Here is a 56,664-nt window from a genome sequence, read left to right on the forward strand (position 1 = left end):
GGGCTGTTCACCGACGCCGACGGCCGCGGCCTGCAGGACAAGTTCACCGCGACGGCTGTCGTCCGCCGGTGATACTATCGAACGTATGTTCGAAGAATTGCTGGAGATCGACCTCGAAGCCGGGGAATCGGCGCTGGTCGAGCGCATCGCGGAGCTTGAGCGGTTGAAATCCGCCGCCGCCGCGGCGCAGGCCCGGCTGACCGCCGCGCTCGATGCATCGCGGCGCTCGGCGGAGGCGGCGGCCGGGGTTCCCGCCGCGAAGCGGGGGCGTGGCCTGGCCGCGGAGGTGGCGTTGGCCCGGCGGGACTCGCCGGGCAAGGGTGGCCGCCATCTGGGCTTCGCCAAGGCGCTGGTATACGAAATGCCGCATACGCTGGCCGCTCTCGAGTGTGGGGTGTTGTCGGAATGGCGGGCCACCCTGGTGGTGCGCGAGTCGGCCTGTCTGGATGTCGAGGACCGGCGTCGGCTGGATGCGGAATTGTGTTCTGACATCGCCACATTGGAGGGTGTCGGAGACGCGGCGCTGACCGCCGACGCCAAGGCGATCGCCTACCGGCTGGACCCGCACGCGGTCGTCGACCGGGCGGCCAAGGCGGTGGAGGAACGCACGGTGACGATCCGGCCGGCGCCGGACACGATGACCTATGTAACCGCCCTCTTGCCGATGGCGCAGGGGGTGTCGGTGTACGCCGCCCTCAAACGAGAAGCCGATGTCTGCTGTGACGGGCGGTCGCGCGGTCAGGTCATGGCGGACACGGTGGTCGAGCGGGTGACTGGCCGGCCGGCCGATGAGGCGGTGCCGGTGGCGGTCAACGTGGTGATCTCCGATCAGGCGCTGCTGGGGGCCGAGCAGGGCGCGGCGGTGATCGCCGGCTACGGGTCGGTTCCCTCGGCGGTGGCCCAGAAGATGGTCTTCGACGCGGTGAGCGATCCGCGGTCACGCGCCACTCTGCGGCGGCTCTACGCCACACCGGCCAGCGGCGCGTTGGTGGCGCTGGAGTCGCGGTCGCGACTGTTCCCCAAAGGTTTGGCCGACTTCATCGAGCTGCGGGACCGACGGTGCCGAACCCCATACTGCGACGCGCCCATTCGCCACCGTGACCATGCGACACCGTATCGGCGTGGCGGTGACACCAGTGCGGACAACGGGCAGGGCCTGTGCGAAGCGTGCAACTACGCGAAAGAGGCCGCGGGCTGGCACCCTGTCACCAGGGTTGACGAGAACGGCACGCACGCAGCGGAATTCATCACGCCGACCGGTGCGCACTACCATTCGGTCGCGCCACCGATGCCTGGTACGCCAAAGATGCCGATGACCGAGGCCGAGACGTATCTAAACGGCCGCCTGTTGCAGGTGATCGCCGCCTAAACCTGGTGGCGGACTTGACCGTTCATCATCGTCATCGTGATGGTCGCGCGGTGGATGTCGTGCGGGTCGATCTCGAAGATGTTGGTGTCCAACACGATCAGATCGGCCTGCTTGCCGACCTCGACGGAGCCGACCTTGGCGTCCATCCGGATCTGGTAAGCGGCACCCATGGTGTTGGCGTGCACGGCCTCGGCGACGCTGAGTCGCTGATCGGCGGGCGCGAGCACGGGCGCGTCCGACTGCCCGATCAGCTGACGAGTCACTCCGATCTGGATGGAATCCAGCGGCTTGTAGGTGGAGAAGTACCCGGCCGCCGGCCAGTCGGTGCCCAGCGAGATCCGGCCACCCGAGCGCAGGACGTCCTGCGTGCGATAGAACAGGTCCTGGCGTGGCCTGCCGTACCGCGCGGCCATGTTCTGCACGGTGTCGGGATCGGACGACATCCAATTCGCCGAAAACTGCGCTGTCACACCGAGTTTGCCGAACCTCGAACTGTCGGGATCCTCCACATAGACCAGGTGGGCGATCGTGTGCCTGCGATCGCGGGGCGGATTCGTCGCGATCGCCGCCTCGATGGAATCCAGCGCGACCCGCGCCGTGCGCTCACCGCACGCGTGGACGTGCACGTCGAACCCGGCCGCGTCGACCTCGCGCACCAACTGATGCCACTGTTCGTCGGTGAACGGCGAGGCGCCGATCGAGTCCGGCTTGTCCGCATACGGCTCGAGCAGCCAGGCGGTGTAGCCGCCCTGCGTCCCGTCGCCGATGATCTTCACGACGCCGACAGTGACCAGTTCGGTCGAGATCCGGTTGCGGATATCGGTGACCTTCGCCACCGCGTCGTCGACGGGTGCGGACTTCACGCTGTACGAGGCGGCCACCCGGAACGGCAGCTTGCCCCGCTGCTCCAGATCGGTATACAGCGCGATCAGTGCGCCCTGGTCGTCACCAACCGGCGGTACGCCCGCATCGAACACCGTCGTGATGCCGGCCGCCGACGCCTTGGGCAGCCACGTCTCCAGCAGGGTCTGCATCGAGTGCGCCGAGATCGGGTCGACGGCATTGACCAGGCCCAGCACCGCCTCGACCTCGAGCACGTAACCGGTCGGCTCACCGTGCTCGTCGCGGACGTACAGACTGAAGCCCGGGATCGGATCCGGGGTGTCGCGGGTGACGCCCGCGATCTCCAGCGCCTTGCTGTTGGCCCACATGCTGTGGCCGTCGATCGCGAAGAAGAAACCGGGCCGGTCGGGCAGTACCGTGTCCAGCTCCTGGCGGGTCGGCCCATGGGGGCCGAACATGTCGACGCGCCAACCGAATCCACGCACCGGGCCGTCCGGATGCTCTTTGGCGTAGGCGGCGATCGCGACCAACGCGTCCGCGCCGGTGGGCACCTGCAGGTCGACCCCGCTGGTCAGGAACGCGCCGAGGAACGGATGGATGTGACCTTCCACGAAACCTGGCAGCAGCAGCTCGCCCTTGAGGTCGACGACGCGCGTGTCCGGTCCGGTCTGCGCCGCCGCACCCGTGTCGTCGCCGACGTAAGAGATGGTGTTCCCGGTGACGGCCACCGCCTGTGCCCACGGCTGGGCGGGTGAGACCGTGTAGATCCGGCCGTTGCGGAACACCACGTCGGCCTTCGTGCTGCCCACCGCCGCGGGCGGTTTCGTGCAGGCCGCGGCGGTGGCGACGGCCGTCACCGCGGCCGCTCGCAATGCTGTGCGCCGCGTCAAGACGCCGGTGGTCAAGGCACTGAAATGCGGCGCCCAATCACAAGCAGTACAGATAACGTCCCCCCGAAACGGTTGTCAGCGCCGACGAACGGTGCGTTGCACGCCTTTCATTTTCGCCTGCGCGGGCAGCGGCCCCTTCGGCATCGCCGCCGGACCCATCCGGCTGCCCAGTGCGCCGAGCTTGGATTCGAGTGCGTCCATCTGCTTCACGGTGATGTTGGCGGGCAGCTTGGTCAGGTGCCGCTCCAGCTTGGACAGCGGCACCTCGCCCTCGCCGTTGCCGACGATCACGTCGTAAATCGGGATCTCACCGACGAGTCGTGCGGTGCGCTTCTTCTCCTGGGCCAGCAGCGGACGCACCCGCGCCGGGGAACCCTCGGCGACGAAGATCACGCCGGGCCGTCCGATCACCCGGTGCACCGCGTCGAAATGTCCGGTGGCCGCCACACCCGGGGTCACCCGCCACTTGCCTCGCAGGTTGTCCAGTGCCCAGGCCGCCGCACCGGTCTGTCCCTCGGCCTTGGTGAACACCGACTTCTGCGCGCGCCTGCCGAAGATGATGAACGCCACCAGCGCGCCCAGCACCACACCCAGCGGGATCAGCATGTACATGGTGAACCCGCCGACCAGCACCCCGCCCACCACGGCAGCGGCCACGATCAGCACGAACGCGCCGATCATGTAGGGGAGCAGCCGCTTGTCTTCCTTGCGCTGCATCTGGAATGCCTGCCAGAGCTGGCTGCGGCGCTGCTTGGCAGCGGCCTTGCTGGCAGCCTTCGCCTCGGCCTTGGCTGCCTTGTTCTGGGCAGCGGTGCGGGTTTTCGCCATAACTACCAAGAATACGGGCCGGCGATCAGCGTGACGCCGGGGTCACCGGGTGAGCTTGTGCGCCGCCGCGGCCTGCTGATACAGCCGGCCCGCACGGTAGGACGAGCGCACCAGCGGCCCGGACAGCACCCCGGCGAATCCCAGCCCTTCGGCGTAGGCGGCCAGCTCGACGAACTCCTCGGGCTTGACCCAGCGCTCCACCGGGTGATGACGCACCGACGGGCGCAGGTACTGGGTGATGGTGACGATGTCGCACCCCGCACCGTGGAGATCGGCCAGCGCGGTGTGTACCTCGTCGATGGTCTCGCCCATGCCGAGGATCAGGTTGCTCTTGGTCACGAGTCCGAAGGCCCGCGCCGCGGCCAGCACGTCGAGGCTGCGCTGATAGCGAAACGCCGGGCGGATCCTCTTGAAGATCCGCGGCACCGTCTCGACGTTGTGCGCGAACACCTCTGGACGCGAATCGAACACCTCGCGCAGAAGGTCCGGCTCGCCGTTGAAGTCCGGGGCCAACAGCTCCACGCCGGTGGCCGGGTTGAGTTCCTTGATGGCGCGCACCGTCTCGGCGTACAGCCACGCCCCACCGTCGGGCAGGTCGTCGCGGGCCACCCCGGTCACCGTCGCGTACCGCAACCCCATCGCCTGAACGCTCTCGGCCACCCGGCGTGGCTCGTCGCGATCCAGCTCCGCGGGCTTACCGGTGTCGATCTGGCAGAAGTCGCAGCGCCGGGTGCACTGCTCGCCGCCGATGAGGAACGTCGCCTCCCGGTCTTCCCAGCATTCGAAGATGTTGGGGCAGCCGGCTTCTTCGCAGACCGTGTGCAGACCCTCGCGCTTGACCAGGCTTTTCAGTGCGGTGTACTCCGGGCCCATGCGGGCCCGGGTCTTGATCCACGGTGGCTTGCGCTCGATCGGCGTCTCGGCATTGCGGACCTCCAGGCGCAGGAGCTTGCGGCCTTCCGGAGTGACGCTCACGTCGTCAATGTTACGGGCAGCCGGCCATCGAGCGCGTCACACACCGTTTCGGCGACCCGGGCGCGGACCTCGTCGACGCCGACGTGCCTGCCCAGCTCGGCCGTGAGCGACGTCACCCCGGCGTCGGTGATGCCACACGGCACGATCGCGGAATACGCCCCGAGGTCGCAGTCGCAGTTCAGCGCGAACCCGTGCAGTGTCGTGCCGCGCGCCACCCGGATGCCGATCGCCGCGATCTTGCGGGCCGGGCGGGGGCCGTCGGCAGGCAGCCACACCCCGGAGCGGCCGTCCACCCGGCCGGCATCCACCCCGAGTTCGGCACACACCCGGATCAGCGATTCTTCAAGGCGCCGAACATAATTCACCACATCCAGCGGCTCGGCCAAGCCGATCACCGGATAACCCACCAGCTGTCCGGGTCCGTGCCAGGTGATCTTGCCCCCGCGATCGGTGTCGACGACGGGAGTGCCGTCCAACGGCCGTTCGTGGGCTTCGGTGCGCTTGCCGGCGGTGTAGACCGCAGGATGCTCCAGCAACAGCAGGGTGTCTTGTCCGCCGGCCACCCGGGCGTCGGCCACCTCGCGCTGCAACTCCCAGGCGGCCAGGTAGTCGATGGTGCCCAGCTGCCGGACGTCGACACCTGCTGAACTGGACCGGATGGACTGGCGCACCTCTTCGACGCTACCCCTGGGTGGATGCGGTCGCGTAGGCCAGCGCTTCGCCGATGGTGTTGTGATGGAAGACGAACCCGGCCCGCTCCAGCGCGGCCGGGATGGCCCGCTGGCCGTCGAGCAGACCTTCGTCGGCGAACTCGCCGAGCAGGGTGCGCAGTGCGAAGCCCGGCACCAGCAGCGGCGTCGGCCGGTTCAGCGCCCGGCCCAGCGCCGCGGTGAACTCCGAATTCGTCACCGGTGCCGGTCCGGTGAAATTCACCGGACCCGAGAGCGCGTCGTTGTTGATCGCGAACAGCAGCCCGCGGATCTCGTCCTCCAGGCTGATCCACGGCATGTACTGCCGCCCGCTGCCCAGCCGGGCGCCAAGACCGAGCGCGAACAGCGGGCGCAGCCGAGCGAGCACGCCGCCGCCGGGGGAGAGCACCAACCCGGAGCGGGCCAGCACCACGCGCGCCCCGGCGTCCTCGGCGGCCAGCGCCGCCGACTCCCAGTCGATACAGAGCCGAGCCAGGAAACCGCCTCCGGCAGGCGCGGTTTCGTCGACGACCCGGCCGCGGGTGTCGCCGTAGTAACCGACCGCGCTGGCGTTGATCAACACCGGCACGCCGGCGTCGGCGACGGCGGCCGCGATCACCTCGGTCGGGCCGATCCGGCTGTCGCGCAGGCTCTGCTTGAACGCGCCCGACCACCGCTTCTCGCCGACATTCACCCCGCACAGGTTGATCACCGCGTCGACGCCCTCCAGGCCGGCGGGATCGAACTCGCCGCTGTCCGGATTCCAGTGCAGCTCGTCACTGTTGGCCGGTGCCCGTCGCACGATGCGCAGCACCCGGTGATCGGTGGCGCGCAGCGCATAGACCAACGCCGAACCAATCAGGCCGGATGAACCGGCTATCGCAACGACGAGCCCCTCTACTGGCTGGCCCATTGGCGTCACAGGCCCAGGTCGGCCTCGAATGCCCCTTCTTCGAGCCGCCGCTTGATGGTGGTCAGGAATCTGCCGGCGTCAGCGCCGTCGATCAGCCGGTGATCGTAGGTGAGCGGCAGGTAGCAGATCGAGCGGACGCCGATCGACTCGTTGCCGAAATCGTCGACGATCACCCTGGGGCGCTTGACGATCGCGCCGGTACCCAACATCGCGGCCTGCGGCGGAACCAGGATCGGGGTGTCGAACAACGCGCCCTGGCTGCCGATGTTGGTGATCGTGAACGTGCCGCCGGACAGCTCGTCGGGCTTGAGGTTGCCGCTGCGGGCGCGGTCGGCGATGTCGTGGATCGCGCGGGCAAGGCCGCCCAGCGAGAGGTCGCCGGCGTTGTGCACCACCGGTGAGAGCAGACCCTGCTCGGTGTCCACCGCGAAGCCGAGATTCTCGGCGTCGTAGTAGGTGATCTCCTTGGTGTCCTCGTTGTAGCTCGCGTTGATGTTCGGGTGCGCCTTGAGCGCATCGATGACCGCACGGGCGATGAACGGCAGATAGGTCAGGTTGACCCCTTCGCGCTCGGCGAAGCTGCTCTTCGCCTTGGCCCGCAGCGCCACGATCTTGGTCATGTCGACCTCGTGGGTCTGCGTCAGCTGCGCTGTGGTCTGCAGCGATTCGCGGGTCTTCTTGGCGGTGATCTGCCGAATCCGGTTGGCCTTCTGCGTGGTCCCGCGCAGGTGGGCCAGCGGCGACGGGGCCGATGCCGCTGCCGGGGCGGGTGCGGCAGGGGCGGCGGCCGCAGGAGCAGCGGGTGCGGCCGGCGCCTTCTTGGCTTCGGCCGCGGCCAGCACGTCCTGCTTGCGGATTCGTCCGCCGACGCCGGTGCCCTTGACCGACGCGAGGTCAATTCCGTTCTCGACGGCCAACTTTCGCACCAGCGGGGTGACGTAGGGGCTGCCGTCGGACGCGGCACCCTCGTCGGCGGCCGCTGCCGGAGCGGGTGCCTGCTTGGGCTCGGGCTTGGGTTCCGGCTTGGGTTCTGGCTTGGGCTCCGGGGCGGGTTCGGCCTTGGGTTCCGGCTTCGGCTCGGGCTTTGGCTCCGGCTTGGGTTCGGGCTTCGGCTCGGGCTTGGCTTCAGGCGCGGCACCGGCATCGCCGATCTTGGCCAGCTCGCCGCCGACGGCGACGGTGTCGTCTTCCTCAGCGGTGATGGACAGCAGTGTTCCGGCCACCGGCGAGGGAATCTCGGTGTCGACCTTGTCGGTGGAGACCTCGACAAGCGCTTCGTCGACCTCGACGGAATCGCCGACCTTCTTCAGCCACCGGGTCACGGTGCCTTCGGTGACGGACTCACCGAGCTCGGGCATCGTCACCGACGTCGACGATCCCGACGACTGCGCGGCAGGTGCCGCGGCGGGCTCGGGCTCTGGCTCCGGCTCGGGTTCGGGTTCTGGTTCGGGCGCTGCCTCTTCGGCGGCCGGCTCCTCGGCGGGCTTCTCCTCGGCGGCGGGCGCGGACTCCGCGGCCTCGCCGGCTTCCCCGATGACCGCGAGTTCGCCGCCGACCTCGACGGTGTCGTCCTCCTGGGCAACGATCTTGGTCAGCACACCCGACGCCGGTGAGGGGATCTCTGTGTCGACCTTGTCGGTCGACACCTCGAGCAGAGGTTCGTCGACTTCGACGGTATCGCCCTCTTGCTTGAGCCACCGGGTGACGGTCCCCTCGGTGACGCTCTCACCGAGTGCCGGCATCTGGACGGAGACGGCCATTGTGTTGACTCCCTCGAACGGTCAGTCGTGCGGGTCGGACTTCTGGCTTACCACAGCGTCGTGTACCCATCCTGTCATTGCCGAGCCGCTCACATGCACTCAGGGCGACGTGTGTTTTCTCTGGCACCATCGATGGAAAGAACCACTGAGAGGAGTGCGTCGGAGTTGGGGCTGTTCGACAGGTTCCGGCCCGGTCGCCGGGCCGAATCAGATGTTGCCGCCGACCACCGGCATTTGCAGGAGTGGGCCGCGCCGCGCGTCGGGGTCGAGGCGTTCGTCGAGCCCGAGACCAGCGTCACCCCGATGACCGTCGTGCTGGTCGCCGCCGACGGCGAGTGGACCCGTCGCCCGACCGGCGGTCCGGCCGGAGCGCGGCGGCTCGGCGAGCAACTCGGAATCCCCGTCTACGACGTGCAGAAAGTCGGATACCCGCAGCGGATGCGCGACTACGACGCCCGCAAGCGGATCGAACGCCGTCGGTCTTGACACCCGACTGTCCGGGCGGGCAGGGTCACAATCGTTCGGTACCCACGGTATGAGCTACCGAGCGTCACAGTTACTCGGCCGGCCTCGGAGGTCCTGATGACCATGCGCTATGTCGACACCAACGACGGAGCCCGCCTCGCGGTCTATGAGGAGGGCAACCCCGACGGCCCGACCGTCGTCCTCGTGCACGGCTGGCCCGACTCGCATGTGCTGTGGGACGGCGTAGTGCCACTGCTGGCCGACACGTTCCGCATCATCCGCTACGACAACCGCAGCGCAGGCGCGTCCTCGGGCCCCAAGTCGTACAAGGCCTACACGATGGCCAGCCTCGCCGACGACTTCGGCGCGGTCATCGCCGAGCTCAGCCCGGGGCAGCCCGTGCACGTGCTGGCCCACGACTGGGGATCGTCCACCATCTGGGAGTACGTGACCCGCCCCGAGGCCGTCGAGCGGGTGGCGTCCTTCACGTCGGTCTCCGGGCCCAACACCGAGCATTTCAGCCGGTTCGTCCGCGACGGCCTCAAGCGGCCTTATCGGCCGAAGGTGTTCTCCCGCGCGCTATCTCAGGGTGCGCACCTGAGCTACATGGCGGCCTTCTCGATACCGGTGCTGGCCCCGGCCGCCGTGCGCGGCGCCGCCACGCTACTGCTCGGCACGGTCAGCCGCGGGATTCCCACCCGACAGCGCCACCACGGGCAGACGTTCAGTTCCGATGCCGCCAACGGGCTGAAGATCTACCGTGCCAACTTCTTTCGCACGTTGCTGCATGCCCCCAAGCCACGCTACGTCGAGGTTCCGGTGCAGGTGATCGTCAACCTCGACGATCCGTACGTGCGGCCCTACGTCTACGACGACACCGCCCGGTGGGCGCCGCGGTTGTGGCGCCGCGACATCCGCGCCAAGCATTGGTCGCCGTTTACCCATCCGCAGGTGCTGGCCACCGCGGTCACCGAGCTGGCCGAACACCTCGACGGCAAGCCGGCCAGCCGTGCGCTGCTACGTGCCGAGGTCGGCCGTCCACGAAAGTACTTCGGCGACATGCTCGTATCGGTCACCGGTGCCGGAAGCGGCATCGGAAGGGAGACCGCATTGGCCTTCGCCCGCGACGGTGCAGAACTCATCGTCAGTGACATCGACGAGGCCGGTGTCAAGGAGACCGCAGCACAGATCGCCGCACACGGCGGCATCGCTCATTCGTACGTGCTCGACGTGTCCGACGCCGACGCCGTGGAACGCTTCGCCGAGGAGGTGTCCGCCGCGCACGGGGTGCCCGACATCGTCGTCAACAATGCCGGCATCGGGGTGGCGGGTGCGTTCCTGGACACTCCCGCAGAGCAATTCGACCGCGTGCTCGACGTCAACCTCGGTGGTGTCGTCAACGGCTGCCGGGCGTTCGCCCGTCGGCTTGTCGAGCGCGGCACCGGCGGCCATATCGTCAACGTGTCTTCGATGGCGGCGTACGCGCCACTGCAGTCGTTGAACGCCTACTGCACCTCCAAGGCGGCGGTGTACATGTTCTCCGACTGCCTGCGTGCCGAATTGGATTCCGCGGGAATCGGATTGACGACCATCTGCCCAGGGGTCGTCAACACCAACATCGTGTCCACCACCCCGCTCATCGCCCCCGGGGGCAAGCGCTTGGCGGTCGCGCCCCGGCGTGCGCAACTGGAGAAGATGTTCGATCTGCGCGGCTATGGTCCGGACAAGGTGGCCGCCGCGATCGTCTCCTCGGTCAAGAAGAACAAGCCGATCCGGCCCGTCACACCCGAGGCGTACCTGCTCTACGGCACATCCCGGATCGCCCCGCAGGCGTTGCGCAGCACCGCCCGCGGCAAGGTGCTCTGAGCGCTCCACTACCGGCTAGCTGGTAGTCCGCTCTGGCGGCTTGCCGTGATGCCCGTCGCGGCGCCGGCTGCCAAGGTCGGGAGATGACCGAGGTGACCCGAATCCGCCGGCCCGCCCCGCCCTTCGACCGGCGCTCGGCGGTTGCCAAAGTGCAGGCCTCCGAGGACGCCTGGAACACCCGCGATCCCTGGATGGTCTCGCTCGGCTTTTCGGTCGACGCGGCCTGGCGGCACCGCGACATCTTCATCACCGGACGCGACGAAATCGTCGACTTCCTCATCGCCAAGTGGCGGCGCGAACACTATTACGCCCTGCGCAAGGAGTTATGGGCGTTCGACGACAACCGCCTCGCGGTGCGCTTCCAATACGAGTGGCACGACGAGGACGGGCAGTGGTGGCGCAGCTACGGCAACGAGCTCTGGGAGTTCGACGAGCAGCGGCTCAACCGGCGCCGTGAGGGTTCGATCAACGATGTGCGCATCACTGACGCGCAGCGGCGCATCTTCGGCCCGCGCAGCCGGGAAGAGCGCGGTATCGCCTTCCCGCTGCAGTGAGGTAGCCCGCTGCAGTGAGCTAGCCGTTGGCGGCGATGTCCTCCAGCACCGCGAACATCGTCCGCGTCGGCACGCCGGTGCCGCCCTTGCCGGTGTAGCCCCATGGGCCCGACGCGTTGTACGCCGGCCCGGCGATGTCGATGTGCACCCACTCCACGCCGTCGGCGACGAACTCGCGCAGGTACACCCCGGCGACCAGCATGCCGGCGAACCGCTGCGCGCTGACGTTGGCCAGGTCGGCCACCGTGGACTTGAGATCGTCCTTGAGCTCGTCGGGCAGCGGCATCGCCCAACCGTTCTCACCTTCGGCCTGTGAGATGCGCGACACCCGATCGCGGAAGTCGTCGCTGCCCATCACGCCCGGAATGCGGGCGCCCAGCGCGACGGTCTGCGCGCCGGTCAGCGTCGAGGTCTCGATCAGATAGTCGGGGTTGTCCTCGCACGCCCGCACGATCGCGTCAGCCAGGATCAGCCTGCCCTCGGCGTCGGTGTTGAGCACCTCGACAGTGATCCCGCCGTACTGGGTCAGCACGTCACCCGGGCGCTGTGCGGTCGACGACGGCATGTTCTCGGCCATCGGGACGGTGGCGATCACGTCGATCGGCAGCCCCTGGTTGGCGGCCAGCACCACCGTGGCGATCACCGCGGCGGCACCACCCATATCGGAGGTCATGTGGTGCATCGAGGCGGCCGGCTTGATCGAGATTCCGCCTGTGTCGAACGTGATGCCCTTGCCGACCAGGGCTACGGTCTTGGCCTTCTTGCCCTTGCCCCCTCGGTAGGCCAACCGCACCAGTCGCGGCGGGCGCGAGGAACCCTTGCCCACCCCGACGATGCCGCCGTAGCCGGCCTTGGCCAACGCCTTGTCGTCGAGAACCTCGACCTCCAGACCGGCCGCCTCACCCAAAGCCTTGGCGCGCTTGGCGAATTCGCCGGGGAACAGGTGACTGGGCGGGGTGTTGACGAAGTCGCGCGCGGTGGCCACCGCCGTCGCGATGGCGGTGGCCCGGGCCGCGTCCTTCTTGGCGCCGGACGCCGTACTCAGCGCGACGATCTTGGCCAGCGCCGCTTCCTTGGGTGCGGTCTTGGCGCTGCGGAACTCGGTGAACCGGTAGCTGCCGAGGATCAGGCCCTCGATCGCGGCCTCCAGATCCAGCTCGGTCAGCGTCGTGATGACGGTCTCCACGCCGGACAGCGAGCGCGCCGCCACTCCGGCGGCACGCCGGATCACGTCGGCAGGCCACTCGTCACGATCGGCCCCCAGCCCGATGGTCAGCACACTGCCGACCGGAAGCGACGGCACGTGCAGGCGGGTGACCTGCTCGACGCCGCCCTTGGCGCCCAGCGCGCGCAGGCTCACCTGGATCTCGCCGATGGCCTCGGCGTCGAGGAACGGGCCGCCCACGACCACGGGGGAGCCGTCGCTGTCGGGCCCGGTCACGACCGGGACGATCAAGACGGCCCCCATCGCCCGCTTGGGCAGTGAGGTCGCGACGGTGACGGTGGGGGCTGGGTAGCCGACTTCGGTGCTCACGGGGATTCACACTAATCGCGGGGGATTAGTGTTGTTGGCCGTGACCGACACATCCGATCTGTTGCTTGGCCCGCTCGACCGTCAGCACCGCGAGCTGGGCGCCAGCTTCGCGTCGTTCGGGGGCTGGTCGATGCCGGTGTCGTATGCCGGCACCGTCGGCGAACACACCGCCACCCGCGAGGCCGTCGGCCTGTTCGACGTCAGCCACCTGGGCAAGGCGCTGGTGACCGGGCCGGGCGCCGCGGAGTTCGTGAACGCCGCCTTCACCAACGACCTGCGCCGGGTCGGTCCCGGCAAGGCGCAGTACACGCTGTGCTGCACGCCCGACGGCGGGGTGATCGACGACCTCATCGCCTACTACGTCAGCGACGATGAGATCTTCCTGGTGCCCAACGCCGCCAATACCGCCGCTGTGGTGGAGGCGTTGCAAGCCGCTGCGCCGCAAGGCATTTCGATCACCAACGAGCACCGCTCGTACGCGGTGCTCGCCGTCCAGGGTCCGCGCTCGGCCGAGGTGCTCGCCGCGCTGGGTCTGCCCACCGACATGGACTACATGGGTTACGCGGATGCCACCTACTCCGGCGTGCCGGTACGGGTCTGCCGCACCGGCTACACCGGTGAGCACGGCTACGAGCTGCTGCCGCCGTGGGACTCCGCACCGGTGGTGTTCGACGCCCTGGTGGCCGAGGTGCAGGGCGCCGGCGGACAACTCGCGGGGCTGGGCGCACGCGACACGCTGCGCACCGAGATGGGCTACCCGCTGCACGGCCATGAGCTGGCGCTGGACATTTCGCCGCTGCAGGCCCGCTGCGGCTGGGCGATCGGCTGGAAGAAGGACGCGTTCTGGGGCCGCGATGCTCTGCTCGCCGAGAAGGAGGCAGGTCCGCGCCGGCTGCTGCGCGGCCTGCGCGCGACCGGCCGTGGCGTGCTGCGCCCCGAGCTGACCGTGTTGAAGGGCGACCAACCGGTGGGCGTCACGACGTCGGGCACGTTCTCGCCCACACTGAAAGTCGGTATCGCCCTTGCCCTCATCGACGCAGACGCCGGAATCGAGGACGGCGCGCTGGTCAACGTCGACGTTCGCGGCCGCCCGCTGGAGTGCGAGGTGGTCAAGCCGCCGTTCGTCGAGGTCAAAACTCGGTAGCCGTCCGGTCTACAATTCCCATATGACGAACGGCCTCCTCGAGTTCACGGTTGAGCGCAATGCGAACCCGGCGAGCGACGAGGTACGGGGCCAGATTCTGGCCGATCCCGGCTTTGGCCGTTTCCACACCGACCACATGGTCTCGGTGCTCTACACCGACGAACAGGGTTGGCACGACGCCCGCGTCGTGCCCTACGGCCCCATCGAGCTGGACCCGTCGGCCATCGTGTTGCACTACGCCCAGGAGATCTTCGAGGGCCTCAAGGCCTATCGGTGGGCGGACGGCTCGATCGTCTCGTTCCGCCCGGAGGCCAACGCGGGGCGGCTGCGTGCCTCGGCGCGCCGGCTGGCGATCCCGGAGTTGCCCGAGGAACTGTTCGTCGAATCCCTGCGCCAGCTGATCGCCGTCGACAACCAGTGGGTGCCGCCCGCGGGTGGCGAGGCGTCGCTGTACTTGCGGCCGTTCGTGATCGCCACCGAGCCCGGTCTGGGGGTGCGGCCGGCCTCCGAATACCGCTACCTGGTGATCGCCTCACCGGCCGGCGCGTACTTCAAGGGCGGGATCAAGCCGGTCAGCGTGTGGCTGTCCACCGAATACGTCCGGGCCAGCCCGGGCGGCACCGGCGCGGCCAAATTCGGTGGTAACTATGCCGCTTCGCTGCTGGCGCAGGCCGAAGCCGCCGAGCACGGCTGCGATCAGGTGGTGTGGCTCGATGCGATCGAACGCCGCTACATCGAGGAGATGGGCGGGATGAACCTGTTCTTCGTCTTCGGCAGTGGGGGCTCGGCGCGGCTGGTCACCCCGGAACTGTCCGGCTCACTGCTGCCCGGCATCACCCGCGATTCGCTGCTGCAACTGGCCAGCGATGCGGGCTTCGCCGTCGAGGAACGCAAGATCGACGTCGAGGAATGGCGCAAGGGCGCGGCCGCCGGCGAGATCACCGAGGTGTTCGCCTGCGGCACCGCCGCCGTCATCACCCCGGTCTCGCACGTCAAGTACGGCGACGGCGAATTCACCATCGCCGACGGACAGCCCGGTGAAGTGACGATGGCGTTGCGCGACACCCTCACCGGCATTCAGCGCGGCACCTTCGCCGACACGCACGGCTGGATGGCTCGGCTCAGCTAGCCAGGCCCGCTCGCACCGTGTTTCGGCCGGATCCCTTGGCTTCGTAGAGCGCGTCGTCAGCGCGCGCGACCCACGATGTCACGTCGTCCTGCGCGGTGGCCTGCGCGACGCCGATGCTGACGGTCACCGCGCCGGCGTCGATGAACGGGGTATCCGCGACCGTGGCGCGGATTTGCTCGGCGAGCTTCACGCCGTCTTGTAATGCGCAGCCGCGCAACAGGATCACGAATTCCTCGCCGCCCCAACGCGCCACCATGTCGGTATCGCGGCAGACCCCCACCAGCCGCCGGGCGATCTCGACGAGAACCCGGTCACCGGCCTGATGCCCCCGGGTGTCGTTGACGGCCTTGAAGTTGTCGACGTCGAGCATCAACAGCGAGAGCGACTGGCAATGCGCCTGGTTCAGGTCGGCGGAGATCAACTCCTGGCCGTGACGGCGGTTCCATACCCCGGTCACCGGATCGGTGACCGCCAATCGTCTCAGCTCGGCCTCGAGCGCCTTGCGCTCGGTGATATCGCGGGTGACACCGATGATCTCCAGTACCCGCCCGTTTTCGTCGATGTGGGGGATGACCTGCATCTCGGCGGGCACTCGGGTGCCGTCCTTGTGGAAGAACTCATGTTCCGCGCGGAACAGCGGCAGATCGGTGCCGTCCCGGACCGCGGCGATCGCGCTGCGGAAGTATTTCCGAATGCGGTCGGCGGATTCCGGGGGAAAGAAATCGCTGAGCGCCTGCTGCATCGTCTCCTCGGCACTCACCCCGCGCAGCCGCTCGATGGCCGGGCTGATGTAGGTGAGCGTGCCGTCGACCGCAGTCGTCCACACCACATCCCAGGCGTTTTCGACGAGCAGCCGGTAGCGCTTCTCGGAGAGGTTGAGTTCGGCTTCCACTTTGTGCAACTGGGTGACGTTGCGGGTGGCGCCCTCCAATACGACCGACCCGTCCTTGCGCTGCCGTGACCGGATGAAGGTCTGGCCGTACACCGGATTTCCATTGCGGTGCTGCCAGATCAGTTCGACTGTCGCCTCGGTGCCCGGCTTGAGCTCCAGAGCGGCTTCCAGCCGGGCGGCGTGGGAGGCGTCGACCACACCGAGCACCCCCTCGGGGTCGGTCATCGCCTCCTCGGGCGTCCAGCCCAGCAGGCTCTCCACCGCGGCGTTGACGTATTCGAACGCCAGATCAGGTTTTACCCGCAGGACGTAGAACAGCGTCTCGTTGCTGTTGGCCAGTTCCTCGAACCACGAAGCATCGGGCGTCCCCTCCGACGTGCCCATTGCCACCCCCTGCTTTTGCCCGAATCTAATTCGCCGTGCGGCTTCGCGCCGCAATACGGGCATTTCCACAATCAGGTGCGGGCAACCAAACCGATGATGGTCAGGGTGGTCGTCAACTCGATCACCGCACCCAGCACGTCGCCGGTGATACCGCCGAATCGGCGCACGCAGTGCGACACCAGAATCATGGCCGCTACCAGCGCGATCAGCACGACGACCGGTCCCTGCCACAGCCGGGGCGTGGCCACGCTCGCGAGCCCCGCGACCAGCACGCCCCACGCCACGGCGACCGCCAGCGGCTGGCTGCTGGCAACCTGTTCACCCAGCACGCTGCCGCCGGCCGCGGGTACCCCGCGACGGCAGGCCAGCACCGCGGCGACCCGGCCGGTGGCCAGCGCGGTCACCACCGCCAGAGCGCCGGTCCAGCCCGCGGGTGCGGTGGCGAACGCCAGCGACTGGGCGGCCACCACGACGACGACGGCCGCGACGCCGAACGGTCCCGCGGTGCCGTCGCGCATCACCTGTAGCGCGCGTTCGGGCGGTCCGTAACAGCCGAGCCCGTCGATCGTGTCGGCGAGCCCGTCGATATGCAGGCCCCGGGTGCCGAGCAGTAGCGCGGCGACGGCGAGCACCCCGGCCAGCGGGTTGTGGTGACCGAAGGCCCAGCCGCCGGCCCACAGCACCGCGGCGGCCAGCCCGCCGAGCGCCGCACCTACCAGCGGGAGCGCCGTCATCGTTCCGCGGCCGAAAGCGGCACCTCGCAGCGGGACGGGTACTACCGTCCCGAATGCGAAAGCCGTTGCCAGCGAACGGAACACGATCAGTCCGAGGCGCGCTCGGAGACGCCTGCACCCTCGAAGGTGGCCATCGACGCCAGCGTCGCGACGGCCGCCCGCAGGATCGGTAGCGCCACCGCGGCGCCGGTGCCCTCACCCAGGCGCAGGCCCAGGTCCACGATCGGCACCAGATCCAGGTGGGCCAGCGCCAGCGTGTGCGCGGGCTCGGTCGACCGGTGTCCGGCCTGCCACCAGGCACGAGCCCCCGGTGCCAGCCGGTCGGCGACCAGAGCGGCCGCGGTCACCACCACGCCGTCGAGCAACAGGGGAGTGCGCCGCACCGAGGCCTGCGCGCAGAAGCCGGCCATCGCGGCCAGATCCGCGCCGCCGCAGGTGCGCAGCAGCCCGACCGGATCCGGGCGAAACTGCCTGGCCCGGAACATCGCATCGCGCACCGCCGCGGTCTTGCGCGACCACGCGGCGTCGTCGATCCCGGTGCCGCGGCCCACCACGGCCACCGGCTCGGTATCGGTGAGGGTGGCGATCAGCGCCGTCGCCGCCGTGGTGTTCCCGATGCCCATGTCGCCGGCGATCAGCAGATCGGCCCCGGCGTCCACCTCGTCATCGGCCAGTCGGCGGCCCGCGTCCAGCGCGGCGGCCACCTCTTCGGTGCTCAGCGCGTCCTCGAGCGCGATGTTGCCGCTGGAGCGCCGGACCTTGTGCGCGCCGATTGCCTCGGTCAGCGGCTGCTCGCAGTCCACCGCGATGTCGACGACACGGACCGATGCGCCCGCGACACCGGCCAGCACGTTGATCGCCGCGCCGCCGCCGTCGATATTGGCCACCATCTGCGCGGTGACCTCCGGCGGGTAGGCCGACACCCCGGTGCGGGCCACCCCGTGGTCACCGGCGAAAACCACCACCCGGGCGCGCTCGAATTGCTTTGGCGGGCACAGCCCTTGGCAGCCCGATATCCACACCGAGAGATCCTCCAGCCGGCCGAGTGCGCCGGCCGGCTTGGTGAGAATGTCCTGGCGGCGTTTGGCCGCCGCGGCGGCACGGGAGTCTGGCGGTGTGACCGCGGGGAATTCCATCAGTTCAACGCCTTCGTCGGTTTGACCCAGACCGGCAGTCCCGCAACCACCAGGACCACCTGCTCACAGCACTGGGCGAGTCGTTGGTTGAGTGTGCCGAGTTCGTCTGTGAAGCGCCTGGCAGCCGCGTTGGCCGCCACCACGGTCAACCCGACCTCGGGACTGACCACGACCAGCGGCGCGGTGAATCCGTCGACGGCGCTCACCAGATCGTCGATGTCGGCGGCCACCGAACCGTTCTCCCAGCCCCGGCGATCCAGGACCGCGGTGAGCCAGCCGCCCAGATCGTCGATCAGGGTCGCGGTCTGCGGGTCGTTGCGCAAAAGGGCTGCCACAGCGGATGTTTCGACGGTGCTCCACGCATCAGGCCTGCGGTCGCGGTGGGCGGCCACCCGCTGCGCCCACGCCGCATCGGTGTCGGCGGGCGCACCGGTGGCGACGTAGCGCACGGCAGGTTCGGCGGCGATCGCCGTTTCGGCCCATCGTGATTTGCCCGACCTGATTCCGCCGAGCACCAGCGTGCGCACCGCGTGGATCGGCTCAGACGACCTTGGCGCCGCGCTCGACCTGCGGTCGCGGGGCGCGCATGCGGCGCATCTGAGAAGCCCGGCCCGCGGCGTACAGGCCGAGCTTGAACGAGCCTTCGGCATTGTCGGGGAACTTGGCGTCGACCGCCTTGTTGACCTTGCGGCCCAACAGGATTCCGTCGATCGCCATCACCAGCATCAGCACCAGCATCGCCGGAGAGATGAACAACTGGACCTGCGGCACGGCGAGCATCACGAAGATCAGGCCCAGCGCGGCGGGCATGAACAGTCCCAGCACGTTGCGACGCGAGTCGACGATGTCACGCGCGTAGCGGCGGACCGGGCCCTGGTCGCGGGGCAGCAGGTAGGACTCTTCGCCGGCCATCATGCGCTCACGACGGTCGTTCATCGCGGTGCGGCGCTTGGCCTTCTCCTCGCGGCGCTCCTCTTTGGTCAGCGTCGCGCGCATCTCCTTGCGGCGCTTGCGTGCCTCGGCCGACGTCATCGGCGCCGGGGCGACCGGCCCGCGGCGCTTGGCGGAGTCGCTGCGCTTCGGGGTGGGCTTGCCCTTGGGTGCGGTGACACCCGAGACGGCGGGTTCGTCGACCTCAGCCGGCTCGGCCTTGGCGTCGCCCTCGTCGTTCTTGCGGCCCAGCAGCTTCACGCCTGCCAGGTTACCCTGCAGGAATGCGGGTGCTGATCGCGCCGGACTGTTACGGCGACAGCCTGACCGCCGTCGACGCCGCCGAGTCCATCGCCGCGGGTTGGCGCCAAGCCCGGCCGTCCGATGAGCTCACCCTCGCGCCGCAGTCCGACGGCGGTCCGGGCTTCGTCGGGGTGCTGGCCAGCAGGCTCGGCGACATCCATCACGCGACGGTGTCCGGTCCGCTGACCGTCGACGTCGACGCCGAATGGGTGTACGACCCCGCGACCGCGACGGCCTACATCGAATGCGCGCAGGCCTGTGGCCTGGCGCTGCTGGGCGGACCACCCACCGTCGACACCGCGGTCGCGGCCCACAGCCGCGGCGTGGGCCAGCTGGTCGATGCCGCGCTGGCTGCCGGCGCGCAGCGGATCGTCGTCGGCCTGGGCGGCAGCGCCTGCACCGACGGCGGCCGCGGGCTCGTCGAGGCGCTCGGCGGGCTCAGCAAGGCCCGACAGAAACTGGCCGGCGTCGACCTGATCGCCGCGACCGACGTCGAACACCCGCTGCTGGGCCCGATGGGTGCAGCACACGTCTTCGGTCCGCAGAAGGGCGCCGATCCGGCGACCGTGGAGATCCTCGAACAACGGAATGCGGCGTGGGCGGCCGAGCTCGGTGATGCGGTCAGCCCGCTGCCCGGCGCCGGCGCGGCCGGGGGACTGGGCGCCGCACTGCTGGCCCTCGGCGGCAGGCGCGAGTCCGGGGCGGCTGTGATCGCCGAGTTCACCGGCCTGGCCGACGACCTGGCGGCGGCCGACGTGATCGTCACCGGCGAGGGCCGCTTCGACGACCAGTCGCTGCACGGCAAGGTGGTCAGTGCGTTGGCCGGTGGGGCCCGGGCGCGCGGGGTTCCGGTGCTGGTACTGGCCGGGCAGGTCACGCTCGGACCGGCCGCGCTGGATGAGGCGGGGATCACGGCGGCTCACGCGATCGCCGACTACGCCGGGTCGGTGCAGGTGGCGATCGACGACGCGGCCAACCAGCTCAGCGGCCTGGCCCGGCAAACCGCGGCCGGTCTCTGACTCGGGAATATGGCCAGGACAAGGTACCGTTGATGCATTGGGCTAAGACCCGCACAGACATCAGCTTTTAAGGGAGACGCAATGACTGTTTCCGATCAGTCGACCACGACCGAGACCCACGGCGCGATCCTGACCGACGCCGCGGCCGCCAAGGCCAAGGCGCTGTTGGACCAGGAAGGCCGCGACGACCTGGCGCTGCGGATCGCCGTCCAGCCCGGCGGCTGCGCCGGCCTGCGCTACAACCTCTTCTTCGACGACCGCACCCTCGACGGCGACCTGGTCAGTGAGTTCGGCGGCGTCAACCTGACCGTCGACCGGATGAGCGCCCCCTACATCCAGGGCGCCACGATCGACTTCGTCGACACCATCGAGAAGCAGGGCTTCACGATCGACAACCCCAACGCCACCGGCTCCTGCGCCTGCGGCGACTCGTTCAACTGAACAAACTCTTCGTCGCAACGGCCGTCCAGTCAGTACTGGGCGGCCGTTCGCAATAGGTACGAGCACACCAGCAGCTGATTGCCCTGCCGCAGCAGCTGGGCCACGCCCTGCTCCTCGCCGCGGGTGCCGCGCGATCCCGACGAGGCGACCTTCATCGTGAACAGCACCTGGGCCTGGTAGTTCGACCAGGGCACGATCGAGTCGATCGAGGTGACCTCCGCCCCGGCGAACTGCCTGCGGAACGCGTCGCTGGCCAGCTTGGCCAGCGCCAGATCGGACTTGCGGTCCTTGACCCCGTCGTACATGCCGCACAGGTTGTTGCGCGCGATCGTCTCGGAATCACCCTTGGACAGCGCGGTCAGATAGTTCGTGATCGCCGACTTGGCCGACGCCTCGGTGAATCCGCCGGCCGCCGTCGTGCCGGGCTCTCCGGTGCGCAGGACCAGAACCCCCGCCACGACGACACCCACCAGCACCAGCGCGACCAGGCCCAGCCACAGGCCCAGGCGCTTTTTCGGCTTCGGGTAGGCCACCGGGGGCGGCAGCGCACCGGGATACACACCGGGATAGGGGCCGAACTGCCCCTCCGGGTAGGGCTCGGAGTACGGGGGCGGCTGGTGCGGCGGCGGAATCGGGCCGGCCATCGATAAGTCTCCCTGGGATTATGTGGGCACCGAACTTCGCGCACCCGCCGCAGCGGGACCGAGGCCGGGCCATATAGTCGGCTCTTGTACGCAGGCTAGCGCACGACGGTGAGCTGGTCCCATTAGCAAATGAAGGGCGGACACAACGTGGCGATCGCGGTGACCGGATCCATTGCCACCGACCACCTGATGCGGTTTCCCGGGCGGTTCTCCGAACAACTCCTGGCAGAGCACCTGCAGAAGGTGTCGCTGAGCTTCCTCGTCGACGATCTGGTGGTGCACCGGGGTGGTGTCGCGGGCAACATGGCCTACGCGATGGGACTGCTCGGTGGCAACCCCACGTTGGTCGGCGCCGTCGGCTCGGATTTCGACGAGTACCGCCAGTGGCTGGAAGCGCACGGCGTGGACACCTCGAACGTGCTGGTCTCCAAGACCGCCTACACCGCGCGGTTCGTCTGCACCACCGACGAGGACATGGCCCAGATCGCGTCGTTCTACCCGGGCGCGATGTCGGAGGCCCGCGACATCAAGCTCGCCGACCTCGTAGAGCGAAGCGGCGCACCGGAATTGGTGATCGTCGGCGCCAACGACCCGGAGGCGATGTTCCTGCACACCGAGGAGTGCCGTGCGCTGGGCCTGGCGTTCGCCGCCGACCCCAGCCAGCAGCTGGCCCGGCTCAATGGTGAGGAGATCCGCAGGCTGATCGACGGTGCCACCTACCTGTTCACCAACGACTACGAGTGGGATCTGCTGCTGCAGAAGTCCGGCTGGTCGGAAGCCGAAGTGATGAGCCAGATCCAGCTGCGCGTCACCACGCTTGGCGAAAACGGCGTCGACCTCGTCGGCCGTGACGGCACCTTCATCCACGTCGACGTGCTCCCCGAGACCCAGAAGGAAGACCCGACCGGGATCGGCGACGCCTTCCGCGCCGGGTTCCTCACCGGCCGCGGTGCCGGGCTGAGCCTGGAGCGGGCCGCCCAGCTCGCCTCGTTGGTGGCGACGCTGGTGCTCGAAGCGCCGGGCCCGCAGGAGTGGACCTTCGACAAGGCGGCAGGCATCGCGCGGATCAAGGACGCTTACGGCGCCGACGCGGCCGCGGAGATCGACGCCGCGCTGTCTTAGCCCCGGCTGAAGAAGTCGACCAACCCGTAGGGCGCGCTGTCGCCGAGGTAGAGCTCGAGGCCCAGATGTGCCTCGACAGCTGATGCGTGGCTGCGGGGGAACATCGCTGCCTCGTACGTGGCCAGTGCGGCCTCGGTGTCGTCGGGGTGTGCGGCAAGTGCCGTGGCAAGTTCGGCGGCGTCGAGCATCGCGAGGTTGGCGCCTTCGCCCGCGGGCGGGGCCAGATGCGCGGCATCTCCGACGAGCGTGACCCCCGGCACTCGATCCCAGCGGTGATCGCTCGGTAACGCGAAGATCGGGCGCAGAGCGGGCGCGGTGTCGGTGCGGGTGATCAGATCGGTGAGTTCTGTTGCCCAGCCGTCGAATTCGGCGGCCACCGCGTGTGTCGCGGTGGGTGTGTCGGCGAAGTCGACATCGTCGAACCGGTCGGCCGGGCAGTTCAGCGCAACGTAGGTGTGCAGCACCGCGTTCGCTTCGCGGTGCGCGGCGATCCATCTCCCCGGGGCGAGCGCGAACATCGCCCCGGCCCCGACCGCTCGAGCCGCGGCCGGGTGGCGCACGTCGGCGTCGTGCAGGTAGGTCTCGACGAACGTGGTGCCCGCGTAGGTCGGCTCCGCGCCGGACAGCAGCGGCCGGATCTTCGACCAGGCGCCGTCGGCCCCGACGAGCATGCCGCTGGTGACGGTTGATCCGTCGGCGAACGTCAGCTGGTGCCTGCCGCCACCCAGGGCGTGTACGCCGAGAACTTTGTGGCCCCAGCGGACCGCGTCCCGGGGCAGCGAATCCAGCAGGGTCCGGCGCAGGTCGCCGCGGAGTACCTCCGGGCGTTCGCCCGTACCGTGGTCGGGCTGGTCGAACAACAGGGTGCCGTGCTGGTCGAACACCCGTGCCGCCTGCGCGCCGTGGTGGATGAGCGCGCGGAACTCGTCGGTCAGTCCGGCCGCCGCAAGCGCGGCCTGGCCGCTGTCCGCGTGGATGTCGAGTTGGCCGCCCTGAGTGCGCGCTCCTGCCGACGGTTCGGACTCATAGATCGTCGCGGGGATGCCGTGCACGTGCAGGACCCGGGCGAGCATCAACCCACCGATGCCGGCGCCCACGATCGTGACCGGTGTCGTCATAGCTTCCTTTCGCGCTCCTGGAACGATGTTCCACCGTGTCGATCGTGGAACAGCGTTCCAGTCGTGTCAAACTGAGGCATGGCGCTATCCAGAGACGGGATCGTCGAAGCAGCGATCGAGATCCTCGATCGCGACGGCGAAGACGCGTTGACGTTCCGTGCGCTGGCGGCGCGCCTTGCCACGGGTAGCGGAGCGCTGTACTGGCACGTCGCGAACAAGAACGAATTGCTGGCCGCCGGCGCCGATCACGTCATCGCCTGCGTCGTGTCCGACGTGGTCACTGCGGCGACGCCCCAGGAATCGATCCGCGCGATCGCGTTGGGGCTGTTCGATGCCCTCGAGGCCCACCCCTGGGTGGGTGCCTATTTCACGTACGCGCCGTGGACGGCGCTGATGCGGATTTTCGAAAGCGTCGGTGCCCAGGTGCAAGCGCTGGGCGTTCCCGAGTCGCGGCAGTTCGATTGCGCCTCGGCGCTGGTGCACTACATCCTGGGCGTCGCCGGCCAAAATGCCGCTAACGCAAGGCTTTTCCCGGGGGAGGTCGATCGCTCGGCGTTTCTGGCAGGGGTTGCGGACACGTGGACGCGGCATGACGTCGCCGAATACCCGTTTGTGCATCAGGTCGCGGCGCAGCTGCGCGACCATGATGACCGCGAGCAGTTCCTGACGGGGATCGACCTGATTCTGGCCGGGATCGAGCAGGAGTCCTAGAGCTGCACGGGGTAGTGCGGCTCGCTGATCGTCGGCACGATGCTCTTCTCGACGAAGATCGCGTGCCACAGCATGAAGATCAGCACCGTCCACAGCCGTCGGCTGTGATCGCTGTCCCCGGCCCGGTGCGCGTCGAGCATGGCGCGCACCGCGGCGACGTCGACGAGATGACCGGCCTGCGAGCTGTCGATCATCCCGTAGGCCCAGTCCATCAGCTCGCCCGCGCGGAGCCAGTGCCGGATCGGCACCGGGAAGCCGAGCTTGGCCCGGTTCAGCACGTGTGCGGGCACGATCGGCTCCAGTGCGCGGCGCAGTGCGTACTTGGTGGTGGTGCGGGTGATCTTCTGGTCGTACGGCAGCTTGGAGGCCACCGCGAACACCTCGGGGTCCAGGAACGGCACCCGCAGCTCCAGTGAGTTCGCCATCGTCATCTTGTCGGCCTTGACCAGGATGTCGCCGCGCAGCCACGTGAACAGATCGATGTGCTGCATTCGCGCCACCGGATCCCAGCCGGCCGACTCGGCGTAGATCGGGGCGGTGACGTCGGTATGGGTCCAGCCCGCATTGAATCCGGGCAGCACGGCGCGCAGCTGCTCGTCGGAGAAGCTGCGGGCATTGCCGTAGTAGCGCTCCTCGAGCGTCAGCGAGCCCCGGTGCAGCAGGCTCTTGCCGCGCATACCCTCCGGCAGCGGCTTCGACGCCCGGCCGAGCGATTTGCGGACCGGCCGGGGGAGATAGTCGAAAGGCTTGAGCGACAAGGGTTCCCGGTAGATCGTGTACCCGCCGAACAGCTCGTCGGCGCCCTCGCCGGAGAGCACCACCTTGACGTGCTTGCGGGCCTCGCGGGCGATGAAGAACAACGGCACCAGGGCCGGGTCGGCCACGGGTTCGTCGAGATACCAGACGATTTCGGGCAGCGCGGCCACGAACTCCGCCTGGCTGACGACCTTGGCGATGTGCCGGGCGCCGATCGCCTCGGCCGATGCCACCGCGACGTCGACCTCGGAGAAGCCCTCCCGCTCGAACCCGGTGGTGAACGTGATCAGCCGCGGGTTGTGCCGGATCGCCAGGGCGGCGATCGCCGTCGAATCGATACCGCCGGACAGGAACGCCCCCACCGTCACGTCGGCGCGCATGTGCTTGGCCACCGAGTCCTCCAGGACCGCGGTGATCTCGTCGTAGCGGGCTTGCTCGTCGCCGGCCTTGAACGCTGTGGCGCCGAATTTGGGTACGAAGTAGCGGCTGATGATCGGCTGCTCGCCGGGGCGGATCACCGCGTAGCAGCCCGACTCGAGCCTGCGGATCCCGCGCTGCAGCGTCTCGGGCTCGGGCACGTACTGCAGCACCGTGTAGTGCTGCAACGCGCGGCCGTCGATCGCCAGGTTGATCCCGACCTCGACCGCCAGGCCCAGCAGGCATTTCTTCTCACTGCCGACGGCGGTGCCGCCCGGGCCGGTCGCCATGAACAGTGGCTTGATGCCGAATGGGTCGCGGGCGCAGAACAATTCCTGCGTCGCGGTGTCCCAGAGCGCGAACGCGAACATGCCGCGCAGCCGGCTCAGCGCCGCGGTGCCCCAGTGGTGATAGGCGGCGACGATCGCCTCACCGTCGCCGTCGGTGGCGAACGCCGCGCCGAACTGCTCGGTGAGCTCGGCGCGCAATTCCAGGTAGTTGTAGATCTCGCCGTTGAACACCAGCACGTAGCGGTCGGGCTCATCGGGCGGTCCCCAGCGCAGCGGCTGATGCGAGTGCGCGATATCGATGATCGAAAGCCGGTTGAACCCGAGCACGACCCGGTCGTCCGACCACGTGCCCGGCTCGTCGGGACCCCGGTGCCGCATGAGATGCGACGCGCCCGCGACCGCCTCGACTAGGGGCGGAGTAACGGTGCTTGCGGGGTCGGTAACCAGGGCAAGCAGTCCGCACACCGGGCCTAGTATGCCGCAACTGCCCGATGTGTCGGGCTGGGTGTTCGAGCGTGGTCTACGCTGCGTAGTATTCGATTCGCGGAAAGTTCCCGCGACGAGAAAAATGCGGTGTGGGTGGGCCAGAACAGTCCCGATGCAGGAGGCGCCAACGTGAAGACCCGCGGTTCCCGATTCCGGGTACTGGCGCTAGCTGTCACCTTCGGTGCGCTGGCGCTCGCGCTCAGCGGGTGCAGCTACCAGGAAGTGTTCGGCCTTGGCTGGCCCAAGGGCATCACCCCGGAGGCGCAGACCAACCGCGACCTGTGGGTCTGGTCGGTCATCGCCGCGCTCGTCGTCGGTGTGATCGTGTGGGCGCTGACCTTCTGGGCGATGGCCTTCCACCGCAAGAAGAAGGGCGCCCCGGTCGACGAGGAGCTGCCCCGCCAGTTCGGCTACAACATGCCGCTGGAGCTGGTGCTCACGATCGTTCCGTTCCTGATCATCTCCGTGCTCTTCTACTTCACGGTCGTCGTGCAGGAGAAGATGATGCACCGGGATCCCAATCCCGAGGTCGTCATCGACGTCACGGCGTTCCAGTGGAACTGGAAGTTCGGCTACCAGAAGGTCGACTTCAAGGACGGCACGTTCAACTACGACGGTGCTGACGCCGCGCGCAAGGAGGCGATGGTCTCCAAGCCCGAGGGTGTCGACGCCCACGGCGAGGAGAAGGTCGGCGCGGTGCGCGGCCTGAACTCGCAGGACCGCACCTACCTGAACTTCGACAAGGTCGAGACGCTGGGCACCAGCAACGAGATCCCGGTCCTGGTGGTGCCGGCAGGCAAGCGCATCGAGTTCCAGATCGCCTCGGCCGACGTCATCCACTCGTTCTGGGTGCCGGAGTTCCTGTTCAAGCGTGACGTCTTCCCGAACCCGGAAGCCAACCACACCGAGAACAAGTTCCAGGTCGCCGAGATCACCGAGACCGGCGCGTTCGTCGGGCGCTGCGCCGAAATGTGCGGCACCTACCACTCGATGATGAACTTCGAGGTCCGGGTGGTCTCGGCCAACGACTTCAAGGCCTACCTGCAGGCGCGTATCGCCGGTAAGACCAACGCCGAGGCGCTGCAGGCGATCAACCAGTCACCGGTGGCCACCACCACCCACCCGTTCGACACCCGTCGGGGCGAGCAAGTGATCCCGCAGGCGAGCAAGTAGGGGACTAGCAGATGCATATTGAAGCTCGGCTCTTCGAAATCCTGACCGCCTTTTTCGTCCTCGCCGCGGTCGTCTACGGCGTGCTGACCGCCCTGTTCCAGTACGGCGGCGTCGAGTGGGCGGGTACCACCGCGCTGGTGCTCACCGCCGGCCTGTCGTTCCTCACCGGCACCTTCTTCCGGTTCGTGGCCCGCCGCCTCGACACCCGCCCTGAGGACTACGAGGACGCTGAAATCAGTGACGGCGCAGGGGAGTTGGGCTTCTATGCGCCGCACAGCTGGTGGCCCATCCTGATCGCCTTGTCCTTCTCTACCGCTGCCGTCGGCGCCGCCCTGTGGCTGCCCTGGTTGATTGCCGCCGGTGTGGTCTTTGTGATCGCGGCGGTGTGCGGCCTGGTGTTCGAGTACTACATCGGTCCTGAGAAGCACTGATCCCAGACGCGAAGGTCACAATCGCGACATCACTTGCCTCCAACGGTGTGCTGCGACGCAGCCGGGGCTCCCGGTTGGGTAGGGTCTTGCCAGGGCAACGGGAGCCGTCGGCACGCTGCGTGCCAGTCCTAGGCCCGCGTGCCGCGGTGATGTAGTCGAAAGAGGACAGGCGAGCATGAGCGGGCCGAATCCGCCGGATGAGGAGTCGGGCGACCGGGGTGAGACACCCACCGGTACGGGCTTTCAGGCCTATTCCGCGCCGGAATCCGAGCAGTACACGGCCGGCCCCTTCGTCGCGCCCGATCCCGCGCTGTACGACTACGACAGCTATGAGGCGGGTACCGAATACATCGACGAGGCGCAGCCGCCGAGGTGGCCGTGGGTCGTCGGGGTCACCGCCATCGTGGCGGCCATCGCGCTCGTGGTTTCGGTCTCGCTGCTGGTGACCAGCACCGACACCGATCAGCTGGCGATTCCGGCCACTACGACGACGGTCAAACCCCCGCCAGTGCAGGACGAGATCACCACCACTGTTCCACCGCCACCGCCACCGCCGCCGACGACCGAAGAGCCACCACCGCCGCCCCCGGAGACGGTGACGGTGACTACGGAACCGCCGCCACCGCCGCCACCACCCCCGCCAGCAACGACGGAGGCACCACCACCTGTGACCACGACGACGGCCCCGCCGCCCCCGACGACCACCACGACCACGCCGCCGGCCGGCCCGCGCCAGGTGACCTATTCGGTCACCGGTACCAAGGCGCCCGGTGACATCATCTCGGTGACCTACGTGGACGCCTCCGGCCGCCAGCGCACCCAGCGCAATGTGTACATCCCGTGGTCATTGACAGTCACACCGATCTCGCAGTCCGATGTCGGCTCGGTGCAGGCGTCCAGCCTGTTCCTGGTCAGCAGGCTGAACTGCTCGATCACGACCAGCGACGGAGTCGTGTTGTCGTCCAATCAGAACAACGCCGCGCAGACGAGCTGCTGATGGCTGCCGACGAAGAGGACCGCCGTTCACCGGAGACCGTGGATCGCCTGCTGGTCGGGGTGTGCGGCGCGATCTGGCTGGTGCTGCTGGCCGTGACCGTGATCGCGATCGTCGCGCTGGTCGACATGAGCCGCGGCCACACCGCGGGTAACGACGCCTCGCGAACCCCGTGGCTGCTGTACAGCATCATCGTGGTGTCGGCGCTGATCATCGTCGGCGCGATCCCGCTGCTGATCCGGGCCCGTCGCACCGCGCTGGCCGATGCGCGGCTGAGTCCGCCGGATCCGGCCAAGGCGCCCGCCGCGCAACGGTCCACGACACCGCCAGTGGCCCCTGTGCGCGGCACAGAGGCTCCTACCGAGAAGCTGAAGGTGTTCGGCTCGACGGTGGACCCGTACGAGCGCTATCAGCCCGACTTCGCCCAGTCGTCGGCTTCCCGGCGGGCCGATCCGCTGATCCCGGCCACCGAGCTGGACCGGTTGTGGCTGCGCTGCACGGTCATGCTCGCGGGTGCCATCGGCCTGGCGCTGGTCGGCGTCTCGACCGCGACGTATCTGCTGGCGGTGGACAACGACACCGCAGCGTGGGTGGGGCTGGGCCTGGCCGCGGTCATCACCATCGCCATGCCCGCCGTCCCGGTCACCTATCTGCGCCAGCTGCACGGCGCGGTGGAGGAGGCTGTGCCGGTTTAGCTCTGGCGAGAGTCTCCTTGAGACCGCGCTGAGGGTGAAGATCTGGCTCAGATCGCGATCTGTGTGCGGTCTCAATGCGCCGGGTGCGGTCTCGGGCGCGCTTCGCTCATCGAGTGAGCGCTGAGGTCTGCGAATCCAGCGCAGATTGGGACCTGAGCGCTCATTCGACGAGTGCGTGCTGTGTGCGGTCTCAATGCGGTTGGGGCGCTCACTCAACGAAAGAACCCCGGACCCTGTGGGCCCGGGGTTCTTTCGTTGTGTGCCTAGTGCTGGCCGTTGCCGCTTCCGTTGCCATTGCCGTTGTGCTCGCCGTCCTGCCATTCGCGCAGTGCGGTGAGCGCCCGGTGCTCGGAGGCGTGTGCGGCCTCGTTGAGCGCGGCATCCTCGGACGCCGGGTCCGCGGTCAGGAAGCTGCCGTGGCCGGTCTTGCCGCCCGAGCCCAGCTTGTTCATCCGCTTGGGCAATGCCGCGCCGGCGTACTCCAGCGGAATCGGGTGGCCGTGCTCGTCGACCGGACCCAGCGGCTGATGGATCTCGATGTAGGCACCGTGCGGCAGCCGCTTGATGATGCCGGTCTCGATGCCGTGCTCGAGCACGTCACGGTCGCTGCGCTGCAGGCCGACCGCCCACCGGTAGGCGATGAAGAAGATCAGCGGCGGCAGCACCAGCGAGCCGATACGGCCGATCCACGTCGTCGCGTTCAGCGAGATGTGGAACTTCAGCGCGATGACATCGTTCATGGCCGCCAGCGTCCAGACCATGTACAGCGAGATCGCCATCGCGCCGATCGCGGTGCGCGTCGGAGCGTCACGCGGGCGCTGCAACAGGTTGTGGTGCGCGTTGTCCCCGGTGAACTTCTTCTCCAGGAACGGATACATCGTCAGCAGGCCGAACACGATGCCCATGGACATCGCGACCCAGAACGCCGCCGGGATCGTGTGGTGCCAGAAGTACAGCTCCCACGGCGGGAAGATACGGGCCAGACCTTCCGTCCACATCATGTAGAAGTCGGGCTGGCTACCGGCCGACACCTGCGAGGGCTTGTAGGGGCCGAGCTGCCAGATCGGGTTGATCTGCAGCAGACCGCCCATCAGGCCCAGGATGCCGGTGGTCATCGCGAAGAACGCGCCGGACTTCACCGCGAACACCGGCATGACGCGCACGCCGACGACGTTCTTCTCGGTGCGCCCGGGGCCGGGGAACTGGGTGTGCTTCTGGAACCAGACCAGCGCCATGTGGGCACCGATGAGCGCCAGGATGATTCCCGGGATCAGCAGGATATGCAGGGCATACATCCGGGGGAGCATGGTGCCCACCGCGCTGCACTGGTAGCCGACGCCACCGCAGGGGAAGTCGCCGCCGAAAAGCGCCCAGTGCAACCAGGTTCCGACGATCGGCACGCTCATCGTGATCGACGACAGCGCGGCGCGCAGACCGATACCGGACAGCAGATCGTCGGGCAGGGAGTAACCGAAGTAGCCCTCGAACATCGCCAGGATCAGCAGCAACGAACCGATCACCCAGTTGGCCTCACGGGGCCGGCGGAAGGCGCCGGTGAAGAAGATGCGGGCGAGGTGCACCATGATCGCCGCGGCGAACAGCAGCGCGGCCCAGTGGTGGACCTGGCGCACGAACAGGCCGCCGCGGACCTCGAAGCTGATATCGAGGGCCGACGCGAACGCCTTGGACATCTCGACGCCCCGAAGGGGTTGGTAGACACCCTGATACGTGACGTCGGCCATCGACGGGTCGAAGAACAGCGAGAGGTACACGCCGGTGAGCAGCAGCACGATGAAGCTGTACAAGGCGATCTCACCCAGCAGGAACGACCAGTGCGTGGGGAAGACCTTGTTCAGGATGCCGCGTCGTACCGCCGCCGAGGGGTGGTAGCGAGAATCGATCGCATCACCCTGCGCGGCCAATGCATCAGCGAGTTTTGGGCTCATGATGTGCGCTCCCAGAATGCGGGTCCGACGGGTTCGGCGAAGTCACCGTTGGCGACCAGATACCCGTCGGAGTTGATGGTGATCGGCAGCTGCGCCAACGCGCGCGCAGCCGGGCCGAAGATCGGCCGTGCGAAATGCAGTGCGTCGAACTGCGATTGGTGGCACGGGCACAGGATGCGGTAGGTCTGCTGTTCGTACAGCGAGGCCGGGCAGCCCAGGTGCGAGCAGACCTTCGTGTAGGCGAACAGGTCGCCGAAGTTGAAGCTCTCCTGGCCTGCGCGCTTGACCACCTTGCCCATGTCGACCGGCTTGATGCGGATCAGCATCACCGGATTACGCACGCCCATCGCGATTTCGCTCAATCGCTCGTGGCTCTCGACGGTGGTGCCGTCGCCGTCGCTCTCACGCCACGGGAACACCGTCTCCATGCCGCCGGCGTCGATGTCCTCGGGCCGCAGCTTGACGAACGGTGACTGGCCGGGAAGGCCGGTCGCCCGGGCCAGGAAGATGGTCTCGCCGGCGAACCGCGGGGTCCAGCCCGACGTCCACAGGACTGCCTTCTTGCCTTCGGCGGTGGGAACCACCGGCTTCCACGGGTTCTTGATCAGGCCGCCGATGAAGGCCACCAGCGTGCCCGCGCCGAACGCGCCGAGCCCGATCCCCAGCGACAGCCCAACGAGCTTGCGCCGCTTGATCGTCGAGCCTTCGAGCGCATCGGTGAGGTTGGCCACCACGGTCTTGCGCTCGATCTCCGGGGAGCGCCCGTCGTGGCGGTCCTGAACGGTGATCTCTTCGGGGATGAACTTTTTCTGGTAGAGCACCGCGCCGATGCCGATCGCCAGGATCGACATGCCGAAGGTCAGCCCGTAGAGCGGGGTGGCGAACTCCGACAGCGAGGTCTCGTTGCTGCCGTCCCACTGCCACGGCCAGAAGATGAACACCACCAGCAGCGCCAGGCCGAACAGGCCGCCCACGAGCAGCCAGGTTGCGACCAGACGTTCGGCGCGCTTCTCCGCCTTGGTGCCCTCGACCGGCCAGCGATCCTCCTTGAGGATGATGTCGACGCCGTCGAGCTTGCCGCCGAGCTCCAGGAGCTCCTCGCGTGACATCGCTGCGAGCTGTTCGTCGCTCGGCCGATTCACGTCACTCATGATGATCTTGCTCCGATCCACAGCGCCGCCGCGATGCACGCGACCATCCCGATAATCCAGATAGCCATACCTTCGGACGACGGTCCGAAGCCGCCGAGGCCGTAGCCGCCGGGATCCGGCGCGCGGGTGGCCATGCGCACGTAGGCGACGATGTCCCGCTTCTCCTCGGGCGAGAGCTGGCGGTCGCCGAACTTGGGCATGTTCTGCGGGCCGGTCAGCATCGCGGTGTAGATCTGCGCGGGGGTGGCCGGCTCGAGGTCGGGCGCGTACTTACCCGACGACAGCGCGCCGCCCTTGCCGGTGAAGTTGTGGCACGAGGCGCAGTTCAGCCGGAACAGGTCGCCGCCGCGGGCGACGTCGTTGCCGAGCAGCGAGTGATCGGCGACCTGGCCGTTGGCATCGCGCGGAACCAGCGGACCGCCGCCGTTGGCCTGGACGTAGGCGCCGAGCGCGTCGATCTGGGACTCGTCGAAGATCGGGTCCTTACGCGGGGCCTGGGCTTCGCCGCGCATTGCCGGCATCCGGCCGGTGGAGACCTGGAAGTACACCGCGGCCTCACCGACACCGATCAGGCTGGGGCCGCGGCCCTGCACGCCTTGGAGATTGGCGCCGTGGCAGCTGACACACGAGGTGTCGAACAGCTGCTTGCCGGTGCGCAGCAGGGCCGACTGCGATTCGTCGGCCACCGCGACCTGCGGTGTGGGCGTCAGCGTGGCGGCCAGACCGCCGGCGAAGCCGAGGCCGACCAGCAGCAGCACCGCTCCGGTCAGGCGGCGACGAAGCCGACGACGCGACTTGTCGCTCATCGGTTCCTTCACCCGCGCCGATCTCTTGAGCATCGAACCCCTTCTCATCGGATGAAGTAGATCGTCGCGAACAGGGCGATCCACACGATGTCGACGAAGTGCCAGTAATAGGACACGACGATGGCCGCAGTCGCCTGGGCGGGCGTGAACTTGCTCATCGCTGTGCGCAGCAGAAGAAGAATGAAGGCGACCAGACCGCCGATGACGTGCAGGCCGTGGAAGCCGGTCGCGAGGTAGAACACGCTGCCGTAGGCGCTGCCCGGGATCGTCGTGCCGTGGGTGACCAGGTGGTAGTACTCGTAGGCCTGGCCGCCGACGAAGAACAGGCCCATCAGGAACGTGATCACGTACCAGCGGCGCAGCCCGTAGACGTCACCCCGCTCGGCCGCGAACACCCCCATCTGGCAGGTGAACGACGACGCGATCAACACCAGCGTCACCGGAACCGCCTGATACAGGTTCAGTTCGGTCGGTGGCGGCGGCCATGCGCCACCGGACTGTGCACGGGCAGTGAAGTACATCGCGAACAGCCCAGCAAAGAACATCAGTTCACTGGAAAGCCACACGATGGTGCCAACACTGACCATGTTCGGCCGGTTCAGCGAATGTACGCGCGATGTGATCGCAGTTCCCGATGTGCCAACAGCGCTCGTCACATGAAGAAGTATGACGCTTTGTAGTTGTTGAGGTACAGCCAGGGCCCGAATTAGTCATAACTGTCGGAAAACCGGGGTGTGGAGTTCCCGTGCGGCATGGGAATATCGGCGCGTGACTCGCCCCGTTTCCCCGTCCGGCGCCGACGCGCCGAATTCGTCATGGCCGCAGGTCCTGGACCGGTTGACGGCCAGCCGCGAACTCGAGCCGGGGCAGGCGAGGTGGGCGATGGACGAGATCATGACCGGGGCCGCGACGCCGGCCCAGATCGCGGCCTTCGGCGTGTCGATGAAGATGAAGCGCCCGACGCCCGCCGAGGTGCGTGAGTTGGCCGACACGATGCTGCAATACGCACGCATGGTGCCCACCGATGTCATCGGCACCGACACCGTCGACATCGTCGGCACCGGCGGCGACAAGGCGAACACCGTGAACCTCTCGACGATGGCGGCGATCGTGGTCGCCGCCGCGGGCGTGCCGGTGGTCAAGCACGGCAACCGCGCCGCCTCGTCCAAGAGCGGCGGGGCCGACATGCTCGAGGCACTCGGGGTGCGGATCGACCTGGGCCCCGACGAGGTGGCCCGCAGCGTGGCCGAGGTCGGCATCGGCTTCTGCTTCGCGCCGGTCTTCCACCCGTCCTACAAGTTCGCCGGGCCGCCGCGCCGCGAGATCGGCACCCCGACGGTGTTCAATCTGCTTGGCCCGCTGACCAATCCGGCCAGCCCGCGGGCGGGGCTGATCGGGTGTGCGTTCGGCGATCTGGCCGAGGTGATGGCCGGGGTGTTCGCGGCCCGGCGCTGCAGCGTGCTCGTGGTGCACGGCGACGACGGTCTCGACGAGCTGACCACGACGACCACCAGCACCATCTGGCGGGTGCAGGCCGGCACCATCGACAAGCTCACGTTCGATCCGCTGGGTTTCGGCTTCGCCAGGGCCCGCATCGAGGAGCTCGTCGGCGGCGAGGCCGAGCAGAACGCGCAGTCGGCCCGCGAGGTGCTGGGCGGGGCGCAGGGACCCGTGCGGGACGCGGTGATCCTCAATGCGGCGGGCGCGCTGGTCGCCCACAGCGGGCTATCCAGCCACGCCGAATGGTTGCCGTCCTGGGAGGACGGGCTGGCCCGTGCCGCCCAGGCGATCGACTCCGGTGCGGCCGAGCAGCTCCTGGCGCGTTGGGTGCGGTTCACGCAACAGGAGCTCTGACTCGGTCTGCTGGGCGGCCAGCCGCGCGGAGCGTGCAGTGGCCGACCACTGCGCCCACGGGCCGGCTGAGGCCACGGGTGTGGCCAAACCTGTTGTGGCGCTTACGATTCGGACGCCGGGACTGTTGAGCCAGCGCGCGATCAGGGAGGTCTCCTCGACCAGCGCGCCGCCGAGGGGCGCGGGCCGGGGCAGCACGATCTGCGCGCAGGACTGCAGCGCTTCGACGACGGGCATGGGCGGGACGCGACGGGGAGCCACCCCGGCCGCGGCGAGCTGGCCGTGTCGCACGACCGCGAGCTGCCAGCCGCCGGCGCCGTCGGGGCCCGCGACGACAAGCTCCTCCACCGCGGCGAGCGCGCGCAGGCGCTGCCCGCGCCACAGCACGTCGACGGCCGCGGCGATGTGATCGCGCAGCCGGGCCGCGCTCTCGTAGCGGGCGCGCCCGGCGAGCTCGCTCACCTGCTCGACGGCCGCGCCGAGCGCGCTGTTGTCCAGACCGGCGATCAGTGCGGCGGCCCGCAGCGGTGCGGCCGCGTAGTCGGCGGCGGCGATGCCGCGCGGTGCGGGACAGGGGGAGACCTCGCGCACCGGGCAGGCCGGGCCGTGCTCGGCACCGCGTGCGATGCGCGACGTACAGGTGCGCACCCCGGTGAATCGGGCCACCAGATCGGCGGTGTCGGCGGCGTCGGCCCGCGACCGGAACGGGCCGATCGCGCGGTCGTGACGCGGTTCGCGCACGACCGACAGTCGGGGGAACGCCTCGTCGGTCAGCACCACCCACCACCAGCGGTGCGGAAAACGTGAGCGCCGGTTGTACGGCGGCGCGTGAGCGGCCAGCAGCCGCAGCTCGCGCACCCCGGCCTCCAGCGGGTGGGCACACTCGACGTGGTCGACCTTGGTGGCCAGGCCGACCATCTCCTTCATCCGGCCGCGCGGATCCGCGCCGGTGAAGTACTGGCCCACCCGGCGGTGCAGATCGGTCGCGGTGCCGATGTAGAGCACCTCGCCGGTGGGTCCGCGAAACAGGTACACGCCTGGCCGGTGCGGCAGGTTGCGGGCCAGAACCCGTTTGCCGCGTTGGGCATTGGAGATATTGGGCATGAACCCGCGCAGCTCGGTATAGGTGTGCACGCCCTGATTGCCGACTCGCTCGATCAGCGCGTGCAGCACGTCGACGGTGGCGCGGGCGTCGTCGAGGGCGCGGTGGGTCGGCCGGGTGGCCGAGCCGACGAGTGCGGCCAGTGTGGCCAGCCGCACGCTGGGCGCCTCCTCGCGGGTGAGCACCCGGCGGGCCAGTTTCACCGTGCACAGCACCGGTGGGCGGGGCCAGGTGATGCCGCACTGTTCGGCGGCCGAACGAAGGAAACCGATGTCGAAGCCGGCGTTGTGCGCGACGAGGACGGCGCCGCGGGCGAATTCGAGGAACATCGGCAGCACCGCGGCGATGGTGGGGGCGTCGTGCACCATCGCGGTGGTGATCCCGGTGAGCTGAACGATCTGCGGCGGGATGGACCGTTGCGGGTCCACCAGGGTGGCGAACTCGCCGAGCACCTCGCCGCCGCGGACCTTGACCGCGCCGATCTCGGTGATGGCGTCGCGCAGCCCGTTCGGCGAAGCCGTCGCGCGCCCGCCGGTGGTCTCCAGGTCGACGACCACGAACGTGGTCTCCCGCAGCGAGACATCGGCGGCCGGGTCGACGTCGGCAAAGCTCAGCTGCGGCACGGTCATGACGCTAAGCAGCCCTACCGACAGGACACCGATGGCGCGCCGCGCGGCCCGGACTTGTCGGTGGCCGACGTTAGCGTGCGGCCAACAGGATGAGAGGAGACCCCGAGATGGGAACAGACCCGACGGAACCGGTCGTCATCGACTGCGACGACTGTGCGGTACGCGGGCCAGGCTGCCGCGACTGTGTGGTGAGCGTGCTGCTCGGCGTACCGGAGACTTTGCTGGAGGACGAGCGGGTCGCGCTGGAGGTGCTGGCAGAGGCCGGTCTTGCGCCGCGGTTGAAGCTGGTTCCGATCCACCGCCACGGAGGTTCCGGGCTCGCGAGCTAGTGGCCTGATAGGTTGGTTGGCAGGTTGTGGCTGGTGTGGCCGGTGAGGCTGAGAGTCTCTTGAGAAGTGTCTCCCTGGTTGGACAACGCCGATGCCATTTCGTAACCTGATCGAGACCTAAGGCACTCGATGCAACAACATCGACGGCACTTAAAGGATGCACAATCTTGAGCTTTGACCGCAGGTACCTGACTAAACGCGTTTTCAAACGCCCTCTAGTAGGTGGGATTGCGGGGCTCACTCTCTTTTCGTGCGTTATCTCCGGCTCAGTGCACGCCGATCCCGCCGAAGACGCGGTGGCCAAGCTGAACGAACTGTCACGACAGGCAGAACAGCTCACCGAGTCGATGCATTCCGCTCAGCTTGATCTCGACAAGAAGCTGCAGGCCGAAGGCGTTGCCGAGAAGAAGCACACCGATGATCTGGCCGCGGCGGATGCTGCCAAAGCCCAGTTGGCGACCTACCAGACCGCGGTCGACAAATTTGCTGTCGCTGTGTACATGGGTGGCAGCACTGACGGCCTGAGCGCGATCCTGACCGCCGAGTCGCCGCAGGGCCTGATCGACAAGCTGACCGTGCAGCGCGCGATGGCCACCGAGATGTCGGCCCAGATGCAGAACTACCGGCAGGCCAACGACCGGCTTCGCCAGGCCGAGGCCGAATCCGCCAAGTCGGCGTCCGATGCCAAGACGGCCGCCGAACAGGCCGCCGCGGTGCGGGCCGATCTGCAACGTAAGCAGTCCCAGCTGCAGGTCCAGATCGCGGCCGTGAAGTCGCGGTATCAGACCCTGACCCCGGATCAGCGCACGGCGCTGGCCGCCCCCGGACCGCCGCCGCCGGCCGACATCCTGGCGCTCGGTGCACCCGCGGGTCTGCCTCCGCTCGCCGATGCGCCCCCGCCGCCGGATGCGCTGCCGGCGCCTCCGCCACCCGACGCGCTCCCGGACGCGCCGCCGCCCGACGCCGCGCAGGTCATCCCGATGGCCGCCGTGCCTGTCCCGGGCCCCGGTAGCGATCAAGGCGCGGTCGCCGTGCAGGCCGCGCTGACCCGGATCGGCGACCCCTACGTGTGGGGTGGCTCCGGACCCAACCAATTCGACTGCTCGGGGCTGGTCATGTGGGCCTTCCAGCAGGCAGGCATCTTCCTGCCGCACTCCAGCCAGGCGCTGGCCAACGGCGGCCAGCCGGTCTCGATGGACCAGATGCAGCCCGGTGACGTCGTCAACTACTACTCCGACGCGTCGCACTCGGCGATCTACATCGGCGACGGAATGATGGTTCACGCCTCGACATTCGGCCGCCCGGTGATGATCTCGCCGGTGAACAACGCCCCGATCTACAACGTCCGTCGCTACTGACCGGTGGCGACGCCGGCTCTCGGCCGTCCTCGCCGTCGTTCTGGTCGCTGAACTGCTCACGGCCGCTTCGGTGTTGACCGCCACGCCGCCTACCGCTCCGCCCTCGCCGCGCACCGCCGTGCCCGCGCCGACACCCCTGGTGGTCGGCGACGGTCGCACCGTGCGCCTGATCAGCCTGGGCGGCACTCGCACCGATGACCTGCTCACCCGCATCGCCGGCGATATCGGCGCCGCCGTCGGCGCCGTCGAGAAGTTCTGGGGCACCGACTGGGACCGCGAGATCGTCGTGATCGCCACCGATTCACAGGCGCAGTTCATCGCTCAGGCCGGTCTCGACCCGAACGGGCAATGGAACGACATCGCCGCGGTGTCGGTCGCCGACCACGTCGACTTCGAGCACCGTCACGCCAGCGGTCAGCGGATGGTGTTCGCCCCCGGCGCCGCCGACATGAGCGAGGGGGCCCTGCGAATCGTGTTGACCCACGAGCTATTTCACTTCGCCGCCCGCGCCGACACCGCACTCGACGCGCCGCGCTGGCTGCTCGAGGGGACGGCCGACTTCGTGGCTCGTCCACCGGAGCCGCTCCCGCCGGATGCCGCGGCGAACACCGCGCTGCCCGCCGACGCCGACCTCGACGTGGCGGGCCCGCAGCGCGAGCGGGGCTACGACCGCGCCTGGTGGTTCGCCCGGTTCGTCGCCGACACCTACGGCGTCGACGCGCTGCGCCGGCTCTACGCCGAAGCCTGCGGACCCGGTCACAGCGACTTCGCGACCGCGGTTCAGCGGGCGCTGCACACCGACATGACCGCACTACGCGCCCGCTGGGCGCAGTGGCTGACCCGCTAGCGTAGGTGGCGATGACGCGGATCCTGCTGGTCACCAATGACTTTCCGCCCCGTCGTGGCGGCATCCAGTCCTATCTCGAGCAGTTCGTCGACCGGCTCGTCGATACCGGCGACCACCAGCTCACCGTCTACGCGCCGAAGTGGAAGGGTGCGCCCGAGTACGACCGGGCCGCCGGCTACCGCATCGTGCGCCATCCCGGCACCCTGATGCTGCCCGAGCCCGGCGTGGACCGGCGGATGCGCGCCCTGATCGCCGAACACGACATCGAAACGGTGTGGTTCGGTGCGGCGGCGCCGCTGGCACTGTTGGCCAACCGCGCCCGCAGTGCCGGTGCACGCCGAGTGGTGGCCAGCACCCACGGCCATGAGGTGGGCTGGTCCATGCTGCCCGTCGCCCGGTCGGCGCTGCGGCGCATTGGTACCGACACCGACGTCGTCACGTTCATCAGCCACTACACCCGCGGCCGGATCGCCTCGGCATTCGGCCCGAACGCCGCCCTGGAACACCTGGCGCCCGGCGTCGACTCCCAGCGGTTCCGGCCGGACCCCGCCGCCAGAGCCGAACTGCGGGCCCGCTACGGACTCGGCGACCGGCCGACGGTGGTCTGCCTGTCCCGGCTGGTGCCCCGCAAGGGCCAGGACATGCTGATCAAGGCGCTGCCCGAGATCCGCCGCCGGGTCCCCGGCGCCGTTCTGGTGATCGTCGGGGGCGGGCCCTACGCCGACGATCTGCACAAGCTGGCCGAGACCGTCGGTGTGACAGCCGACGTCGTATTCACCGGCGCAGTGCCCGGCGCCGAACTGCCCGGCCACTACGCGATGGCCGATGTCTTTGCGATGCCTTGTCGCACAAGGGGTTCCGGCCTCGATGTGGAAGGTCTTGGCATCGTGTTCCTGGAGGCGTCGGCCACCGGTGTGCCGGTGGTCGCCGGTGACTCCGGCGGCGCCCCGGAGGCCGTGCAGGAAGGCGAGACGGGCCGGGTGGTCGACGGACGCTCGGTCGCACAGATCGCCGAGGCGGTCTCGGGCATCTTGGCCGACCCCGCACTTGGCGCGCGGATGGGGGAGACCGGCCGGCGATGGGTCGAGACGGACTGGAGTTGGGCCGCCCACACGTCGCGGCTTTCCGAACTCCTGCGTCCGGCCGATCACCCCGTGTGACGATGAGCCGATGAACCGTGTTGCCACACTCGGTGCCGTCCTGGCCGCCGCGGCGGCGCTGCTGGTCCCGGCCGGGGTCGCCACGGCCGACGACTGCCCCGACGTCGAGGTGATCTTCGCCCGCGGCACCGGTGAGCCGCCAGGCCTGGGACGCGTCGGCCAAGCCCTGGTCGACGCGCTCGCACCCCGGCTGGGTGACCGAACCATGGACACCTACGCGGTGAACTACCCGGCCAGCTTCAACTTTCTCGCGGCGGCCTCGGGAGCCGACGACGCGGCCGCCCGCATCGCGGACATGGGCGCGCGGTGCCCGCAGACCAGGCTGGTGCTCGGCGGCTTCTCGCAGGGTGCGGCGGCGGTGTCGATGCTGGCCGGGGTGCCGCCGGTCGGGCAGCGGATCGGCAGCATCGGCTCGGCCCCGCCGCTGCCACCGGCCGGCGCCGGCCAGGTCGCCGCGGTCGCGGTGTTCGGCAATCCGGGAGCCCGGTTCGGCTCCCCGTTGTCGAGCACGGGCCAGTTCGCCGGACGGGCCATCGACATCTGCAGCGGCGGTGACCCGATCTGTTCGGCCGGCCTCGACCGTGCCGCGCACAGCAACTACGAACTGCCGCCATACCCCGATCAGGCTGCGAACTTCGTGGCCGGCTTGATCTGACGGGTACCCTCGCCGGGGTGCTCGCCAGCCCCGACCTCGACCTGCGCACCGGTGTATCCCGGTCGATCGGTGGTCGGCTGGACGCGCTGACCGGGCTGCGCGCCCTGGCGGCGCTGCTGGTGGTCGGCACCCACGCGGCGTTCGCGACCGGCAAGCTCTCCCACGGCTACATCGGCCTGGTGTGGGCGCGCCTCGAGGTCGGGGTGTCGATCTTCTTCGCGCTGTCGGGTTTCCTGCTGTTCCGCGCGTGGGTCGTCGCCGCGGCCGACGCGACGGCGGCCCCTTCGGCGCGGGTCTACGCCCGGCGCCGGTTGCGCCGGATCATGCCCGCCTATGTGGTGACCGTCGTCGCGGCCTACGGCATCTATTCCTTCTATTCCACCGGGCCCAACCCCGGTCAGAGCCTGTCGGGCCTGATCCGGCACCTCACACTGACCCAGATCTACACCGATAACTACCTGTTGACCTACCTGCACCGGGGCCTGTCGCAGACCTGGAGCCTGGCCGTGGAGGTGGCGTTCTATGCGGTGCTGCCGCTGCTGGCCCACCTGCTGCTGGTGGTGCTCTGCGGCGACCGGTGGCGGCCGGGGCGGCTGCTGGCCGGCCTGGTGGGCCTGGCCGCGATCAGTCCGGTGTGGCTGATCGTGCGGAACAGCACCGACTGGCTACCGAATTCGGCGGGGATGTGGCTGCCGGCGCACCTGGCCGCGTTCGCGGGCGGGATGGCGGTGGCGGTGCTGCACGTCATGGGGGTGCGCTGGCGCGCCGCACTTCTGGTGCCGGTCGCCGTGGCGCTCTTCCTGCTGGTGTCCACCTCGTTGGGCGGTGCGGCGGTCACCAAGACGCTGCTCTATGCCGCGATCGCGACGCTGATCGTGGCCGCGCCGACGCTGGGCGGGGGCGCGCTGTTCGACCGGATGCTGGCCAGCAGGCCGATGACGTGGCTCGGTGAGATCTCCTACGAGATCTTCCTGCTGCACGTGCTGGTGATGGCCATCGTGGTGAGCGCACTGGGCTGGCCGCTGTTCACCGGCTCACTGCCGGGTTTGTTCGGACTGACGCTGGGTGTCACGATTCCGTTGGCCTGGCTGCTGCACCGCGTCACTTCGCGTAGATGGCGGCGATCTCCTCGGCGAACTTCTGCGCCACAACGTTGCGCTTGACCTTAAGCGTCGGTGTCAGCTCGCCGGTCGCTTCGGTGAAGTCGGACGGCAGAATTCGGAACTTGCGGATCGATTCCGCATGCGACACATGCTGATTGGCGTCCTTGATGGCCAACTCGATCTCGGCGACCAGATCGGGATCCTCGCGGAGATCGCCGACCGAGGCGCCCGCGGGCTTGCCGTGGTGCGACTTCCACACGTCGAACGCCTCGGGGTCGATGGCGATCAGCACGCCGATGAACGGCTGGTTGTCGCCGACGGCCATGGCCTGGCTGATCAGCGGATGCGCCCGCAGTGCGTCCTCGAGCACCGCGGGGGCGACGTTCTTGCCGCCCGCGGTCACGATGATCTCCTTCTTGCGGCCGGTGATCGACACGAAGCCGTCGGCGTCCACGCTGGCCAGGTCGCCGGTGTGGAACCAGCCGTCGATGATCGCCTCCGCGGTGGCCTTCTCGTTGCGCCAGTAGCCGTCGAACACGACGCCGCCCTTGACGAGTAGCTCACCGTCCTGGGCGATCGCCATGCTGTTGCCGGGCACCAGCTTTCCGACGGTGCCGACCTTGAGCTCGCCGATCCGGTTCACCGTGATCGCCGCGCTGGTCTCGGTCAGGCCGTAGCCTTCGTAGATCGACAGCCCGACGCCGCGGTAGAAGTGGCCCAGCCGCTTGCCCAGCGGCGCGCCGCCGGAGATCGCGGCGTGGCAGTCGCCACCGAGGGCCCCGCGCAGCTTGCCGTAGACCAGCCGGTCGAACACGGCGTGGGCTGCCTTGAGTATCAGGTTGGGGGAGCCGGATTCCAGCGCCTCGCTGTAGGCGATCGCCGTCTTGGCGGCGAGTTCGAAGATCCGGCCCTTGCCGCTGTCGCGGGCGTTCAATTCGGCTGTGTTGTAGACCTTTTCGAACACCCGGGGAACCGACACCACGATCGTCGGCTTGAACACCTGCAGCATCGGCACCAGGTTCTTGATATCGCTGGTGTAGCCGAGGGTGACTTTGTTGGCGAACGCCGTCATCGACAGCGCGCGGGCCAGCACGTGCGCCAGCGGCAGGAAGACCAGAAGACGTTCGTTCTGGCGCAGCAGCGTCGGGAAACACGCTGTGGCACCACGGGTTTCGGACAGCAGGTTGGCGTGGGTCAGCGCAACGCCCTTGGGCCGGCCGGTGGTTCCCGACGTGTAGATCAGGGTGGCCGGGTCACTGGAGCGAAGCTGCTGGAGACGCCGCTCCAGTTCCGCGGGATCGGCACTCGAGGCCAGCGTGCCGAGCGACTCGATGCCCAGCGCGTTGCGCAGGGCAGGCAACGCGGAGCGCAATTCGGAGACCATCTGCGCGTGCGCCTCGGTCTCGGTGAACACCAGCACGGCGCCGGAATCCTCGAGCACCCACTGGACCTGCTCGGCCGAGGATGTTTCGTAGATCGGCACGGTGACTCCGCCGACCGACAGGATGGCGTAGTCGAGGACCACCCACTCGAAGCGCGTCGCCGACAGGATCGCCACCCGGTCACCGGCCTGAACACCGTCGGCGATCAATCCCAGCGCCGCCGAGCGGATCTGGGCCGCCATCTCGGCGCAGGTGACGTCGGTCCAGGCGCCGTCGACGAGCCGCTGGGCGATCACATGGTTCGGATCGGTGCGTTCGTGCTCGTAGACCGAGCTGGCCACATTGTCGTGTTCACCGATGGTGAACGACGCCGGAACGCTGAATTCACGCATGCCGACCAGCCTAGTCACCGGGCAGGTGGCCAGTGCGGGGGCCGGATATGTGAAGCTTGTGCCCATGAACAGCATCCAGGTCGCCGACGAGACGTTCGTCGCGGCCGATCCGGCGGCGGTCGGGCGTGCGGTCGCGGATCGGGCGAGCTGGCGCCGGTGGTGGCCGGATCTGCGGCTGGAGGTCGTCGAGGACCGGGCCGACAAGGGCGTGCGCTGGACGGTGACCGGTCCGCTGACCGGCACCATGGAGATCTGGCTGGAGCCGGTGCTGGACGGCGTGCTGCTGCACTACTTTCTGCACGCCGAACCGTCGGGTGCGGCGGCCTGGCAGCTGGCCAAGATGAACCTGCCCAAGCTGAACCATCAGCGCAGGGTGGCCGGTAAGCGGATGGCGTTCGAGGTGAAAACCACACTGGAGGCGGCCCGCCCGGTAGGGGTCGCACCCGGGCACTGATATCGGGTCACGCGTGCAACGGGGAGGGTACCGTTTGTGGCCGAGGGAGCGTGATCTTGTCGGGTCGCGCAGCGCAATAGCGACGGGAATTGGCAACAGTGGCTGACAAGACGGCGCAGACCATCTACATCGACGCGGATCCCCGCACTGTGATGGACGCGATCGCCGATATCGGGGCGTACCCGCAGTGGGTCTCGGAATACAAGGAGACCGAGGTTCTCGATTCCGACGAACAGGGTTACCCACTGACCGCCCGCCTGGTGCTGGACGCCGCGGTCCTCAAGGACACGATGGTGCTGTCCTACCGCTGGCCCGCCGACCGCAAGTCCGTCAGTTGGTCGCTGGTCTCGAGCTCGCTGCTGCGGGCGCTAGACGGCGCATATACGTTGGCTCCCAAGGGTTCTGGAACCGATGTCACCTACGAGCTCTCCGTCGATCTGATGATCCCGATGATCGGGCTGCTCAAGCGCAAGGCCGAGCGGCGGCTGACCGACACCGCACTCAAGGACCTGAAGAAATGGGTCGAGGGCTGAGTGACCCCCGGTGACGCCCCCGCCGATGCGGGCCTATCTGATCAGGCCCGGATCAGCTTCTTCGTCGGCAAGGGTGGCGTAGGCAAGTCGACGCTGGCGTCCGCGACGGCGGTGCGGGCGGCGCTGGCCGGTGAACGTGTGCTGGCCGTGTCCACCGATCAGGCCCACTCGCTCGGCGACGTTCTCGGTGTCGCGGTACCGCCCACCGGCGGGCGCGAACCGGTCCGGATTCTCACCGAGGAGGGCACCGACGCGGTCGGCGGTGGCCACCTCGACGCCCTGGCCCTGGACACCTTGGCCCTGCTGGAGGGCAGGTGGCGGGCCATCGCGCCGGTGCTGGCCGCCAGGTTCCCGAATTCTGACCTCAAAGACGTTGCCCCGGAGGAACTTTCGGCCCTTCCCGGTATTCAGGAGGTGCTCGGCCTCGCCGAGGTGGCCGCACTGGCCGACTCGGGCCGGTGGGATTACGTCGTCGTCGACTGCGCATCGACCGCCGACGCGATGCGCATGCTGACCTTGCCCGCGGCGTTCGCGATGTACATCGAGCGGGCCTGGCCCCGGCATCGCCGGCTCAGTGCGGCGATCGACAGTGCGCACAGCGCGGCCACCGTCGCGGTGATCGAGGGGATCGCCGGCGGGGTCGAGGGACTGTCCGCCCTGTTGACCGACGCGCAGCGGGTCAGCGCCCATCTGGTGCTCACCGCCGAACGGGTGGTGGCCGCCGAGGCCGTGCGCACCCTGGGCTCGCTGGTGCTGATGGGGGTGCGGGTCGCCGAGCTTTTCGTCAATCAGATTCTGGTCCAAGACGATTCGTACGAGTACCGCAATCTGCCCGAACATCCGGCCTTCGACTGGTACTCCGAGCGGATCGTCGAACAGCAGGCGGTGCTCGACGAACTGTCCACCGCGATCGGCGATGTGCAGCTGGTGCTGGCTCCGCACCTTGCCGGTGAGCCGATCGGCGCCAAGGCGCTGGGCCAGCTGCTCGACAGCGCCCGCCGCCGCGATGGCTCGCCACCGCCTGGTCCGTTGAAACCCGTGGTGGATCGCGAATCCGGCTCGGGGGTCGATGCGATCTACCGGATGCGGTTAGAGTTGCCGCAAATCGATCCGGGCACGCTGTCGCTGGGCCGGGTCGACGACGACTTGATCATCGGCGCGGCAGGAATGCGGCGCCGCGTGCGACTGGCGTCGGTTCTGCGGCGGTGCATCGTGGTGGACGCGGCACTGCGCGGGACCGAGCTGACCGTGCGCTTTCGACCCAATCCGGAGGTGTGGCCCGCGTGACCGGCCCCCATCCCGATCTTGGGCCAGAACTGCGCGCGCTGGCCCAGGCGATCCTGGACCGGCTGGACCCCGCCGTGCGCGCCGGGGCTGCGATGACCGCGGGCAGCGCGCCCGGCAAGTGTCAGCAGGTGTGGTGTCCGGTCTGTGCGCTGGCCGCCCTCGTCAACGGTGAGCAGCACCCGCTGCTGACCGTGGTCGCCGAGCACAGCGTGGCCCTGGTGACGATGCTGCGGGCGATGATCGACGAGGACGGTGCGCCCGGGCCCGGTCCCGACGGTTCACCGCCCGATGACCCCGGTCCCGATTCGGCTGGCTCCGGGCCCAGCCGCTACCAACACATTCCGGTCAGCGTCGAGGAGTGAGCGGCCGCGCGCCCTGATGATCGGATGTGAACCGGGGCTGACCTGTGGTCGGTGTGCTGGCGCCTGGGTAGAGTTAGCGCAAAGCGCGTCACCTACCGGGAGGCCCCATGTGGTACTGGCTGTTCAAGTACATCTTCATGGGCCCGTTGCTGGCTTTGCTCGGTAGGCCGAAAGTCGAAGGGCTGGAACACGTTCCGACGTCCGGACCGGTGATCCTGGCCAGTAATCACCTGGCGGTGGCGGACAGCTTCTACCTTCCGCTGGTGGTGAGCCGGCGGATCACGTTCCTGGCGAAGTCCGAATATTTCACCGGCACGGGTATCGGGGGCTGGTTCAACCGGTGGTTCTACACGGTCGCCGGCCAGGTGCCGATCGACCGTTCCGACGCCGACGCCGCCCAGGCGGCGCTGAACACCGCCGAGCGCATTCTCAAAGAGGGCAAGCTGCTCGGCATGTACCCCGAGGGCACCCGCTCACCGGACGGCCGCCTCTATAAGGGCAAGACCGGGCTGGCCCGCCTCGCCCTGGAGACCCAGGTTCCGGTGATTCCGGTCGCGATGATCGGAACTGACGTCGTGAACCCGCCGGGATCGAAGATGTGGCGCTTCGGCCGGGTGACGGTGCGCTTCGGCAAGCCGATGGATTTCTCCCGTTTCGACGGCCTCGCAGGCAACCGGTTCATCGAACGGGCCGTGATCGACGAGGTCATGTACGAGCTGATGGAGCTCTCCGGCCAGGAGTACGTCGACATCTACGCGGCGACGCTCAAGAACGCCGACCCTAAGCCGGATGCACCAGATCAGCCACCGGCGCGGATCCCGGAGAGCGCCGCGGGCTAGCAGCCGCCGTCACCACGGTCAGGCCCGCGACGACGATCACGGCCAGCGCCCACCACACGTAGGACATCCCGAGCAACTGGCGCCACCACGACGCCGTCTCCTCGTGGTGCTTGGGCAGCAGTTCGAGCGGAATCCAGACCATCAGCACCACGCCGATCGCGGTGACCACGCCGAGCGCGACGTTTCGGCGACGGTAGGCGAGCACCGCGCCGGTGATGACCGTCGGCAGCGCCCACACCCAGTGGTGCGACCACGACACCGGGGACACCACCAGCCCGAACAGCGCCACGCACATCAGCGCCAGCGTGGGTTCCCGTGCGATCAGCACCCGCCGGACGGCCCAGATCGTCAGGGCCAGCACGGCGAAGCACGCCAGCGTCCACAGGATGAAGTGGGTGCTCTTGTCCAGCCCCAGCCGGGCCAGCGCGCCGGCGATGTTCTGGTTGGTGTTCAGTGCCGCGCTGCCGATCCGGTCGGTGTGCAGGATCGTCGTGGTCCAGTACTCCGCCGAATCGCGCCAGGCCAGCGCGCACCCCAGCAGGCTGGCGCCGATGAACGTGCCGACCGCGGTCAGGGCGGCCCGGCCGTCCCGGCGCAGGACGAAGTACAGCAGGAACACCGCGGGCGTCAGCTTGAGGGCGATCGCGATGCCCAGCAGCATCCCGCGCGGCCACGGGGTGCGGCGCGGCAGGCAGTCGGCGATCACCAGCGTCATCAGCACCACGTTGATCTGGCCGAAGTCGAAGTTGGCGTCGATCGGCTCGAGGTACATCACCGCCAGCGCCACGATGCCGGCCGTCAGCCAGGCCCGGCGCAGCCACGCAGGCTCCTTGGTGAGCGCCGAGACCGGCCACACCGCCAGCCGGCTCAGCACGATCCAGGTGGACAGCAGGACCAGCATCAGCGTGATCACCGTGATGGTCACGCTGGCCACCGGCAGCGACATCCAGGCGAACGGGCTGAACACGATCGCCGCCAGCGGGGGGTAGGTGAACGGCAGGTCCAGCCCGGCCAGCGTGTGGAACATCGCGTCGCCGGCATACAGCGGCCGGTCGTCCAGCCAGGCCTGCCCGCCCATGCGGTAGACCTCGATGTCGATGCGGTAGGGGATCTTGCCGAACAACAACCAACCGGCGTTGAGCACCAGCGCGACGATGGTGACCTGCGTCACTCGCCATCCCGCGGTCAGCCAGGGCCTCGCCGCCTCACTGCCCAGATCGGGTAACCGCCGCATACTCATGTCGCCATCAGAGTATCGGTGCGGTGCGACGCGCCGGGTGTTATCCCGGCCGTGGCGGCCCCTATCAGGGTTGATCGGGCGTATCTTCTGACCCCGTGCCCTTTCACCTGCACTTCGACGTCGTCGCCCCCGGGCGCGTGCCGCTGATGTGGTGTCTGATCGCGTTCATCTGCACGTTCTTCGTGACCCGGACGATCGTGCGCTACATCCGCCACAACGCCGGCAACGATGCGCCCCGCAAGTGGTGGCAGCCGCGCAACATCTCCGCCGGCGGTGGGCTGCACATCCACCACGTCGTGATCGGTGTCGTGTTGGTGATGGTCTCCGGGGTCACCATGGTGACCTTGGCCACCGAGGGCGGTGTTGGTGAATTCACCGCTGCGGCAATCATTTTCGGGATCGGCGCGGCGCTCGTTCTGGACGAGTTCGCGCTCATCCTGCACCTGCAGGACGTGTATTGGGCCGAGGACGGCCGCACCTCGGTGGACGCGGTGTTCGCCGCGATCGCCGTGGCCGGCCTGTTGATCATGGGTTTCAACCCGCTGTCCTTCTTCGACATCGGATTCTGGCGCGCGGACGATTCGATCGCGGCCCGCACGGTCGTCGTCGTTCTGGCAGCACTGACCCTGGCGCTGGCGGTGGTCGTCCTGCTCAAGGGCAAGGTCTGGACGGGCCTGGTCGGCATGTTCTTCACCCCGCTGTTGTTCATCGGCGCGATCCGGCTGTCGCGTCCGCACGCGCCGTGGGCGCGGTGGCGTTACCAGGACAAGCCCAGAAAGATGCACAAGGCACTGGAGCGCGAGCGCTACATGCGCCGCCCCGTCGTGCAGGCCAAGCTCTGGCTGCAACACATCATCGCCGGTGAGCCGAGCTTCCCGGCCGACGCCGAGGTGGACGCCGAACTCGACAAGGAGATCCACGCGGCGCCGGCTCCGCCGCCGCGGGGCGAGACGTCAGGATAGGGTGCGGCCAGTGCGCTTCTTCTACGACACGGAATTCATCGACAACGGCCGGATCATCGACCTGATCTCGATCGGGGTGGTGGCCGAGGACGGGCGCGAGTACTACGCGATCTCCACCGAGTTCGATCCCGAGTCCGCCGGTAAGTGGGTGCGTAACAACGTGCTTCCGAAACTGCCGAGCCCGTCGTCGCAGCTGTGGCAGTCCCGCCGCCAGATCCGGGAGGGCCTCGAGGAGTTCTTCGCGATCGACGGTGACGAGCCGATCGAGCTGTGGGCCTGGGTGGCCGCCTACGACCACGTCGCGCTGTGCCAGCTGTGGGGGCCGATGACCAGCCTGCCGCCGCAGATCCCGCGGTTCACCCGGGAGCTGCGGCAGTTCTGGGAGGAGCGCGGCTGCCCCCGGATGCCACCGCGGCCGCATGACACCCACGACGCCCTGGTCGACGCTCAGCACAACCGGCGCAGGTATGTGCTGATGACCACCGGCGTGGACGTCGGCTCCGCCGCCGCCGAGCGGTAAAAACGAGTTCGCCACCCCGTTACCATGGACGGGTGAACTGGACCGTTGATGTACCGATCGAACAGCTGCCGTCGCTGCCGCCGCTCCCGGCTGACCTGCGCGGACGCCTCGATGCGGCACTGAGCAAGCCGGCGCTGCAGCAGCCCAGCTGGGATCCCGAGCAGGCCGCCGCGATGCGGACGGTGCTCGAGAGCGTGCCGCCGGTCACCGTGCCCTCCGAGATCGAGAAGCTGAAGTCGCAACTGGCCGACGTGGCCCTGGGCAAGGCGTTCCTGCTCCAGGGTGGCGACTGCGCCGAGACCTTCGTCGACAACACCGAGCCGCACATCCGCGCCAATATCCGCACGCTGCTGCAGATGGCTGTGGTCCTGACTTACGGCGCGAGCATGCCGGTGGTGAAGGTGGCCCGGATCGCCGGCCAGTACGCCAAGCCGCGCTCGTCGGACACCGACGCGCTGGGGCTGAAGTCGTACCGCGGTGACATGGTCAACGGCTTTGCCCCGGATGCCGCTGTGCGCGAACACGATCCGTCCCGCCTGGTACGCGCCTACGCCAACGCCAGCGCCGCGATGAACCTGGTGCGCGCGCTGACGTCGTCCGGGCTGGCGTCGCTGCACGCGGTGCACGACTGGAACCGCGAATTCGTCCGCACCTCACCCGCCGGTGCCCGCTACGAGGCGCTGGCTGGTGAGATCGACCGTGGCCTGCGGTTCATGACGGCCTGCGGGGTCAACGACCGCAACCTGGACACCGCCGATATCTATGCCAGCCACGAGGCGCTGGTGCTGGACTACGAGCGCGCGATGCTGCGGATGGACGCCGAAGCCGCAGGTGGGCCTAAGCTCTACGACCTGTCGGCGCACTACGTCTGGATCGGGGAGCGCACCCGCCAGCTCGACGGCGCCCACGTCGCGTTCGCCGAGGTGATCGCCAACCCAATCGGCATCAAGATCGGCCCGACCACCTCACCGGAACTGGCGGTGGAGTACGTCGAGCGCCTCGACCCGAACAACGAGCCCGGCCGGCTCACGCTGGTCAGCCGGATGGGCAACGGCAAGGTTCGCGACGTGCTGCCGGCGATCATCGAGAAGGTGCAGGCCTCGGGTCACCACGTGATCTGGCAGTGCGACCCGATGCACGGCAACACCCACGAGTCCTCGACGGGTTACAAGACCCGCCACTTCGACCGCATCGTCGACGAGGTACAGGGCTTCTTCGAGGTGCACCGCGCGCTGGGCACTCATCCCGGCGGCATGCATGTGGAGATCACCGGCGAGAACGTCACCGAATGCCTTGGTGGCGCACAGGATATCTCCGACACCGATCTGGCCGGCCGCTACGAGACGGCCTGCGACCCGCGCCTGAACACCCAGCAGTCACTGGAGCTGGCGTTCCTGGTAGCGGAGATGCTGCGCGACTAGTTCGGCCGGCCGGCCTCGGTAGCTGATGTACTTGTCCGGCCGGATCACGAACGCGCCCGGTGTGGTCATCCCGTACTGACGGTGCGCCGAGCGGGTCGGATCACCAAGGGCGGCAGGGTGATCGGCGAAGCGCTCGGCGGTGACCACCCGCGCTTTCACCAGCCCCGGATTCTCCTGCTCGAGTTGTTCTGCGATCCGGCACAGTTCGATGGCGGGCCGCGCCTCGTCGTCGAGTCCGGTGAACAGCAGCACGGTGTGGTGTGTCCCGCGGAACACGTCGTAGAGGCGCCCCCGGTTGCCGTCGATCAGCACGTCGGCCTCGCGCGCGCGGTCGCCGGGCGCGGGGGCGTCGTGCCAGTCCGAACCGTCCTGCGCATTCAGCGGGCTGTCCGGATAGTGCAGCCGCAGCTGCGCCAGCAGTCCGATGAAGCGCCTGCGCACCCACCCGCGGGACAGCACGTGGCTGGCCAGCACGGGCGCGACCCGGCCACGGGCCAAGCGCGCCAACGGATTCTGCCCGCCGAACACCGAGAACATCCGGTCGGTGGTCTTGAGAAGTTGAACACCGATCGGGTGCCGCTCGGCGTTGTAGCTGTCCACCAACGACTCGTCGGCCAGCCCCCGCACCACGAACGCGAGCTTCCAGCCGAGGTTGTAGGCGTCCTGGATGCCGGTGTTCATGCCCTGTGCGCCCGCGGGGCTGTGCACATGAGCGGCGTCGCCGACGAGGAAGATCCGTGCGTCGCGGTAGCGCGGCACCGTGCGGCTGTGCACCCGATAGCGGGTGACCCAGAATTCCTTGACGACGGTGGCGGGGAAGGGAACTCGCTCGTCGACCATGGCCTGGAACTCGTCATGAGTGGGTTCGCTGTACTCCGCACTCGGGCCGTCCGGGCCCGGCGGGAAGTTTCCGAAGATCCGATAACGGTTGGTGCCGGGCATCGAGAACGCCGCGAAAATACCTGCCGGACTAGGGAATCCGTAGAGTCCGCCGTGCGGTAGCTTCCAGTCGAGTTCGGCGTCGGCCATGATGAACTCGTCGCGGTAGGTGTCGCCGGAGAACGGGATGCCGCTGGCCTTGCGCACTGCGCTGTGCGCGCCGTCGCACCCGGCGAGCCACTGGCAGCGCACCGATTCCGTCGCGCCGTCCCCGTGGCGCAGCGACGCGGTCACCCCGTCGCCGTCCTGGGTGAAGTCGGTGAGTGCCACACCGCGTTCGATCTCGACGCCGTGCCGGGACAGCAGGTCGGTCAGGATGCGTTCGGTGTCGTGCTGGGAGAGCGTGCGCGGCTCGGGGTAGGCGGTGAGGTTCTGCGGTCCGGTCAGCTGGCCGGCGAAGTCCACGTCGACGGTCTTGTCCGCGAACGTGATGGTGAGCTCTGAGGCCGCGGTGCCGGCCGCGAAAGCCTGCTCGGCGATGCCGAGGTCGTCGAGGATCTCCAGCGTTCTCGGCTGGACGACGAGAGCACGGGACGTGGTCGCCGCCTGCGGAGCGCGATCGATGATCCGCGGCGTGACGCCGTGCCGGACGAGTTCGTTGGCCAGCAGTAGTCCGGTCGGACCTGCGCCCACGATCAGGACGCCCAGGTCAGGTGCGGTCATGTCCGTCGCCTCCTCAAATTCATCATCAGATGAATTTGAGTATCACTACGAGTGTAGTGATTGTCAAGAGGGTCGGTTCGGGCCTAGATCAGGGCGGCGATATTGGTGCCCAACATCCAGCCGGCGGCGGCCACGCCGCCGGTCAGCAGCACCACGATCAGCACCCAGAACACCACTGAGCGCCGGGCGCGCTGACGTTCCCAGATGAACTCATTGATGTCGATACCGGCGAATTGACTTGCCAATTCCGGGCTTTCGTCCTCAGCCGGGGTGGGCTGCCAGTCCTGCGGGTCGCGGATGAGCTGCCGGGTCGGATTCTTGACCGCCGGCGGGGGAGGCGGGGGTGGCAAGGCAGGCGGGGCGGCCCGGTAATCGTCGGTGGGCCTGCTGTGGAAGGCGGTGGCCGCGGCGTGCTGCGCGGAGTTCTTCGGTGCGGGCACCCGGAATTTCGGGAGCGCCAACTCACCGGCGATCGCGTCGAGATCCTCGGCCATCTCCTCGGCGTCCGCGAACCGCTCCTCGGCGTTGCGCGCGGTGGCCCGCGCGATGAACTCGTCGAACTGGCGCGGCACGCCGGTGATCACCGTGCTGGGCACCGGCACGTCGTTGTCCATCCGCTGATAGGCCACGGTCAGTGGATTATCGCCGGTGAACGGTGTTGTGCCGGTGATCAATTCGTAGGCCAGGATCCCCACGGCGTAGACATCGCTGCGCGCGTCGGCCGCGCCGCTGCTGACCTGTTCGGGGGACAGGTAGGCCGCGGTGCCCAGGATGACACTGGTCGAAGTGATACCCGCCTCGGCCACCGCGCGTACCAGGCCGAAGTCGACGAGCTTGACCTCGCCGTCATCGGAGATCAGCACGTTCTCGGGTTTGACGTCGCGGTGTACCAGCCCGGCGTGATGGGCGGTGGCCAGGCCACCGAGAACCGGGCGCAGCACCGCGGCGGCGGCGTGCGGGGGCATCGGGCCGCGCTCGCGCAGCAGCTCCCGCAGTGTGCCGCCCTCGACGAGTTCCATCACCAGGAACGGATGGCTGCCGTCCAGCCCCTGGTCGTACACCGCGACCAGCCCGGGATCTTTCAAGCGGGCCACTGCGCGGGCCTCACGCTGGAAGCGGGTCAGGAACTGGCTGTCGCTGGCGTAGCGCGCATCCATCACCTTCAGCGCCACCGGCCGGTCCAGGCGGACGTCCAGACCGCGGTACACCGTCGACATTCCGCCGGTCGCGATCTTGGCGTCGACGCGGTACCGGCCTTCCAGCAACACGCCCATCAGGGGGTCCGACGTCACGCAGACATGGTATCCGCGGGGACCGTCGGCCTAGACTGGAGCGGGTGAGCAGCATTCCTGCCGGTGACGATGTTCTGGATCCCGACGAGCCCCTCTACAGCCTTCCGGAAGTCGCCGAGTTGTTGCGTATCCCGGTGACCAAGGTGCACCAGCAATTGCGCGAGGGCCACCTGGTCGCGGTCAAGCGCGGCGGCGTCCCGATGATCCCCAAGGTCTTCATCAATGCGCACGGCGGCGTGGTCAAGAGCCTGCCCGGCCTGCTGGCCGTGCTGCGCGACGGCGGCTATCGCGACACCGAGATCCTGCGCTGGCTGTTCACCGCCGATCCCTCCCTGACGGTGACCCGTGACGGGACGAAAGAGTCGATCAGCAATGCCCGTCCGGTAGATGCGCTGGATGCTCACCAGGCCCGCGAGGTGGTCCGGCGCGCTCAGGCCATGGCTTACTGAGCGAATACCACGCGGCCAGCGCGCAGGCGGTGGCCAGCAGCACGTGGATCCACGAGTACATGCCGTGCGAACCGTCCGGCTTGAAGATCACCATGATCCAGGTGGAGAACCCGGCGATCAGCGCGATCGCCGCACGGGACTGCGCCAGCGCCGACATCACCGCCAGCGGCCAGGTGTAGTACCAGGGCAGCGCTGCGGGCACGAACAGCACGACCATCAGCATGGCCCATGCGATGCCCATCAGCGCTTCGCGGTCGTCGTGGCGAAACCGCCACCACAGCAGCGGAAGTGACACCGCGATGATGATGATGCCGGCGATCCGGGTGACATCGAGGACGGCGTAGAAGTTCACCGGTAGGAAGAGCCCGCCGATCGCGTTGGTGAGGTTCGCGACCGCCGTCGGGATGGTCAGCCAGTTGATGATCTTCACCGAGCCGGCCAGTGCGGTCAGCCAGCCGAGGCCCACCCCTGCCACCCAGGACAGCACCGCGAACACCGCAACGAAGATCGCCACCGACGCCGCCGACGCCGTCGTGAAAGCCTTGACGGCGCCCATCTTTCGGTCGGCGCGCAGGTGCCGCATCCACACCCACACCATGAACGGCAATGCCAATACCGCGGTGGCTTTGACCGCGACGGCAATGGCGATCAGCATCGCGCCCGCGGCGTGGTGGCGCGCGAAGGTCAGCGCGATGCCGGCCATCATCAGCCCGACCATCAGCATCTCGTTGTGCACCCCTCCCATCAGGTGAATGATCACCAGCGGGTTCAGCGCGCAAATCCACAGGGCCACCGCACCGTTCGCGCCGATGTGGCGCGCCACCCGGGGGGCCGCCCAGATCAGCATCGCCAACCCGGGCAGCATGCACAGCCGCAGCAGCATCGTGCCCGCCACCACATGGTCGCCGACCAGGGTGGTGACGAAGCGGGCCACCAGGATGAATGCCGGTCCGTAGGGGGCGGTGGTGGTCGTCCAGATCGGGCTGACGTTGTCCAACAACGAGTTCTGGTTCTCCACCGGCCCGACGGCATACGGGTCGAGACCGTCGCGCAGCAGCGCGCCCTGCGCCAGATAGGAATAGGTGTCGCGGCTGAACAGCGGGACGCTCAGCAGCAGCGGCGCCAGCCAGAAGCCGGTGGTCGCGATCATCGTGTAGTCGCTGACCTCGCTGCCGGGCTCTACGACGCGCCTGCCAACCCACAGCCACGCCACCAGCATCAGCACCACGCCGCCCCACAGCAGCACTGAGGACACCACCAGGCCGTGGCCGAATCGCAGCCAGGACAAGTGAATCGACTCGAGCAGCGGGTCGTGCTGGCGGGTGCTCCCGGCGCCGAGCCCGCCGAGCGTGATCAG

At 68.5% G+C, this 56,664-nt stretch carries 55 protein-coding genes and 1 pseudogene (2 of these 56 cut by a window edge); 31 read left to right on the forward strand and 25 right to left on the reverse strand.

Translation table 11 applies throughout. From position 1 onward, the window contains the following. Nucleotides 1–72, forward strand: the 3' end of a protein-coding gene (locus EV580_RS17170) for an RDD family protein (RefSeq protein WP_133692417.1). 393 nt of this gene lie to the left of the window's left edge; the window shows 72 of its 465 coding nt (coding positions 394–465); its start codon lies off the left edge, out of view; it ends in the stop codon at nt 70–72. Between the two features lie 13 nt (nt 73–85). Further along, complete coding sequence (locus EV580_RS17175) at nt 86–1,369, forward strand: HNH endonuclease (RefSeq protein WP_133692418.1); 1,284 nt, start codon at nt 86–88, stop codon at nt 1,367–1,369. On the opposite strand, the gene EV580_RS17180 is transcribed toward EV580_RS17175, so the two are convergent. From EV580_RS17180 to sucB, 6 genes are read right to left on the reverse strand one after another with little or no spacing between them, the layout of a single operon-like run. Next, a complete protein-coding gene (locus tag EV580_RS17180) occupies nt 1,366–3,156 on the reverse strand; it encodes an amidohydrolase (protein ID WP_133692419.1) in 1,791 nt (596 codons plus the stop codon). The genes EV580_RS17175 and EV580_RS17180 overlap by 4 nt on opposite strands. Before the next feature lie 21 nt (nt 3,157–3,177). Then, a complete protein-coding gene (locus EV580_RS17185; protein ID WP_133692420.1) occupies nt 3,178–3,930 on the reverse strand; it encodes a DUF4191 domain-containing protein in 753 nt (250 codons plus the stop codon). Between the two features lie 42 nt (nt 3,931–3,972). Further along, a complete protein-coding gene (gene lipA / locus EV580_RS17190; RefSeq protein WP_133692421.1) occupies nt 3,973–4,905 on the reverse strand; it encodes a lipoyl synthase in 933 nt (310 codons plus the stop codon). Beyond that, nucleotides 4,902–5,576, reverse strand: a complete 675-nt coding sequence (lipB, locus tag EV580_RS17195) for a lipoyl(octanoyl) transferase LipB (protein ID WP_133692422.1) — start codon at nt 5,574–5,576, stop codon at nt 4,902–4,904. The genes lipA and lipB overlap by 4 nt, the downstream gene beginning before the upstream one ends. Nucleotides 5,577–5,586: 10 nt before the next feature. After that, the gene (locus tag EV580_RS17200; RefSeq protein ID WP_133692423.1) at nt 5,587–6,507 is read right to left on the reverse strand and encodes a TIGR01777 family oxidoreductase; all 921 of its coding nucleotides are present in this window, start codon (nt 6,505–6,507) and stop codon (nt 5,587–5,589) included. A 5-nt stretch (nt 6,508–6,512) separates the two neighbouring features. Next, nucleotides 6,513–8,267: a 2-oxoglutarate dehydrogenase, E2 component, dihydrolipoamide succinyltransferase gene (sucB, locus tag EV580_RS17205; RefSeq protein WP_133692424.1), complete on the reverse strand. Its 1,755-nt coding sequence runs from the start codon at nt 8,265–8,267 to the stop codon at nt 6,513–6,515. A 165-nt stretch (nt 8,268–8,432) separates the two neighbouring features. Here sucB and EV580_RS17210 point away from each other — a divergent pair, with 165 nt between their 5' ends. From EV580_RS17210 to EV580_RS17220, 3 genes are all read left to right on the forward strand, one after another. Further along, nucleotides 8,433–8,753 (forward strand): oxidoreductase, encoded by a 321-nt coding sequence (locus EV580_RS17210; protein WP_133693106.1) that lies wholly within the window; start codon nt 8,433–8,435, stop codon nt 8,751–8,753. Between the two features lie 96 nt (nt 8,754–8,849). Next, nucleotides 8,850–10,598 (forward strand): SDR family oxidoreductase, encoded by a 1,749-nt coding sequence (locus EV580_RS17215; protein WP_133692425.1) that lies wholly within the window; start codon nt 8,850–8,852, stop codon nt 10,596–10,598. Nucleotides 10,599–10,681: 83 nt separating this feature from the next. After that, complete coding sequence (locus tag EV580_RS17220) at nt 10,682–11,152, forward strand: nuclear transport factor 2 family protein (RefSeq protein WP_133692426.1); 471 nt, start codon at nt 10,682–10,684, stop codon at nt 11,150–11,152. A 19-nt stretch (nt 11,153–11,171) separates the two neighbouring features. On the opposite strand, the gene EV580_RS17225 is transcribed toward EV580_RS17220, so the two are convergent. Beyond that, nucleotides 11,172–12,686 carry a leucyl aminopeptidase gene (locus tag EV580_RS17225; RefSeq protein ID WP_133692427.1) on the reverse strand — a complete coding sequence of 505 codons (1,515 nt, stop codon included), beginning with the start codon at nt 12,684–12,686 and terminating at the stop codon, nt 11,172–11,174. 28 nt (nt 12,687–12,714) lie between these two features. Between EV580_RS17225 and gcvT the strand changes: the two genes are divergently transcribed. Further along, nucleotides 12,715–13,830, forward strand: a complete 1,116-nt coding sequence (gene gcvT, locus EV580_RS17230; RefSeq protein WP_133692428.1) for a glycine cleavage system aminomethyltransferase GcvT — start codon at nt 12,715–12,717, stop codon at nt 13,828–13,830. 22 nt (nt 13,831–13,852) lie between these two features. Then, entirely contained in the window at nt 13,853–14,959 is a 1,107-nt protein-coding gene (locus EV580_RS17235) for a branched-chain amino acid aminotransferase (protein WP_133692429.1), read from the forward strand. On the opposite strand, the gene EV580_RS17240 is transcribed toward EV580_RS17235, so the two are convergent. The 5 genes from EV580_RS17240 to EV580_RS17260 form a co-directional block, all read right to left on the reverse strand. Further along, on the reverse strand, nt 14,952–16,235 hold the full coding sequence (locus EV580_RS17240) for a sensor domain-containing diguanylate cyclase (protein ID WP_133692430.1): 1,284 nt from the start codon (nt 16,233–16,235) through the stop codon (nt 14,952–14,954). The genes EV580_RS17235 and EV580_RS17240 overlap by 8 nt on opposite strands. Nucleotides 16,236–16,306: 71 nt before the next feature. Beyond that, complete coding sequence (locus EV580_RS17245; protein WP_133692431.1) at nt 16,307–17,053, reverse strand: adenosylcobinamide-GDP ribazoletransferase; 747 nt, start codon at nt 17,051–17,053, stop codon at nt 16,307–16,309. Nucleotides 17,054–17,055: 2 nt separating this feature from the next. Then, complete coding sequence (gene cobT / locus EV580_RS17250) at nt 17,056–18,105, reverse strand: nicotinate-nucleotide--dimethylbenzimidazole phosphoribosyltransferase (RefSeq protein WP_133692432.1); 1,050 nt, start codon at nt 18,103–18,105, stop codon at nt 17,056–17,058. After that, nucleotides 18,105–18,632: a bifunctional adenosylcobinamide kinase/adenosylcobinamide-phosphate guanylyltransferase gene (locus tag EV580_RS17255; RefSeq protein WP_133692433.1), complete on the reverse strand. Its 528-nt coding sequence runs from the start codon at nt 18,630–18,632 to the stop codon at nt 18,105–18,107. The genes cobT and EV580_RS17255 overlap by 1 nt, the downstream gene beginning before the upstream one ends. A gap of 13 nt (nt 18,633–18,645) precedes the next feature. Then, the gene (locus EV580_RS17260; RefSeq protein ID WP_166654758.1) at nt 18,646–19,296 is read right to left on the reverse strand and encodes a DUF3043 domain-containing protein; all 651 of its coding nucleotides are present in this window, start codon (nt 19,294–19,296) and stop codon (nt 18,646–18,648) included. Nucleotides 19,297–19,319: 23 nt separating this feature from the next. Here EV580_RS17260 and EV580_RS17265 point away from each other — a divergent pair, with 23 nt between their 5' ends. Then, nucleotides 19,320–20,357, forward strand: a complete 1,038-nt coding sequence (locus EV580_RS17265; protein WP_133692435.1) for a glycerate kinase family protein — start codon at nt 19,320–19,322, stop codon at nt 20,355–20,357. 81 nt (nt 20,358–20,438) lie between these two features. Beyond that, the gene (locus EV580_RS17270) at nt 20,439–20,798 is read left to right on the forward strand and encodes a HesB/IscA family protein (protein ID WP_133692436.1); all 360 of its coding nucleotides are present in this window, start codon (nt 20,439–20,441) and stop codon (nt 20,796–20,798) included. A gap of 29 nt (nt 20,799–20,827) precedes the next feature. Here the strand turns inward: EV580_RS17270 and EV580_RS17275 are convergent, their stop codons facing one another. Further along, the gene (locus tag EV580_RS17275) at nt 20,828–21,442 is read right to left on the reverse strand and encodes an Rv0361 family membrane protein (protein WP_133692437.1); all 615 of its coding nucleotides are present in this window, start codon (nt 21,440–21,442) and stop codon (nt 20,828–20,830) included. Between the two features lie 147 nt (nt 21,443–21,589). Here EV580_RS17275 and EV580_RS17280 point away from each other — a divergent pair, with 147 nt between their 5' ends. Beyond that, the gene (locus EV580_RS17280; RefSeq protein WP_133693107.1) at nt 21,590–22,564 is read left to right on the forward strand and encodes a carbohydrate kinase family protein; all 975 of its coding nucleotides are present in this window, start codon (nt 21,590–21,592) and stop codon (nt 22,562–22,564) included. On the opposite strand, the gene EV580_RS17285 is transcribed toward EV580_RS17280, so the two are convergent. Next, a complete protein-coding gene (locus EV580_RS17285; protein WP_133692438.1) occupies nt 22,561–23,682 on the reverse strand; it encodes an FAD-dependent oxidoreductase in 1,122 nt (373 codons plus the stop codon). The genes EV580_RS17280 and EV580_RS17285 overlap by 4 nt on opposite strands. Before the next feature lie 78 nt (nt 23,683–23,760). On the opposite strand from EV580_RS17285, the gene EV580_RS17290 reads away from it, so the two are divergent. Continuing rightward, entirely contained in the window at nt 23,761–24,393 is a 633-nt protein-coding gene (locus tag EV580_RS17290; protein WP_133692439.1) for a TetR/AcrR family transcriptional regulator, read from the forward strand. Here EV580_RS17290 and asnB read toward each other — a convergent pair. Continuing rightward, a complete protein-coding gene (gene asnB, locus EV580_RS17295; RefSeq protein WP_133692440.1) occupies nt 24,390–26,321 on the reverse strand; it encodes an asparagine synthase (glutamine-hydrolyzing) in 1,932 nt (643 codons plus the stop codon). The two genes, EV580_RS17290 and asnB, sit on opposite strands and share 4 nt — an antisense overlap. A 114-nt stretch (nt 26,322–26,435) precedes the next feature. Here asnB and ctaC point away from each other — a divergent pair, with 114 nt between their 5' ends. The 4 genes from ctaC to EV580_RS17315 all read left to right on the forward strand — a co-directional run bounded on the left by ctaC (nt 26,436) and on the right by EV580_RS17315 (nt 29,635). Continuing rightward, a complete protein-coding gene (ctaC, locus tag EV580_RS17300) occupies nt 26,436–27,515 on the forward strand; it encodes an aa3-type cytochrome oxidase subunit II (protein ID WP_286171616.1) in 1,080 nt (359 codons plus the stop codon). A gap of 11 nt (nt 27,516–27,526) precedes the next feature. Then, nucleotides 27,527–27,946, forward strand: a complete 420-nt coding sequence (locus tag EV580_RS17305; protein WP_133692442.1) for a cytochrome c oxidase subunit 4 — start codon at nt 27,527–27,529, stop codon at nt 27,944–27,946. A gap of 175 nt (nt 27,947–28,121) precedes the next feature. Beyond that, nucleotides 28,122–28,943: an MmpS family transport accessory protein gene (locus tag EV580_RS17310; protein WP_133692443.1), complete on the forward strand. Its 822-nt coding sequence runs from the start codon at nt 28,122–28,124 to the stop codon at nt 28,941–28,943. Then, on the forward strand, nt 28,943–29,635 hold the full coding sequence (locus EV580_RS17315) for a DUF2561 family protein (RefSeq protein ID WP_133692444.1): 693 nt from the start codon (nt 28,943–28,945) through the stop codon (nt 29,633–29,635). The genes EV580_RS17310 and EV580_RS17315 overlap by 1 nt, the downstream gene beginning before the upstream one ends. 263 nt (nt 29,636–29,898) lie before the next feature. Here EV580_RS17315 and qcrB read toward each other — a convergent pair whose 3' ends face one another. The 4 genes from qcrB to ctaE are packed head-to-tail and all read right to left on the reverse strand — an operon-like array spanning nt 29,899 to nt 34,194. Then, complete coding sequence (gene qcrB, locus EV580_RS17320) at nt 29,899–31,581, reverse strand: cytochrome bc1 complex cytochrome b subunit (protein WP_133692445.1); 1,683 nt, start codon at nt 31,579–31,581, stop codon at nt 29,899–29,901. Continuing rightward, entirely contained in the window at nt 31,578–32,732 is a 1,155-nt protein-coding gene (gene qcrA / locus EV580_RS17325) for a cytochrome bc1 complex Rieske iron-sulfur subunit (protein ID WP_133692446.1), read from the reverse strand. Before qcrA ends, qcrB begins: the two co-directional genes overlap by 4 nt. Next, nucleotides 32,729–33,571 carry a cytochrome bc1 complex diheme cytochrome c subunit gene (gene qcrC / locus EV580_RS17330; protein WP_208114631.1) on the reverse strand — a complete coding sequence of 281 codons (843 nt, stop codon included), beginning with the start codon at nt 33,569–33,571 and terminating at the stop codon, nt 32,729–32,731. The genes qcrA and qcrC overlap by 4 nt, the downstream gene beginning before the upstream one ends. Nucleotides 33,572–33,582: 11 nt before the next feature. Continuing rightward, entirely contained in the window at nt 33,583–34,194 is a 612-nt protein-coding gene (gene ctaE / locus EV580_RS17335) for an aa3-type cytochrome oxidase subunit III (RefSeq protein WP_133692447.1), read from the reverse strand. Nucleotides 34,195–34,306: 112 nt separating this feature from the next. Between ctaE and trpD the strand changes: the two genes are divergently transcribed. Beyond that, nucleotides 34,307–35,392, forward strand: coding sequence for an anthranilate phosphoribosyltransferase (gene trpD / locus EV580_RS17340; RefSeq protein WP_286171618.1), 1,086 nt, complete (start codon nt 34,307–34,309; stop codon nt 35,390–35,392). Here trpD and EV580_RS17345 read toward each other — a convergent pair. Further along, nucleotides 35,327–37,120, reverse strand: a pseudogene (locus EV580_RS17345) (DEDD exonuclease domain-containing protein); the annotation flags it as partial. The gene trpD and the pseudogene EV580_RS17345 sit on opposite strands and share 66 nt — an antisense overlap. Nucleotides 37,121–37,227: 107 nt before the next feature. Between EV580_RS17345 and EV580_RS17350 the strand changes: the two are divergent. From EV580_RS17350 to EV580_RS17375, 6 genes are all read left to right on the forward strand, one after another. Then, complete coding sequence (locus tag EV580_RS17350; protein ID WP_133692449.1) at nt 37,228–37,449, forward strand: hypothetical protein; 222 nt, start codon at nt 37,228–37,230, stop codon at nt 37,447–37,449. Between the two features lie 167 nt (nt 37,450–37,616). Then, nucleotides 37,617–38,807, forward strand: a complete 1,191-nt coding sequence (ripC, locus tag EV580_RS17355) for a peptidoglycan hydrolase RipC (RefSeq protein WP_133692450.1) — start codon at nt 37,617–37,619, stop codon at nt 38,805–38,807. A gap of 70 nt (nt 38,808–38,877) precedes the next feature. After that, complete coding sequence (locus EV580_RS17360; RefSeq protein ID WP_166654759.1) at nt 38,878–39,654, forward strand: hypothetical protein; 777 nt, start codon at nt 38,878–38,880, stop codon at nt 39,652–39,654. Nucleotides 39,655–39,665: 11 nt separating this feature from the next. Then, nucleotides 39,666–40,814, forward strand: a complete 1,149-nt coding sequence (locus tag EV580_RS17365) for a glycosyltransferase family 4 protein (protein ID WP_133692452.1) — start codon at nt 39,666–39,668, stop codon at nt 40,812–40,814. Nucleotides 40,815–40,824: 10 nt separating this feature from the next. Then, nucleotides 40,825–41,469: a cutinase family protein gene (locus EV580_RS17370; RefSeq protein ID WP_133692453.1), complete on the forward strand. Its 645-nt coding sequence runs from the start codon at nt 40,825–40,827 to the stop codon at nt 41,467–41,469. A 17-nt stretch (nt 41,470–41,486) separates the two neighbouring features. Then, on the forward strand, nt 41,487–42,632 hold the full coding sequence (locus EV580_RS17375) for an acyltransferase family protein (protein ID WP_133692454.1): 1,146 nt from the start codon (nt 41,487–41,489) through the stop codon (nt 42,630–42,632). Here the strand turns inward: EV580_RS17375 and EV580_RS17380 are convergent. Beyond that, complete coding sequence (locus EV580_RS17380; protein ID WP_133692455.1) at nt 42,571–44,346, reverse strand: AMP-dependent synthetase/ligase; 1,776 nt, start codon at nt 44,344–44,346, stop codon at nt 42,571–42,573. The genes EV580_RS17375 and EV580_RS17380 overlap by 62 nt on opposite strands. A gap of 64 nt (nt 44,347–44,410) precedes the next feature. Between EV580_RS17380 and EV580_RS17385 the strand changes: the two genes are divergently transcribed. The 5 genes from EV580_RS17385 (at nt 44,411) to EV580_RS17405 (ending at nt 47,821) form a co-directional block, all read left to right on the forward strand. Next, on the forward strand, nt 44,411–44,800 hold the full coding sequence (locus EV580_RS17385; protein ID WP_133693109.1) for a polyketide cyclase / dehydrase and lipid transport: 390 nt from the start codon (nt 44,411–44,413) through the stop codon (nt 44,798–44,800). Between the two features lie 98 nt (nt 44,801–44,898). After that, entirely contained in the window at nt 44,899–45,333 is a 435-nt protein-coding gene (locus tag EV580_RS17390; protein WP_133692456.1) for an SRPBCC family protein, read from the forward strand. Then, nucleotides 45,334–46,620 carry an ArsA family ATPase gene (locus EV580_RS17395; RefSeq protein ID WP_133692457.1) on the forward strand — a complete coding sequence of 429 codons (1,287 nt, stop codon included), beginning with the start codon at nt 45,334–45,336 and terminating at the stop codon, nt 46,618–46,620. It begins immediately after the preceding gene. Beyond that, complete coding sequence (locus EV580_RS17400; protein ID WP_133692458.1) at nt 46,617–46,982, forward strand: hypothetical protein; 366 nt, start codon at nt 46,617–46,619, stop codon at nt 46,980–46,982. Before EV580_RS17395 ends, EV580_RS17400 begins: the two co-directional genes overlap by 4 nt. Nucleotides 46,983–47,089: 107 nt before the next feature. Next, nucleotides 47,090–47,821, forward strand: coding sequence for a lysophospholipid acyltransferase family protein (locus tag EV580_RS17405; RefSeq protein ID WP_133692459.1), 732 nt, complete (start codon nt 47,090–47,092; stop codon nt 47,819–47,821). Here EV580_RS17405 and EV580_RS17410 read toward each other — a convergent pair. Beyond that, entirely contained in the window at nt 47,763–49,061 is a 1,299-nt protein-coding gene (locus EV580_RS17410) for a glycosyltransferase 87 family protein (protein WP_133692460.1), read from the reverse strand. The genes EV580_RS17405 and EV580_RS17410 overlap by 59 nt on opposite strands. Before the next feature lie 146 nt (nt 49,062–49,207). Here EV580_RS17410 and EV580_RS17415 point away from each other — a divergent pair, with 146 nt between their 5' ends. From EV580_RS17415 to EV580_RS17425, 3 genes are read left to right on the forward strand one after another with little or no spacing between them, the layout of a single operon-like run. Further along, nucleotides 49,208–50,023: a hypothetical protein gene (locus EV580_RS17415; protein ID WP_221218326.1), complete on the forward strand. Its 816-nt coding sequence runs from the start codon at nt 49,208–49,210 to the stop codon at nt 50,021–50,023. Nucleotides 50,024–50,033: 10 nt separating this feature from the next. Further along, complete coding sequence (locus EV580_RS17420) at nt 50,034–50,543, forward strand: polyadenylate-specific 3'-exoribonuclease AS (RefSeq protein ID WP_133692462.1); 510 nt, start codon at nt 50,034–50,036, stop codon at nt 50,541–50,543. 32 nt (nt 50,544–50,575) lie between these two features. Beyond that, on the forward strand, nt 50,576–51,964 hold the full coding sequence (locus EV580_RS17425; RefSeq protein ID WP_133692463.1) for a class II 3-deoxy-7-phosphoheptulonate synthase: 1,389 nt from the start codon (nt 50,576–50,578) through the stop codon (nt 51,962–51,964). Here EV580_RS17425 and EV580_RS17430 read toward each other — a convergent pair. Next, a complete protein-coding gene (locus tag EV580_RS17430; RefSeq protein WP_133692464.1) occupies nt 51,920–53,566 on the reverse strand; it encodes an FAD-dependent monooxygenase in 1,647 nt (548 codons plus the stop codon). The genes EV580_RS17425 and EV580_RS17430 overlap by 45 nt on opposite strands. A gap of 83 nt (nt 53,567–53,649) precedes the next feature. After that, entirely contained in the window at nt 53,650–54,840 is a 1,191-nt protein-coding gene (locus EV580_RS17435; protein ID WP_133693110.1) for a protein kinase domain-containing protein, read from the reverse strand. A 62-nt stretch (nt 54,841–54,902) separates the two neighbouring features. Between EV580_RS17435 and EV580_RS17440 the strand changes: the two genes are divergently transcribed. Continuing rightward, nucleotides 54,903–55,307: an Rv2175c family DNA-binding protein gene (locus EV580_RS17440; RefSeq protein WP_133692465.1), complete on the forward strand. Its 405-nt coding sequence runs from the start codon at nt 54,903–54,905 to the stop codon at nt 55,305–55,307. On the opposite strand, the gene EV580_RS17445 is transcribed toward EV580_RS17440, so the two are convergent. Further along, nucleotides 55,225–56,664 carry the 3' portion of an alpha-(1->6)-mannopyranosyltransferase A gene (locus EV580_RS17445; RefSeq protein ID WP_133692466.1) on the reverse strand. Its footprint extends 114 nt past the window's final position, so 1,440 of the gene's 1,554 nt are visible here — the last part of the coding sequence; the start codon falls outside the window, past its right edge; the stop codon is at nt 55,225–55,227. The genes EV580_RS17440 and EV580_RS17445 overlap by 83 nt on opposite strands.

It is taken from the genome of Mycobacterium sp. BK086 (genome assembly GCA_004362315.1).
GTDB lineage: Bacteria > Actinomycetota > Actinomycetes > Mycobacteriales > Mycobacteriaceae > Mycobacterium.

Coding starts and splice junctions, on each gene's coding strand:
- EV580_RS17175 (WP_133692418.1), top strand. CDS start 86: ATGTTCGAAGAATTGCTGGAGATCGACCTCGAAGCCGGGGAATCGGCG.
- EV580_RS17185 (WP_133692420.1), bottom strand. CDS start 3,930: ATGGCGAAAACCCGCACCGCTGCCCAGAACAAGGCAGCCAAGGCCGAG.
- EV580_RS17200 (WP_133692423.1), bottom strand. CDS start 6,507: ATGGGCCAGCCAGTAGAGGGGCTCGTCGTTGCGATAGCCGGTTCATCC.
- sucB (WP_133692424.1), bottom strand. CDS start 8,267: ATGGCCGTCTCCGTCCAGATGCCGGCACTCGGTGAGAGCGTCACCGAG.
- EV580_RS17215 (WP_133692425.1), top strand. CDS start 8,850: ATGACCATGCGCTATGTCGACACCAACGACGGAGCCCGCCTCGCGGTC.
- EV580_RS17220 (WP_133692426.1), top strand. CDS start 10,682: ATGACCGAGGTGACCCGAATCCGCCGGCCCGCCCCGCCCTTCGACCGG.
- EV580_RS17235 (WP_133692429.1), top strand. CDS start 13,853: ATGACGAACGGCCTCCTCGAGTTCACGGTTGAGCGCAATGCGAACCCG.
- EV580_RS17240 (WP_133692430.1), bottom strand. CDS start 16,235: ATGGGCACGTCGGAGGGGACGCCCGATGCTTCGTGGTTCGAGGAACTG.
- cobT (WP_133692432.1), bottom strand. CDS start 18,105: ATGGAATTCCCCGCGGTCACACCGCCAGACTCCCGTGCCGCCGCGGCG.
- EV580_RS17265 (WP_133692435.1), top strand. CDS start 19,320: ATGCGGGTGCTGATCGCGCCGGACTGTTACGGCGACAGCCTGACCGCC.
- EV580_RS17270 (WP_133692436.1), top strand. CDS start 20,439: ATGACTGTTTCCGATCAGTCGACCACGACCGAGACCCACGGCGCGATC.
- EV580_RS17275 (WP_133692437.1), bottom strand. CDS start 21,442: ATGGCCGGCCCGATTCCGCCGCCGCACCAGCCGCCCCCGTACTCCGAG.
- EV580_RS17285 (WP_133692438.1), bottom strand. CDS start 23,682: ATGACGACACCGGTCACGATCGTGGGCGCCGGCATCGGTGGGTTGATG.
- EV580_RS17290 (WP_133692439.1), top strand. CDS start 23,761: ATGGCGCTATCCAGAGACGGGATCGTCGAAGCAGCGATCGAGATCCTC.
- EV580_RS17305 (WP_133692442.1), top strand. CDS start 27,527: ATGCATATTGAAGCTCGGCTCTTCGAAATCCTGACCGCCTTTTTCGTC.
- EV580_RS17310 (WP_133692443.1), top strand. CDS start 28,122: ATGAGCGGGCCGAATCCGCCGGATGAGGAGTCGGGCGACCGGGGTGAG.
- EV580_RS17315 (WP_133692444.1), top strand. CDS start 28,943: ATGGCTGCCGACGAAGAGGACCGCCGTTCACCGGAGACCGTGGATCGC.
- qcrB (WP_133692445.1), bottom strand. CDS start 31,581: ATGAGCCCAAAACTCGCTGATGCATTGGCCGCGCAGGGTGATGCGATC.
- qcrA (WP_133692446.1), bottom strand. CDS start 32,732: ATGAGTGACGTGAATCGGCCGAGCGACGAACAGCTCGCAGCGATGTCA.
- qcrC (WP_208114631.1), bottom strand. CDS start 33,571: ATGCTCAAGAGATCGGCGCGGGTGAAGGAACCGATGAGCGACAAGTCG.
- EV580_RS17350 (WP_133692449.1), top strand. CDS start 37,228: ATGGGAACAGACCCGACGGAACCGGTCGTCATCGACTGCGACGACTGT.
- EV580_RS17365 (WP_133692452.1), top strand. CDS start 39,666: ATGACGCGGATCCTGCTGGTCACCAATGACTTTCCGCCCCGTCGTGGC.
- EV580_RS17370 (WP_133692453.1), top strand. CDS start 40,825: ATGAACCGTGTTGCCACACTCGGTGCCGTCCTGGCCGCCGCGGCGGCG.
- EV580_RS17380 (WP_133692455.1), bottom strand. CDS start 44,346: ATGCGTGAATTCAGCGTTCCGGCGTCGTTCACCATCGGTGAACACGAC.
- EV580_RS17385 (WP_133693109.1), top strand. CDS start 44,411: ATGAACAGCATCCAGGTCGCCGACGAGACGTTCGTCGCGGCCGATCCG.
- EV580_RS17405 (WP_133692459.1), top strand. CDS start 47,090: ATGTGGTACTGGCTGTTCAAGTACATCTTCATGGGCCCGTTGCTGGCT.
- EV580_RS17410 (WP_133692460.1), bottom strand. CDS start 49,061: ATGAGTATGCGGCGGTTACCCGATCTGGGCAGTGAGGCGGCGAGGCCC.
- EV580_RS17415 (WP_221218326.1), top strand. CDS start 49,208: ATGTGGTGTCTGATCGCGTTCATCTGCACGTTCTTCGTGACCCGGACG.
- EV580_RS17430 (WP_133692464.1), bottom strand. CDS start 53,566: ATGACCGCACCTGACCTGGGCGTCCTGATCGTGGGCGCAGGTCCGACC.
- EV580_RS17435 (WP_133693110.1), bottom strand. CDS start 54,840: ATGGGCGTGTTGCTGGAAGGCCGGTACCGCGTCGACGCCAAGATCGCG.